The sequence below is a fragment of the Granulicoccus phenolivorans DSM 17626 = NBRC 107789 = JCM 15570 genome, assembly GCF_000423085.1.
In the GTDB taxonomy this organism is placed as follows: domain Bacteria; phylum Actinomycetota; class Actinomycetes; order Propionibacteriales; family Propionibacteriaceae; genus Granulicoccus; species Granulicoccus phenolivorans.
The window spans coordinates 1-57,671 of the sequence record NZ_AUHH01000020.1; the positions used below are offsets into that span (position 1 = coordinate 1).

Annotated in this window: 45 protein-coding genes, 1 other RNA gene and 1 pseudogene (1 of these 47 running past the window's edge); 23 read left to right on the forward strand and 24 right to left on the reverse strand. The window is 68.6% G+C overall.

Translation table 11 applies throughout. The features are described 5' to 3' along the window. The coding region (locus G531_RS0109475; RefSeq protein ID WP_035758456.1) for a DNA methyltransferase at positions 1–3,479 on the reverse strand (3,479 nt) is incomplete at its 3' end. Next, positions 3,479–6,670, reverse strand: a complete 3,192-nt coding sequence (drmD, locus tag G531_RS0109480; RefSeq protein ID WP_026927076.1) for a DISARM system SNF2-like helicase DrmD — start codon at positions 6,668–6,670, stop codon at positions 3,479–3,481. The genes G531_RS0109475 and drmD, both read right to left, overlap by 1 nt. A 339-nt stretch (positions 6,671–7,009) precedes the next feature. Here drmD and G531_RS25165 point away from each other — a divergent pair, with 339 nt between their 5' ends. Then, the gene (locus G531_RS25165; RefSeq protein ID WP_211221813.1) at positions 7,010–7,282 is read left to right on the forward strand and encodes an AbrB/MazE/SpoVT family DNA-binding domain-containing protein; all 273 of its coding nucleotides are present in this window, start codon (positions 7,010–7,012) and stop codon (positions 7,280–7,282) included. Between the two features lie 723 nt (positions 7,283–8,005). Here the strand turns inward: G531_RS25165 and G531_RS0109485 are convergent. Beyond that, entirely contained in the window at positions 8,006–9,334 is a 1,329-nt protein-coding gene (locus G531_RS0109485) for a Fic family protein (RefSeq protein ID WP_211221814.1), read from the reverse strand. Positions 9,335–9,515: 181 nt separating this feature from the next. On the opposite strand from G531_RS0109485, the gene pdxS reads away from it, so the two are divergent. From pdxS to G531_RS0109515, 6 genes are all read left to right on the forward strand, one after another. Then, positions 9,516–10,421, forward strand: coding sequence for a pyridoxal 5'-phosphate synthase lyase subunit PdxS (gene pdxS / locus G531_RS0109490; RefSeq protein WP_026927078.1), 906 nt, complete (start codon positions 9,516–9,518; stop codon positions 10,419–10,421). Further along, the gene (gene pdxT / locus G531_RS0109495; protein WP_035758457.1) at positions 10,418–11,032 is read left to right on the forward strand and encodes a pyridoxal 5'-phosphate synthase glutaminase subunit PdxT; all 615 of its coding nucleotides are present in this window, start codon (positions 10,418–10,420) and stop codon (positions 11,030–11,032) included. Before pdxS ends, pdxT begins: the two co-directional genes overlap by 4 nt. Positions 11,033–11,183: 151 nt before the next feature. Beyond that, positions 11,184–12,272, forward strand: a complete 1,089-nt coding sequence (locus G531_RS0109500) for a metal ABC transporter substrate-binding protein (RefSeq protein WP_026927079.1) — start codon at positions 11,184–11,186, stop codon at positions 12,270–12,272. Positions 12,273–12,315: 43 nt separating this feature from the next. Next, complete coding sequence (locus G531_RS0109505; RefSeq protein ID WP_035758458.1) at positions 12,316–13,170, forward strand: metal ABC transporter permease; 855 nt, start codon at positions 12,316–12,318, stop codon at positions 13,168–13,170. Next, the gene (locus tag G531_RS21615) at positions 13,167–13,955 is read left to right on the forward strand and encodes a metal ABC transporter ATP-binding protein (RefSeq protein WP_035758459.1); all 789 of its coding nucleotides are present in this window, start codon (positions 13,167–13,169) and stop codon (positions 13,953–13,955) included. Before G531_RS0109505 ends, G531_RS21615 begins: the two co-directional genes overlap by 4 nt. A 10-nt stretch (positions 13,956–13,965) precedes the next feature. Then, complete coding sequence (locus G531_RS0109515; RefSeq protein ID WP_026927081.1) at positions 13,966–15,078, forward strand: pyridoxal-phosphate-dependent aminotransferase family protein; 1,113 nt, start codon at positions 13,966–13,968, stop codon at positions 15,076–15,078. A gap of 552 nt (positions 15,079–15,630) precedes the next feature. On the opposite strand, the gene G531_RS26910 is transcribed toward G531_RS0109515, so the two are convergent. Further along, positions 15,631–17,100 carry a hypothetical protein gene (locus G531_RS26910; RefSeq protein WP_035758460.1) on the reverse strand — a complete coding sequence of 490 codons (1,470 nt, stop codon included), beginning with the start codon at positions 17,098–17,100 and terminating at the stop codon, positions 15,631–15,633. After that, on the reverse strand, positions 17,097–20,060 hold the full coding sequence (locus G531_RS0109525) for a bifunctional [glutamine synthetase] adenylyltransferase/[glutamine synthetase]-adenylyl-L-tyrosine phosphorylase (RefSeq protein ID WP_026927083.1): 2,964 nt from the start codon (positions 20,058–20,060) through the stop codon (positions 17,097–17,099). The genes G531_RS26910 and G531_RS0109525 overlap by 4 nt, the downstream gene beginning before the upstream one ends. 127 nt (positions 20,061–20,187) lie before the next feature. Between G531_RS0109525 and G531_RS24530 the strand changes: the two genes are divergently transcribed. Further along, positions 20,188–20,979, forward strand: a complete 792-nt coding sequence (locus G531_RS24530) for a maleylpyruvate isomerase family mycothiol-dependent enzyme (protein ID WP_060930001.1) — start codon at positions 20,188–20,190, stop codon at positions 20,977–20,979. Between the two features lie 25 nt (positions 20,980–21,004). Here the strand turns inward: G531_RS24530 and glnA are convergent, their stop codons facing one another. Continuing rightward, the gene (glnA, locus tag G531_RS0109535; protein WP_026927084.1) at positions 21,005–22,345 is read right to left on the reverse strand and encodes a type I glutamate--ammonia ligase; all 1,341 of its coding nucleotides are present in this window, start codon (positions 22,343–22,345) and stop codon (positions 21,005–21,007) included. Positions 22,346–22,419: 74 nt separating this feature from the next. Beyond that, positions 22,420–22,623, reverse strand: a complete 204-nt coding sequence (locus tag G531_RS0109540) for a hypothetical protein (protein WP_026927085.1) — start codon at positions 22,621–22,623, stop codon at positions 22,420–22,422. A gap of 112 nt (positions 22,624–22,735) precedes the next feature. On the opposite strand from G531_RS0109540, the gene G531_RS0109545 reads away from it, so the two are divergent. Beyond that, on the forward strand, positions 22,736–23,554 hold the full coding sequence (locus tag G531_RS0109545; RefSeq protein ID WP_026927086.1) for a shikimate 5-dehydrogenase: 819 nt from the start codon (positions 22,736–22,738) through the stop codon (positions 23,552–23,554). A gap of 664 nt (positions 23,555–24,218) precedes the next feature. Here G531_RS0109545 and G531_RS0109550 read toward each other — a convergent pair. Then, positions 24,219–24,851 (reverse strand): DUF6461 domain-containing protein, encoded by a 633-nt coding sequence (locus G531_RS0109550; protein WP_026927087.1) that lies wholly within the window; start codon positions 24,849–24,851, stop codon positions 24,219–24,221. Between the two features lie 61 nt (positions 24,852–24,912). On the opposite strand from G531_RS0109550, the gene map reads away from it, so the two are divergent. The 5 genes from map to G531_RS21625 all read left to right on the forward strand — a co-directional run bounded on the left by map (position 24,913) and on the right by G531_RS21625 (position 31,101). Next, positions 24,913–25,761, forward strand: coding sequence for a type I methionyl aminopeptidase (map, locus tag G531_RS0109555; RefSeq protein ID WP_245630471.1), 849 nt, complete (start codon positions 24,913–24,915; stop codon positions 25,759–25,761). Positions 25,762–25,857: 96 nt separating this feature from the next. Continuing rightward, complete coding sequence (locus G531_RS0109560; RefSeq protein WP_026927089.1) at positions 25,858–27,414, forward strand: ABC transporter substrate-binding protein; 1,557 nt, start codon at positions 25,858–25,860, stop codon at positions 27,412–27,414. Next, the gene (locus G531_RS0109565; RefSeq protein ID WP_026927090.1) at positions 27,411–28,451 is read left to right on the forward strand and encodes an ABC transporter permease; all 1,041 of its coding nucleotides are present in this window, start codon (positions 27,411–27,413) and stop codon (positions 28,449–28,451) included. Before G531_RS0109560 ends, G531_RS0109565 begins: the two co-directional genes overlap by 4 nt. Then, complete coding sequence (locus G531_RS0109570; RefSeq protein WP_026927091.1) at positions 28,448–29,257, forward strand: ABC transporter permease; 810 nt, start codon at positions 28,448–28,450, stop codon at positions 29,255–29,257. The genes G531_RS0109565 and G531_RS0109570 overlap by 4 nt, the downstream gene beginning before the upstream one ends. Further along, on the forward strand, positions 29,254–31,101 hold the full coding sequence (locus tag G531_RS21625; RefSeq protein ID WP_051215306.1) for an ABC transporter ATP-binding protein: 1,848 nt from the start codon (positions 29,254–29,256) through the stop codon (positions 31,099–31,101). The genes G531_RS0109570 and G531_RS21625 overlap by 4 nt, the downstream gene beginning before the upstream one ends. On the opposite strand, the gene G531_RS21630 is transcribed toward G531_RS21625, so the two are convergent. Beyond that, positions 31,053–32,822 carry a choline/carnitine O-acyltransferase gene (locus G531_RS21630; RefSeq protein ID WP_162143168.1) on the reverse strand — a complete coding sequence of 590 codons (1,770 nt, stop codon included), beginning with the start codon at positions 32,820–32,822 and terminating at the stop codon, positions 31,053–31,055. The two genes, G531_RS21625 and G531_RS21630, sit on opposite strands and share 49 nt — an antisense overlap. A gap of 112 nt (positions 32,823–32,934) precedes the next feature. Next, on the reverse strand, positions 32,935–36,456 hold the full coding sequence (locus G531_RS0109585) for a proline dehydrogenase family protein (protein WP_035758461.1): 3,522 nt from the start codon (positions 36,454–36,456) through the stop codon (positions 32,935–32,937). A 200-nt stretch (positions 36,457–36,656) separates the two neighbouring features. Between G531_RS0109585 and G531_RS26280 the strand changes: the two genes are divergently transcribed. Continuing rightward, positions 36,657–36,800, forward strand: a complete 144-nt coding sequence (locus tag G531_RS26280; protein WP_169515876.1) for a GPGG-motif small membrane protein — start codon at positions 36,657–36,659, stop codon at positions 36,798–36,800. Positions 36,801–36,839: 39 nt separating this feature from the next. Here the strand turns inward: G531_RS26280 and G531_RS24535 are convergent, their stop codons facing one another. From G531_RS24535 to G531_RS0109610, 5 genes are all read right to left on the reverse strand, one after another. Then, positions 36,840–37,763, reverse strand: a complete 924-nt coding sequence (locus G531_RS24535; protein WP_145978668.1) for a DUF559 domain-containing protein — start codon at positions 37,761–37,763, stop codon at positions 36,840–36,842. Positions 37,764–37,945: 182 nt separating this feature from the next. After that, positions 37,946–38,288, reverse strand: an RNA gene (gene rnpB / locus G531_RS24550) — RNase P RNA component class A. A gap of 90 nt (positions 38,289–38,378) precedes the next feature. Then, positions 38,379–38,780, reverse strand: a complete 402-nt coding sequence (locus tag G531_RS0109600; RefSeq protein ID WP_026927094.1) for a RidA family protein — start codon at positions 38,778–38,780, stop codon at positions 38,379–38,381. Positions 38,781–38,834: 54 nt separating this feature from the next. Then, positions 38,835–40,265, reverse strand: a complete 1,431-nt coding sequence (locus G531_RS0109605; RefSeq protein ID WP_026927095.1) for an RNB domain-containing ribonuclease — start codon at positions 40,263–40,265, stop codon at positions 38,835–38,837. A gap of 71 nt (positions 40,266–40,336) precedes the next feature. Next, on the reverse strand, positions 40,337–41,080 hold the full coding sequence (locus G531_RS0109610) for a zinc ribbon domain-containing protein (RefSeq protein WP_026927096.1): 744 nt from the start codon (positions 41,078–41,080) through the stop codon (positions 40,337–40,339). Positions 41,081–41,213: 133 nt separating this feature from the next. On the opposite strand from G531_RS0109610, the gene G531_RS0109615 reads away from it, so the two are divergent. Genes G531_RS0109615 through G531_RS21645 form a run of 3 tightly spaced genes read left to right on the forward strand, consistent with a single transcriptional unit; the run spans position 41,214 to position 44,713 of the window. Then, positions 41,214–42,698 carry an aminopeptidase P family protein gene (locus tag G531_RS0109615; protein WP_026927097.1) on the forward strand — a complete coding sequence of 495 codons (1,485 nt, stop codon included), beginning with the start codon at positions 41,214–41,216 and terminating at the stop codon, positions 42,696–42,698. Beyond that, positions 42,695–43,789, forward strand: coding sequence for a magnesium and cobalt transport protein CorA (locus tag G531_RS21640; RefSeq protein ID WP_051215308.1), 1,095 nt, complete (start codon positions 42,695–42,697; stop codon positions 43,787–43,789). Before G531_RS0109615 ends, G531_RS21640 begins: the two co-directional genes overlap by 4 nt. Positions 43,790–43,846: 57 nt before the next feature. Next, a complete protein-coding gene (locus G531_RS21645; RefSeq protein WP_081683998.1) occupies positions 43,847–44,713 on the forward strand; it encodes a M15 family metallopeptidase in 867 nt (288 codons plus the stop codon). Between the two features lie 258 nt (positions 44,714–44,971). Here G531_RS21645 and G531_RS0109630 read toward each other — a convergent pair whose 3' ends face one another. Further along, the gene (locus G531_RS0109630) at positions 44,972–45,466 is read right to left on the reverse strand and encodes a YflT domain-containing protein (protein ID WP_035758462.1); all 495 of its coding nucleotides are present in this window, start codon (positions 45,464–45,466) and stop codon (positions 44,972–44,974) included. 1 nt (position 45,467) lies between these two features. After that, positions 45,468–46,460, reverse strand: coding sequence for an HpcH/HpaI aldolase/citrate lyase family protein (locus tag G531_RS0109635; protein WP_245630470.1), 993 nt, complete (start codon positions 46,458–46,460; stop codon positions 45,468–45,470). A gap of 72 nt (positions 46,461–46,532) precedes the next feature. On the opposite strand from G531_RS0109635, the gene G531_RS0109640 reads away from it, so the two are divergent. The 3 genes and pseudogenes from G531_RS0109640 to G531_RS0109650 all read left to right on the forward strand — a co-directional run bounded on the left by G531_RS0109640 (position 46,533) and on the right by G531_RS0109650 (position 49,725). Then, a complete protein-coding gene (locus G531_RS0109640) occupies positions 46,533–47,777 on the forward strand; it encodes a magnesium transporter MgtE N-terminal domain-containing protein (RefSeq protein ID WP_081683999.1) in 1,245 nt (414 codons plus the stop codon). 3 nt (positions 47,778–47,780) lie between these two features. Continuing rightward, positions 47,781–48,281: pseudogene (locus tag G531_RS26985) on the forward strand (DUF1003 domain-containing protein); the annotation flags it as partial. A 247-nt stretch (positions 48,282–48,528) separates the two neighbouring features. After that, positions 48,529–49,725, forward strand: a complete 1,197-nt coding sequence (locus G531_RS0109650; RefSeq protein ID WP_145978667.1) for an Mrp/NBP35 family ATP-binding protein — start codon at positions 48,529–48,531, stop codon at positions 49,723–49,725. A gap of 76 nt (positions 49,726–49,801) precedes the next feature. On the opposite strand, the gene G531_RS0109655 is transcribed toward G531_RS0109650, so the two are convergent. The 6 genes from G531_RS0109655 to G531_RS0109680 form a co-directional block, all read right to left on the reverse strand. Next, complete coding sequence (locus tag G531_RS0109655) at positions 49,802–50,212, reverse strand: sec-independent translocase (RefSeq protein ID WP_026927102.1); 411 nt, start codon at positions 50,210–50,212, stop codon at positions 49,802–49,804. A gap of 48 nt (positions 50,213–50,260) precedes the next feature. After that, positions 50,261–51,784: a trypsin-like peptidase domain-containing protein gene (locus tag G531_RS0109660; RefSeq protein ID WP_145978666.1), complete on the reverse strand. Its 1,524-nt coding sequence runs from the start codon at positions 51,782–51,784 to the stop codon at positions 50,261–50,263. Further along, a complete protein-coding gene (locus tag G531_RS0109665) occupies positions 51,781–53,283 on the reverse strand; it encodes a zf-HC2 domain-containing protein (protein WP_026927104.1) in 1,503 nt (500 codons plus the stop codon). Before G531_RS0109665 ends, G531_RS0109660 begins: the two co-directional genes overlap by 4 nt. Further along, entirely contained in the window at positions 53,280–53,960 is a 681-nt protein-coding gene (gene sigE, locus G531_RS21655; protein ID WP_081684002.1) for an RNA polymerase sigma factor SigE, read from the reverse strand. Before sigE ends, G531_RS0109665 begins: the two co-directional genes overlap by 4 nt. A 239-nt stretch (positions 53,961–54,199) precedes the next feature. After that, a complete protein-coding gene (gene dapA / locus G531_RS0109675; RefSeq protein ID WP_026927105.1) occupies positions 54,200–55,102 on the reverse strand; it encodes a 4-hydroxy-tetrahydrodipicolinate synthase in 903 nt (300 codons plus the stop codon). Between the two features lie 42 nt (positions 55,103–55,144). Next, positions 55,145–55,384 (reverse strand): biotin/lipoyl-binding carrier protein, encoded by a 240-nt coding sequence (locus G531_RS0109680; RefSeq protein WP_026927106.1) that lies wholly within the window; start codon positions 55,382–55,384, stop codon positions 55,145–55,147. 33 nt (positions 55,385–55,417) lie between these two features. On the opposite strand from G531_RS0109680, the gene G531_RS0109685 reads away from it, so the two are divergent. Both G531_RS0109685 and G531_RS21660 read left to right on the forward strand, forming a co-directional pair. Further along, complete coding sequence (locus G531_RS0109685) at positions 55,418–56,071, forward strand: O-methyltransferase (RefSeq protein WP_026927107.1); 654 nt, start codon at positions 55,418–55,420, stop codon at positions 56,069–56,071. Positions 56,072–56,075: 4 nt separating this feature from the next. After that, positions 56,076–56,798 (forward strand): GTP pyrophosphokinase, encoded by a 723-nt coding sequence (locus G531_RS21660; RefSeq protein WP_245630469.1) that lies wholly within the window; start codon positions 56,076–56,078, stop codon positions 56,796–56,798. A 121-nt stretch (positions 56,799–56,919) separates the two neighbouring features. On the opposite strand, the gene G531_RS21665 is transcribed toward G531_RS21660, so the two are convergent. Further along, on the reverse strand, positions 56,920–57,671 hold the 3' end of the coding sequence (locus G531_RS21665; RefSeq protein WP_081684003.1) for an MDR family MFS transporter. It continues 889 nt past the right edge of the window; only the last 752 of its 1,641 coding nucleotides appear in the window; the start codon falls outside the window, past its right edge; it ends in the stop codon at positions 56,920–56,922.

A 57,671-nucleotide genomic window follows, 5' to 3' on the forward strand; every position in this document is an offset into this window, starting at 1 on the left:
GCGATGACCAGCACTTCAGGCAACGGATTGATTGCCCTGCGCATCGCGGGTCGCTTTTCGCCGTACTGCCACCAGCGTTCCGGCAATGGCCTTCTCAATGCATAGGTACCGTCAGGCTTCAATCGCTGTCGCTCAGGCTTCACGGCTTCCTGAACTCTCGCGTACGGCAGCTGGTAAGATTCTGCATCCTGCTGCGGGCGATCGTTGAAGTCGATGACCCAGCGAGACGCAGAACTGTCCGGCCGTGAGTTGAGGTCCTCTCCGTTGAGGTAGGGGAAGAGCACCTCGGCATTGCGTGCATCGGCGGCAATCCACTCTTGTGCCTCGCCTACCTCAAGCACGAAGCCCATCCCGAGCACGTAACAGCCTATGAACCCGACGCCCGAGTTCTCACTCAGCCGAACGGGATTACCCTGTACGCGGCCCGCAGGTTCAAGCAGGGTGCTAATAAGGCGTACGTTGATGTCGTCGGCGACGCGGGGCGCGTCGGTTGCGACAATGTCAAACGTGCCCCACACCGCGGCATACTCAAGGTTTGCACTGGCAGCGGGCCAAGAGCGGGACTGGATGGCTCGGGTGATTGTGAACCCCGCCGCAACCATCGAGTCAAGGCCAACCTGGCGGCTGTCGCCCTGAGCGACCGTATTCGTCGCTATAAGCCCGAGATTGCCCTTCGCTTGCAAGAGCGCAGTGGCGCGTAGGAAGAAGTAGGCGACGAGGTCGGCACTTCCTCGCCTTCCTTGGGCGAGCACATTGACGAACCAGTCGCGAACATTGGTCCCCATCGCTCCAGTCAGTTTCTGCCCGCCGAGGAAGGGCGGGTTGCCAATGATTGCGTCGAAACCTCCGTTGTCGATGATGACGTCCGGGGCCTCGACGACCCAGTGGAGGGGCTGCCACTGCTCGTGGTCAGTCACGACTGTCGGTGTTAGCCCATCGGTGATTAGGGAGGTGAGGAAGGTCGAATCGGCCTCGCCCCTGTCGGGGTAGGCGGACCGCACAGCAAGTCGCAGGTTCTCGTACGCCTCGTTGAGTGCCTTCCCCGGCTTACCGCCCTGAGAAAGGCCGACTGCCACAACACCGTCAGCGATTCGACGAAGGTCGGCGGTCACTCGCCGGAAGTCCGCCAATTGACGTCTCTTGGCAGTGCTGGTTCGGGCCGGGTCGTTCTCATCGATCTCGGCCAGGAGCGTGCGTCGTAGTTCTTTGGCCCGGTCAATGATCGAGTCGATATCGACGTCGTAGGCGGAGTAGCCCGCCATTTCCGTCTTCACGCTTGGGTCAATGTGAAGTCGACGCAGTTGGTTGAGATCAGTAACGCCGAGGAGCGAGTTGCCGAGGAAGACCTTGTCGTCGACGAACGAAAAGGGCAGGTCGCGGTCGAGGGACACCAGCCAGAGGGAGAGCTTGCACATCTCGACCGCCATGTCGTTGATATCAGCCCCGTAGAGGCAGTTGGCGACGACCTGGCGGAGTGCGCGCGTGTAAAGGTCTTTGCGAGTGGCGTTGTGTGGGTCCTCGACCGTCCATGCTTCGACGACACGCTCGGCGAGGTATCTTGCAGCAGCCACTAGGAAGGCGCCCGAACCGCAGGCGATGTCCGCAACTTTCAGGCCCAGCAACTCGTCGGAGGACTTGAGCTTCCAATGCCCCTCATCGGCGGTCTGGTGTGGCCCTGGCGAGTAGCAGAGAGGCTGGAGCGCGTGGAGTACGACCTCCTCGGCCAGGGACTTGGGCGTGTAGTGGGCACCCGCGTTCTTTCGGGAGGGTGTCTCCTTGACGATAAGTCCGCCCTCGAGAACCACAAAGGGCCGTTGACGGAGGTCAACCCGCATCAGTCCAAGCCACGTCTGGACTCTGTCGCGCAGGGCTGGATCATCTCCGACCGCCTGGCTCAAGGCGCTGATGATGCTTGGCTCGACATCCGCGGTGATGGACTTGGCGATGGCAGCTGTCGAGGCCGGCTTGGCGGATGGTTGGTCGCCGGCGACGAACTCTCGAATTGCCGCTGACAGCTTTTTCGGGTCAGGATGCTCGACCGCAAGGGCTTCGAGGGTGCCGAGGGCGATCTCTGGCTCCTCACCCAGTTTGCCCTTGAGACCAACCGTGACGTTGTCCGCGACGACCGCCGTATACCCGAGGAGGCCTTCGTAGATGTAGCCGATCTGCTCAACGTCGATGTCGCGGAAGGAAATGCGCCGCGCCTCGCCTTTGATTTCCGCCACCTGAACCGAACGCAAGACGTGGAGCATGACGCGGTCAGACACCGTTATCGCCAAGGTGCCTTGTTCGTTGACAGCGGTGAGAAATGGAAAGCGACTCGGGTCGAACAAAGAACCGCCGTAGGCCGGCATCCGCAGGTTCTCGAAGCTCGCACCTTGGTAGAGAGCCTGACTGGTGGCGAGCAGCCGGTGCCAAGTCAGCGAGGTCGCGTCCAGCGCCTCCTCGCTCTCGTCGGTCTCACGTGCAAGAAGGCGCTCCAGTTCACGGGCGATCCCGTACCCCTGCTCAAACAGCTCACCTGACGGAAGTAGTCCGCGTTCCTCGGCAAACAGTAGGAAGATCGAGCGCATCATCACCGTCACGGCGGCCTCGTAGCTGTCGTGAGTGCGCTGCGGGAGTGGGTCAGGCATTCCCCTACGGCGGGCATCCGCGACGGACTCCGAGAAGGACTGGATGAGCAACTCGACGGCTCGGCGGACCTGAGCCCCCAGGGCTTCGGTGATCTCCCCGGCTGCTGCGACGGACTCCTCGAACAGGACGGGGAGACGCTCGTTCGGATTACCTCCGATGAGGTGCTGACGTCCGATGAGGGCGAAAAAGGCGTCGCGAGCGCGAGGTTCTTCGATCCAGGTCAGCGCGTCGACGATGCCGGAGGCCGCCATCGCGCCTTCGCGGGCGCAGATCAGGCCCCACCAACGGCCGTCGGTGACGATGCCGATGGGGATCTTGCTTTCCCGGAGCATGGCTTCAACGCGGTCGATAGGGCTGGCAGCCCACAGGTCGCCGGGTGTCTGGCGTAATGAGTCGACCGGATCGATGAGATGGACGAGCGCCCCGATACCGTCGGCGCCGATTAGCGAAGCCTGAGCACGGATCGTCACGACGCGGTTGGGCGACTGGGCTTCGACACCCGGGACCTCACCCCAGGAGAGAGACTCGGCCCATCCCGCAACCTCACGCAGGATCGTCTCCACCCACATGTCGCGCGCAGCGCGGTACAAGTCCCGGGCGCTATCTGATTCAGGAGTGCGGTCGAGGGCCTCCCATGCACCTTCGAAGTTCTTGCGGGCATCCATGAGCACGGTCTTGCGTTCGATCTCGAGGCTGGGCATCCCCTGGGGCCAGACCCGCTTCAGCGGTGGGATGGCGAGGAACGGTCCTTCGGTGTCGACCAGGTCGAGCCAGGCCCGGTGCTGGTCGGTGGCGTTGATCGGCCTGCTACCGCGGGTCGCGGTGCTCTTCTTGGGGCGAACCATCACTCGAACCACCCTTCTGCGTCCGCGCGGGTCAATGCGAACACGACGGCAGCTGCTGTGGTGTGGGGTTTCACGTCGGCATAGCGGTCGGTGATGGTGGCGATCTCTCGGGCTTCTTCGTCGTCCAGTTCGTCTAGGCGGCGGTTCATCGCGCCGATGTCTCGCCTCCACTGGCGTTGTTGGTCAGGGTCGATGAGCAACTGGCCCTCGGCATCGTCCTCTTCGGTTTTCAGCCGTACGAGCGAGTCACGGAGGTTGGTTCGGAAGGCAGCGAAAATTTCCTTGGCGCGTTGGACATCTGCGGCATGGCGCTTGGCCAGCTGACCGGTGATCAGTTCATGCCGACGCCCGGCGCGGGCTTGCATCGACTCTTCGAGGCGCCGGCGCAGCGGGGCGTCGTGGACGTTCCACAGATCGCAGAGTTGGTCGCGAATTCGGTCGTCAGCAAGCGTTAGCCGTTCGCGATCCAGTGCCTTGTCGAGGGCAGCCTCAGCTTTCTCTGCCGCCATTGAACGCCGACCCTTCACGCGCACGCCTGCGAGGAAGATCTCTTCGTGTAGGCGCACTCCACCACGACCGACAAGCACCATGCGTGTGACTGCCGCAACGAACGACTCTTCGAGGTCGTCGACCACGACCGCCGTCACTCGATTGAGCGGCGAGTCGACACTCCACAGAGAGCGCCGCAGGAGACGCTGAGCCTTCTGCACGATGGGGTGCCCAAGGTGGACGTACACGAGGTCGGCGCGTCCTTCGGCCGCGTCGGCGTCGAAGGTGATGGGGCGCAGTTCACCCGGCTTGAGTCGAGTGTCGAGTCCTCGCAGAGCGTCATGCCAACCGGTCGTCAGGGACGGGACGGTGAAGATCTCGGCGTCGGTGTCCTGTGCGAACTCGTGATTCTCGATCAAACGTGACTGGTGGTTGATCCGCAGCGCTGTGTCCACCACGCGGCGCAGGTTGGCCGGGTCAAGGTGCATCTCAGTCCGCGACTCGTCGTAGCCCTGCTCCAACTGGGTCAGGCGAGCATTGAGCTCCATGCCACCGGCGAGCACCGAGTTGATGACTTCGTTGGGGTCGACCCCCTTCGACTTGACCTTGGCCGAAGTGCGGACACCAAAGTGCCCCTGGATCTCCTCTCCTACCACTTGGTTTGCGGAACCGAGGTCGTATTCGACCTGGGCGATCTTGCGAGCGATCCGCTCCATGAATTTCAGGTCGTCGGCATACGTCGAAGAGTCGATCACCGGGACGAAGTGGAAGACCTGTGGCTCCTCGGTCTGGCCGTAGCGGTCGATGCGACCGATGCGCTGCTCGAGTCGCGAGGGGTTGAAGGGAATATCGAAGTTCACAAGCCGATGGCAATAAGTCTGGAGGTCGATACCCTCCCCCGCTGCGTCGGTGGCGAGCAGGACGCGAACTGGTTCCTTGGCGGGGTCGGCCGTAAACTGTGAACGGATGTACTCGCGGTCGTCGGTGGCGGTGGATCCTTGGATGACCGCGAGGCGATCATCGGTGTAACCCTTCTGGTTGAGGACGCGCGTCAGCCAGTCGACGGTGTGGGCATACTCGGTGAAGACGACCACGCGCTCGTTCGACCAAGACTTGCCGTCCGGGCGGCAGACGGCGTCGAGGAAGTTGAGGAGGCGGTCAAGGCGGGAGTCCGCTCGACTCTCATAGCTCAGTCCCCACTCCACGAGGGTTTCGAGTTGGCGGGGCTCAGCTGCCACGAGCGGATCGGACCCCTTGGACTCGCGCAACTTCTCGGCCTCGTTTTGGTCCCACAACCCCTCTTCCTCGTCGGACTGACCCTCTCCGAAGATGTCCTCGTAATCATCCTCCGAGAGCCCTCGGCCGGCCTTCGAAGCAAGGTAGTGGCTCAACGTCATGCCGAAGGCGAATGGGCTGGAGAGGAAGCGCTTCTTCAGCAGCATCGTGACCATGTCGCCACCGGGCTTGGTGCCGTTCTGCTTCGCGCTCTTGGTGACAATATCGTCGAGCATGGCGAACATCTGTTGCTCGGAGTCCATCGGGGTGACATAGAGGGTGTTGACCTTGCGCCTCTTGAAGCCCTTCCCTGGCAGATCGGTCTTCAGACGCCGGACAGTAACGTCCTTCAGAGCGGCCGAGTCCAGGTTCGCGCCTCGGGCGAAACGGCGAGGCTCGATCATCTCCATCAACGCCGTGAATGACTCAGGGTGACCGTTGTGCGGCGTTGCGCTCAAGAACAGACGATGCTCGCACCGTTCCGCGAGCTGGCGAACCGCGACTGTGCGCTGGGTGTCGACCGCATACCCACGGCCCCCTGCAATGGCTGACGGGCTCGAGGGCGCGACGTGGTGAGCCTCGTCAACCACCAGGATGTCGAACGAGTACCGCTTCCCGGTCTTGGGATTGGTCGCCTGGGCATAGACCTCACGGAGCAGTCGCTGGGCACGGACCTGTGGAAGCCATGCCATACTGACGATAACGCGCGGAAAGAGCAGGAATGGATTGGCGTGCAACCCGTGTGTGCGACGAACTTGGGCCATCAGTTCGGAGTTGACGATCGTGAACTCCAGGCCAAACTTCTCCCGCATCTCGTCCTGCCACTTCAACGCAAGGCTGGGCGGACAGACGATGACGGCCGTGCGGGCGCGGTGACGCAGAAACAGCTCCTGAATCACGAGACCCGCCTCAATGGTCTTGCCAAGACCGACGTCGTCGGCGAGAAGAAGGTTCGCACGCGGTGCGCCGAGAGCGCGGCGGAGTGGCTCGAGCTGGTACGCCTCGACGTTCACGCCTGACCAGAACGGCGCCTGGTAACGGTTCGGGTCTGCGCTCGTAACAGCGCCCCAACGCATGGCGTCGATGAAGCCCGCGAGAGTGACCGGTTCGTCAAAGGCATCGGCGTAGATGACGTCCGGGAGACCCTGCGCGGGCGTGACAGTGTGGCCGACTTCAAGCTCCCAGACAACAGAGAGCTGCTCTCCGAGACGATCCTCGTCGAGCGACTGAAGATCGACGACGTGCGAGAGCTGGGCAGTGGTCTCGTCAGCGGGGCTTCGCGGCAGGCCCTGGGCCTGAACATTGGCGACCGCCCATGTCGACCCGCGCACCTCCACGACTTGGCCAGGCTCGGGAAGGGTCGGCAAAACCGCCCTGCTGTTCTCCTGACGCTCGTCAACGAGCGTGGCTGTTTCAACCCCGGTCACATGAGTAAACCTATCTACCGGGGCCGACAAAATCTGGGAAAGGTGTCTGGATTGCCCTTTCAGAGCGTGGACCCGGGATTCGGCAAATTAGGCCCCACGGCAGCCCCAGCTGAACGACAAGCGTGTTGGCACGGGTCAGGCCGCATCCGCACGAGTTCGAGATGTAGTACGACATCTGATCGGTCGGATCTGCGACAGGCCCCTGACCAGCGCGAACGCCGCCGAGCATCTAGTGCTCGGCGGCGTTCCCATTGCCCGGGTTCGGGGAGCTGCTGATCGCCGGTACGGCCCGACACATTCGCCAATTCCTTACTTCGGCATACTTCTGACATGGGTCATATGTACGCAACCATCACCGCGAAGGGACAGATCACCCTGCCTGTTGCGGCGCGGCGTGCCCTTGGTCTTCGGGAGGGTCAGAAGGTGGAAGTACGAGTGGAAGGTAACTCGCTCGTCATCGAAGCCCCACCGGACATCGCAGCACTGCGCCAACGTTTGCGCACCGAGGGCGAAGCGCTCGGAACCTGGGGGACCATTCCCGTTTCTGGTGACGGGTGGGCGGCCCACGTCAGGCAGCAGTACGGCGACGGCGATGCCAGTGCCGACGCTTGACACCAATATCCTGCTGCGCTGGCTACTCGATGACGCACCCGCGCAGACCACGGTGGTCAACTCCTTGCTCGAAACCGGGATCCGGTGCACGATTCCCGACGCGGCGTTGATCGAGACGACTTTCGTCCTGGAGGCCACCTTGCGCTATCCACGCCCAACGGTGGTCACGACGCTGAAGACAATCCTCCCAGGCCCAGTTCCAGATCGATCGTGCAGTCTGGAACCCCACCATCAGCGCGTACGCAGACCACCCCAAATTCTCCATCGTTGACTGCTTTCTGGCCAGTTGGGCAACCGCTCGTGGCGATACCCCGCTCTACACCTTCGATGCGAAACTCCCGCGACAACTACCCGGAGTCGAAATCCCACCTGGGGTCTGATTGCGCGGCCAACCTCGCTGAGAACCTGGCTGGCCCCACTTTCGGGACAGGGAGCGGCGTCCAGAACTGAGACCGCACATGAATCGATGTGGCACGACGAGTTCAACGACCTCCCCCCGGGGTCGACCGGGGCTCTCCCGCACCCTGGTTGGACGGACGCCTCCGGCAACACTCGCGGGCGGGCATCGCCGACCACATGGAGGGGTGATTGCGTCCGCACACCCGCTGGCTCGTTCGCCCTCCCCGACGACGCCGGATCGAAGTCCCGCCGAAGAATGCGAGAAACGGAACGTCACGGCCAGGGACCGCGACATGGCTGAGGTTTGAGTCCGGGACTCGCGAGTCACTCCTGGGGCAGGACCGGCGCACCCGCACGGGGCGGAGAAACACGAGTGTCGAATTGCGTACTCGCGAGCGCACGCTCGGAGACGGTGACCAGGTCGAGAATGTCCCGAGCCAGGTACGCCGTGGCCCCGCGATCGATCCGACGCCGAGTGAGGATCCCGGCATGGTGAAGCTCGTCCAAGGCAGCGAATGCCGCCTGGTGGGATACGCCGAGAATCCGGGCCAGTGTGGCAGCCGTGAGCACGGGCGCTTCGGGCAGGTTCCGGAGCAGCCGAGACACAGCTGAGTCCGCGCGTGGGACCGGCCGAAGACCCGAGTCCCTGCGAAAGGCGGTGAGCCGGTCGCCCCACTCCGCACGCATCGCCTCGATCCGATCCGCCAGGGTTTCGGACTGTTCGACGGCAATCGCGGTCGCCTCGACAAAGGTGTGCAACCACCTGTTGACGGCCGCATTGGCCTCGGCGCTACCCGTGGCCGACGCGTGGCGAAACGAGGTGAGACCTTCGATGTAGCGATCGCGCAGGGTGGCCAGTACAAGACTGACCGGAACGACCGCACGGTCGGTCAGGCCGCGACGGGCCAACACGGTGTGAATGAGCGCACGCCCGACCCGGCCATTCCCGTCGGTGAACGGGTGAATCGTCTCGAACTGGGCATGGACCACCGCCGCCTGGATCAGGGGCGAATGCGCGGCACCGTTCAGATAGGCAATGAGATCGGTGACCAGGCCACCGACCCGCTCCGGGTCAGGAGGGACGAAGGAAGCGCCGATCGGGGACCAGCTCGAGGTGCCGATCCAGTTCTGGACCGTACGCAGACCATGATGCCGAGGCTCGTCGGGCAGAAGCGACCGGTGCAGCTCCACGACATCCGTGACCGACACCTGGTCGGCCAGGACAAGCCTTGTTGTAGCTTCGGAGACGACGGTCATATTGTTGGCCACCAGCCTGGCCTGCTCCGTCACCCCGCGCACCGTCTCGGACTGGCCCAACTCGGCCAGTGCCACTTGCTGAGCCGATGGAGCGATCCCCTCGATCCGGGAACTGGCGATAGCTTCCGATCTCAGGAGAAAACGGGCGATCCCGGCAAGGCCTTCGGCTCCGGGCCCGTTCAGAGCCCGGATGCTCCGCTCAACTCGACCGACCCGACGGGACAGCATGCCGTCGATGGCCAACCCCGCGCCGTCAACGAGGTCAGGGATATATCGGAAGTAGGCGCCTGATCGCCGTGCGGCCGCCGGAACACCGGCGTCCACAGACGACTCCCAGTGGCCCTCCTCCCAGGACGCCATCGGCACTTTCCTTTCACGCAGCAACTCTGTGCTCAAGGGTAGATCTTTATCCTTGAGCAATCGGAAGATCTATCAAAGGATCCGAGGCATCCGACACCGCTGCAAAAAAACTTGGCCGGTCTCGACGCAGCACCGGGGGCAACCTGCCCAGCCGGTCCAGCGTCCAGCGACACCACAGCCCGGCGTACGCCCGGTCAGCCGGACTACGATCGCCCTTATGGACCAAACTCCCGAAGCCACCCCGTCCACCGGCACCTCCCGCGTCAAGCGCGGCCTGGCCGAGATGCTCAAGGGCGGCGTGATCATGGATGTCGTCACCCCCGAGCAGGCGAAGATCGCCGAGGACGCCGGCGCGGTCGCCGTGATGGCCCTCGAACGGGTCCCCGCCGACATTCGCGCCCAGGGCGGCGTCAGCCGGATGAGCGACCCGGACATGATCGACGGGATCATCGAGGCCGTCTCGATCCCGGTGATGGCCAAGGCCCGGATCGGGCACTTCGCCGAGGCCCAGGTCCTGCAGGCGCTCGGGGTGGACTACATCGACGAGTCCGAGGTGCTGACCCCGGCCGACTACGCCAACCACATCGACAAGTGGCAGTTCGCCGTTCCGTTCGTGTGCGGGGCGACCAACCTGGGCGAGGCACTGCGCCGGATCACCGAGGGCGCGGCGATGATCCGCTCCAAGGGCGAGGCCGGCACCGGGGACGTCTCCAATGCCGTCACCCACATGCGTACCATCCGCGCCGAACTGCGCCGCCTGTACTCGATGGAATCCGACGAACTCTACGTCGCCGCCAAGGAACTGCAGGCCCCCTACGAACTGGTCCGCGAGGTCGCCGAGGCCGGCAAACTCCCGGTCGTGCTGTTCACCGCCGGCGGCATCGCCACCCCGGCCGACGCGGCGATGATGATGCAACTGGGCGCCGAAGGGGTCTTCGTCGGTTCCGGCATCTTCAAGTCCGGCAACCCCGCACAGCGGGCCGAGGCGATCGTCAAGGCGACCACCTTCTTCGACGATCCCGACGTGATCGCCAAGGTCAGCCGCGGCCTGGGCGAAGCGATGGTCGGCATCAACGTCGACGAGATCCCCCAGCCCCACCGGCTCGCCGAGCGCGGCTGGTGAACCACCCCCTGCACGTCGGCGTCCTCGCCCTCCAGGGTGACGTCCGCGAACACCTCGAGGCCCTGCTGCGCCTCGGGGTGGACGCGGTCCCGGTACGCCGGCCCGCCGAGATCGCCGCGGCGGACGGGTTGATCATCCCGGGCGGGGAATCCACCACGATGATCAAACTCGCCCGCAACTTCGACCTGCTCGACCCCTTGCGCGACCGCATTGCCGCCGGCCTGCCGACCTTCGGCACCTGCGCGGGGATGATCCTGCTCGCCGACCGGATCATCGACGGCACCGCCGACCAGACCACCCTCGGCGGTCTCGACATCACCGTGCGGCGCAACGCCTTCGGCCGGCAGACCGACAGCTTCGAGACCGATCTGGCGCTCACCGGCCTCGACACCCCGGTCCATGCGGTCTTCATCCGCGCCCCCTGGGTCGAGTCGGTGGGCCCGGCGGTCGAGGTACTGGGCCGGGTGCCCGACCGGGCCGACCTCGGCCCGGCCGCCGGCCGCATCGTCGCCGTACGCCAGGGCGCCCTGATGGCCACCTCCTTCCATCCGGAGGTCGGCGCTGACGGCCGGGTCCACGAACTGTTCCTGGACCTGATCCGGACGCGCTGACCCCAGCCGCTCCCCCGCGTTCGTCGACCCCGATCGGCCCCCACGCGCAGACCCGCACCACTCCCGCTGCTCCGCCGACCCCGGATTTGCGCGATCCGGATCCGCGGTCCACACTTACTGGGAACGGTTCTCACTTTCACGATGGAGTCACATGCGTACCCCAGTTCTGCCCGCCCTGTTCGTGTCCGGCGCCCTCGTTCTCGCCGGCTGCTCCAGCACCGCAGCGTCCTCGGCCTCCGACACCCCGGTGGCGATCGCGACCACCACCGAGCTCGGCAGCGTACTGGGCGACATCACCAAGTGCGCCGGCACCACCTCGGGCACCCTGATGCCCGCCGGTGTCGATCCGCACGACTACACCCCCTCCAACGCCGAGGTGGCCCAGCTGGCCAAGACCAAGCTGGTCGTGGCCTCCGGCCTGGGTCTGGAGGGTGGCATGGCCAAGACCCTGGAGAACGTGAAGTCCGACGGCGCCACCGTCTACGAGGTCGGCCCGGACATCGGCCCGATTCCGTTCGGGGAGGAGGCCCACGCCGACCATGACCACGCCGCCGAGACCCCGGCAGCGACTCCCGACGCCGGCCAGACCCCCGCCGCGACCACGACCCCGGACGCGCACGACGACCACGGCCACAACTTCACCGGCAACACCGAGGAACACGCCGAAGCGACGCCGGCCACCACGGCGACCCCCGACGAGCACGGCCACGGCTCGCAGGATCCGCACTTCTGGATGGATGTCTCCAAGATGGCCACCGCCGCGGAGAACATCGGCGCGCAGTTGACCAAGGTCACCGGCGACGACAAGTACACCCCGTGCGGCAAGCAGGTCGCCGACTCGTTGCGCGGCACCGACAAGGAGGTCCGCGCCACCCTGGACACCGTCCCGGCGGAGAAGCGGATCCTGATCACCGATCACGAGGCCCTGGGCTACTTCGCCCAGGCGTACAAGTTCGAGATCGCCGGTGTGGTGATCCCCGGCGGCTCCACCGACGCCCAGGCCTCCCCCGCCGAACTCGCCGCGCTGGCGCAGACCATCCGGGAGAAGAACGTCCCGACGATCTTCGCCAACTCCGCGGTCAGCCCGCAGACCGTCGAGGCGGTCGCCAAGGAGGCCGGTACGAACGTGAAGGTCGTCTCGCTGTACGTTGACAGTGTCGGCCCGCAGGGCTCCGGGGCGGAGACCTACGCCACGATGATGACCACGAACGCCAAGTTGATCGCCGAGGGCCTGCGTTGATCGCTTCCCCCGGCCGCGCCGCGAGGACAGGACTGCACCTTCGATGACCGTTGATTGGTGGCTGGAACCCTTTCTGCTGGGGTTCCAGCAGCGCGCCCTGATCGGCGGCCTGATCGCCGCGGTGATGACCTCCATGGTGGGCGTCTGGATCGTCCTGCGCGGCATGAGCTTCTTCGGCGATGCCTTCGTCCACGGCGTCACGCCGGGGATCGCGGCCGCGATCCTGCTCAACTTCTCGCCCTATCTGGGCGCGGCGTTGGCCGCGATCGTGATGGTTCTGCTGATGGAGTTCGTCCATCGGCAGACCCAACTCAAGGAGGACACCGCGATCGGGCTGCTGTTCGTCGGGATGATGGCCCTGGGTGTGGTGATCATCTCGCTGTCGCGAAGTTACGCCGGATCGCTGACCGGGATTCTGTTCGGCGACGTGCTCGGCGTCAGTTGGAGCGACATCCAGGCGCAGGCGATCATCGCCGCCCTGGTGATCCTGCTCTCCCTGGTCCTCTACCGACCGCTGCTGGCGCTGGCGATCTCCGCGCCGAAGGCGCAGACCCTCGGGATGGCTCCCAAGCTCACCCATGCCCTGCTGCTGGTGATGATCGCCGGTGCGGTGATCGGTTCCTTCAGGTCGGTCGGCACCATGCTGGTCTTCGCGCTGCTGGTCGGACCGCCGGCCACCGCGGCGATTCTGGTCCGCACGGTCCGACAGATGATGGTCCTGTCCCTGCTGATCTCGGCGTTCACCGTCTGGTTCGGCCTGATTCTCAGCTTCCACCTCGGCACCGCCGGTTCGGCCACCATGGCGCTGCTGGCCATTGTGATCTTCTTCGTGGTCCTGGTCGTCCGGATGCTCGTGCGCCTACTGCGCCATCGGCAGACCCAGGAGGTGACGGTATGAGCACCCCCGAATACTCCATCCGCACCGAGCACCTCACACTCGCCTACGAGGACAAGGTCGCCGTCCGCGATGCCACCTTCCAATTGCCCTGGGGCGGGGTCACCGCGATCATCGGCCCCAACGGCTCGGGCAAATCGACCCTGCTGCATGCGATCGCCGGTACGCTGCCGCCGCGCTCGGGCTCGCTCAGCCTCGGCGGCGGCACCCGGAACCGGGTCAGCTACGTGATGCAGACCGTCAACGTCGCCCCGGGTACGCCGATCACCGTGCGGGAGGTGATCGGGATGGGCCGCTACGCCGAACTCGGCTGGTGGCGCCCCTTCCGGACCACCGACCGCAAGCGGGTCGATGCGGCGATGGAACGTCTGGGAATCACCGACCTGGCCGGTCGCCACCTGTCCGAACTGTCCGGGGGCCAGCGCCAGCGGGTCTACGTGGCCCAGGGCATCGTGCAGGATCACGATCTGCTCCTGCTCGATGAACCCCTGACCGGTCTCGACCTGGTCTCGGCCCGGGTGATCGATGAGATCATCCACACCGAGTCCGCGGAGGGCTGCTCGGTCCTGGTCACCACCCACGACCTGGATGAGGCCCGCGCGGCCGACAATGTTGTGCTGATGGCCGGGCGGATCCTGGCGTACGGACCCCCGGAGCAGGTACTGACCCGAGCCAATCTGGCGGCCGCGTACGGACTGGGCTCGTTGCACGAATCCGGGAAGGACTTCGTGGACGACCCGGCCCACCCCGACGAGGTCTCCGACCCGAATCCGGACCGCAGCCGGTAGTTTGGCGCTCATGATGACTACGTTTACCCGGCCCTTGATCGAACGCCGGCTGTTCGGTCCGGGTCCCTGCAATCCCTACCCCGAAGCCACCGCCGGGCTTGCCCTGCCGCTGCTGGGTCACCTCGACCCCCTGTTCATCACGATGATGGACGAGACCTGTGACGGCCTGCGTGAAGTGTGGGGAACGACGAACCGGCGGACCTTCCCGGTCTCGGCCACCGGCTCGGCAGGGATGGAGGCGGCCTTCGTGAACACCACCGGCCCCGGTGACGTGGTCGTCGTGGCGGTGAACGGACTGTTCGGTCAGCGCATGTGCGATGTCGCTGCCCGCAACGGGGCCGAGGTGATTGCGGTGGAGTTCGAGTGGGGCACCCCGATCGATCCGCAGCGGGTCGCCGAAGCCCACCCGAATCCGAAGATCATTGCCGCGGTGCACGCCGAGACCTCCACCGGGATCCGCAACGACATCGCCGCCCTGGGCGAGCTCAAGGGCGATGCGCTGCTGCTGGCCGACTGCGTCACCTCGATCGCCGGGATCGAACTGCGGACCGACGACTGGGGCATCGACATCGGGTACGCCGGGACGCAGAAGTGTCTCGGCGTCGCGCCGGGTCTGGCACCGTTCACCATCAATGACCGGGCCTTCGAGCTCCGGATCGAGAATCCCCGCTCCTGGTACCTGGACCTGGGCCTGCTCGGCGGCTACCTCGGCTCCAACGGTACCCAGTCGGGCCGAACCTACCATCACACCGCGCCGACCGCAATGGTGGCCAGCCTGCACGCCGCCCTGGGCCGGATCCTCCAGGAGGGCCTGCCGCACGTGTGGGAGCGGCACGAGCGCGCCGGCCGGGTCCTGCAGGAGGGCCTGCAGAAGCGGGGCCTGGAGCTGTTCGCCACCGAGGGGCACCGGCTCCCGGACCTGACCACGGTCAAGGTCCCCGACGGGGTCGACTCCGCGGCGGTCCGCGGCGAACTGCTCGAGCGGTTCAACATCGAGATCGGCGCCGGGGCCGGGGCGTACGCCTCCTCGGTCTGGCGGATCGGCCTGATGGGCCCGAACGCCACCGAGGAGAATGCGCTGCTGGTGCTGGCCGCCCTCGACGAGGTGCTCCCCGGCGCCTGACCCCTCAGCTGCCCGGGCTCGGAACGCCCCGAGCCCGGGCTCATCCCCCGAGCGTACGGCCGTGGTTGATCGTCCTGGGGGTGTACGCGGGTGCTCGTGGCTGCTCGCGGGCCCCGATCCGGCCCGCGGCCCCTGGAGGGCCCGCGCACCCGAGCTCAACCCGCGCGGCCGTCATACCCGCGCCCCCGGGCCTCGGGCTTCCCGCGACGGGAAGTAGCGGCCGGCACCGTTCCGCGACAGGAAAATCTCGTGGGCGCCTTCCTGCGACAGCTCGGCAGACCCAGCGATGACAGACCCGCCACGCGGGTGTTGCAGCAAGTGCGGGAACGGTTTGAGACCGCGGGACCTCCCCTGCCATCGCAGGTGCCACCACCCCCAACGAATCCATCGCAGGTGGCACCACCCCCACCGAACCCATCGCAGGTGCCACCACCCCCACCGAACCCATCGCAGGAAGCACCACCCCCACCGCCGCGGAGGTGGACGAGTTCATGGCCGCGCAGAAGCGGGCCGGCGAGGACGCCCTCGAACCGTGACCGTACGCCGGCGGGCTCAGCGGGCCGCACCCCATCCGAGGACCAGCGCAATGCCCAGCGCGGACCGCGGATCATAGGGACCCCGCCACAGCCCGCCGGCCACGGCCCGCTCCGCCTCCTCCTGCCACGGGGCCACTTCCTCCTGCTTCCGGGCCACGCCCGGATCGGGCGTCGACCGGGGCGCCATCAGCTCGTAGACCAGCAGGGCCGCCATCAGGGTGTTCGCGGTGGCCGGCTCGAAGACCGTGACCCCGAACCGGTGCGCCCCGGCGTACGCGGCGGCCAGGGCCCGATTCCGGGTCACCGACCGGGTCCGGGTCGGCGGCGCGACCAGCAGGGACACCTGCTGTCCGGCGCGGCGGGCCACCGTCGCCCGCCAGCGGTGCAGCCGCTTGGCGAGCAGGTAGTTCGGGCCCTGCTGCGGAATGATCGCGTCGGCGATCCCGGGATCCTCGTCGGGGTGATAGTTGCGCTGCAGCAACCGGCCCGCGCTCACCGTCTTCGCTACCGCCCGCAGCCGTTTCCACGACGTCTGGGCGTACGCCTGCGCGGACGCCCGGACCACCTCGCCCGGGACGGCGAACGCATCGGTCGGGGTCGCCAGCCACGCCCCGGCCAGATCCGGCAACTCGGCGGCGAGTTCGGTGAACAACAGGTCGGTGGCCAGCGCCAGCCGCAGATTCAGCACCCCGTCGGCGTACGCATAGTTGCCCAGCACCAGGCGTTCCCCCGGCGCGACCTGCTGCGGCAGCCACTCCCGCAGTTCGGCGGTCTGGGTGAGCAGGTCGGCTCCCGGCGTCTGATCCGGCTGGAGCGGATACTGCAGCGTGCCGGCACTGCGCCGGGCCACCTCCTCCAGCCGGTCCCACAGCGGCGCCCCCGGCAGATCGACCCCGATCACGGTCGCCCCCCACCGCAACAGGGACCGCACCGGCCCCATCTCCGCAGCCGCCCCGAGCGCCACCATCCGGTACCCGGGCAGCGACAGCCATTCCGGGTGGGCCAGCACCTCGGTCACCGCCGCGACCGCTCCCGGCTCCAGCACCCCGGCGCGCTGCCAGGTCGCCAGTTGCGCCCGCAGTTCCTCCCCGCGCAGCCGGCGCCCGTGCAGCGGCAGACTCAACTCGGTCTCCGGCTCGGCGGTGCCGCGCCACTGCCCCAGCGCGAGCGGGACCAGCGGTTCGGCCGGCTGGGTGAGCGGCCGGTCCAGCCCGTGCCCGACCCGGACCGCGCGCTCCCGGGCGGTCGCCAGCCCTGCCTCGGCGATCCGGACGCCGTCGGCGGCGCTCAGCCCGGCCTCCACCAGCCGCCGCAGATGCAGCGGATACCCGTGGCGCCAGTTCTTCTCCCGACCGACCGCCGCGGCCCCGACCGGATCGACCGGTGCCAGCGCCGCCGCCACCACCGCCCGTCCGTACGCCGAACTGCTCCGCTCCTGCCCGGCGGAGATCGGCAGGTTGACCCCCAGCTGCAGATCGGTGCTCATTCCTCACCCCAGAACAGTCGGTCGACCACACCCCGGGCATGGCGGGCCTTGCGTTGATAGTCGGCATGCAGGTGGGAGGACTCGCCCTTGCCGTACCCCATCAGCAGCGCCACGGCTGACAGCTCGCGCGCATCGGTGGGGAACGAATCGGACACCTTGTTCCGGACCAGGGTGATCCGGTTGCGCAACTCACTGGCCATCGTCCAGACCTCGGCCAGTTGATCGGCGTCCTCGGTGCTGATCAGCCCCAGCCCCTCGGCCGCCCGCAGCGCCGGCAGGGTCTGCGTTGTTCGCAACTCCGGATGCTCGTGGGCATGCTGCATCTGCAGCACCTGGATCGTCCATTCCACGTCGGACAGCCCACCCGGACCGAGCTTCAGATTGTCCTTGCGGGAGCCACCCCGGGGCAGCCGCTCGGCCTCCATCCGCGCCTTCAGCCGGCGGATCTCCTTCAGCTGCTTGGCACTCAACCCGCCCTCGGGCCACCGCAGCGCATCCACACTGGCCAGCAGATCCGCCGCCAGCAGATGATCCCCGACGCCGTAGTCGGCCCGCACCAGGGCCTGCGCCTCCCATGTCGCCGACCACCGCCGGTAATAGGTCCGGTAGGAGGCGAGGGTCCGCACCATCGGCCCGCCCTTGCCCTCCGGCCGCAGATCGGCGTCCAGGTCCAGCCCCGGCTCCGGCCCCGGTCGGGACAGCACCGAACGCAGGGTCTTGATCACCGCCGTCGCGTCGCGAATCTCGGCGTCGCCCCCCTCGGCCAGCACGAACAGCGCGTCGGCGTCGGAGGAATAGGACAGTTCCCGGCCGCCCCAGCGACCCATCGCGATCACCGTCGGCGGGATCAGGTCCCCACGGACCTCCCGCTCGTGCACCGTCACCACCTGCAGCGTCGCATCCAGCGTGGCCTGGGTGACCTGGGTCAACGACTCCCCGACGGTGGCCAGGTCGAGTTCCCCGAGCAGATCGCCCGCCCCGATCCGGAACAGTTCCCGCCGCCGGATCGCCCGGATCGCGAGGACCTGGTCCTCCAGGGTGTTCTTCACCCGGGACGCGGTGCGCATCTCGGCGACCAACTGCACCGACGACTTCGGGTGCAGCGCATCGGTGTCGGTGAGCAGTTGCATGGTCTCCGGGGCCCGCTTCAGCAGGTCGACCAGGTACCGGCTGGAGGACAGGATGGTGGCCAGGCGTTGTGCCATCGCCCCCTCATCGCGCAGGGCCCGCAGGTACCAGTGCGTACTGCCCAGCGACGCCGAGATCTGCCGGAACGACAGCAACCCGAAGTCCGGGTTGGGGCCCTCGGCGAACCAGCCCAGCATCGCCGGGAGCAACTGCCGCTGGATGTCGGCCTGCCGGGTGAGCCCGGTCGACAGCGCCTTGATGTGCTCCAGCGCCGCCTTCGGGTCGGCGTACCCCAACGCGCGCAGCCGGTCCCGGGCTGCGTCCGTGGTGAGCCGGGCCTCGCTCGTGGGGACCCGGGCGACCGCTTCCAGCAGCGGGGAGTAGAACACCCGGTTGTGCAGCTGGTAGACCCGCCGGGAGTGCCGGCGCCAGCCCTGCTGCACCGCCGACGCCGACCCCAGCCCGACCGAACGCGCGATCCGGCGCAGTTCGTCGTCGCGATCGGGCAGCAGATGGGTACGCCGCAGGTGGAACATCTGCACTCGATGCTCCAACACCCGGGTGAACCGGTACGCCGCGTCGAACTCCTTGCCCTCCTCGGGGCCGACATAGCCGTACGCGATCAGATTGCGCAGCCCGGGCAGGGTGGCCCGCTCCCGCAGCCGTTCGTCGACGCGACCGTGCACCAGCTCCAGCAGTTGCACGCTGAACTCGACATCGCGCAGCCCGCCCCGGCTGAGTTTGAGTTCGCGATCGGCCTCCTTGGCCGGGATGTGGTCGATCACCCGCTTGCGCATCGCCTGGACGTCGGAGACGAAGCTCTCCTGATCCCCCACCGTCCACACCATCGGGGCCACCATGTCGACGAAGTCCTGACCCAGGGCAAGGTCGCCGGCCATCGGCCGGGCCTTCAGCATCGCCTGGAACTCCCAGCCCTTGGCCCACTTCTGGTAGTACTTGCGATGACTGGCCAGGGTCCGCACCAGCGGTCCCGCCTTCCCCTCCGGACGCAGCGCCGCATCGACCTGCCAGATCGTCCCGGCCGCGGTGTGCGCCGAACAGATCCGGGTCATCGCCGAGGCCACCTTGGTGGCGATCGCGATCGCCTGATCACTGCTGATCACCGGCTCGCCGTCGGCCCCCAGCACCGGTTCGGCGAGATAGAGCACGTCCACGTCGGAGACATAGTTCAGTTCCTGGGCGCCGCACTTGCCCAGCGCGATCACCGCCAGTCGGGCCTGCGCGGCCGCCGGTCCCACCTGTTCGCGGGCCAGCGCCAGGGACGCCTCGATCGCGGCGTCGGCGAGGTCGGACAGCTCCGCGGCGATGTCCTCCACCACCTCGGTGGGCCGGGCGTGGGTGAGGTCCCGGGCCGCAACCCGGCACAGCTCGGTGCGATAGGCCAGCCGCAGGTCATCGGCCTGCCCGTTCTCGGTGACCGGGTACGCCCGGGCCGGGTCTGCCCCGGCCGCGGTCAACAGCCGGGCGCGCAGCTCGGCCGCACTGCGGCGTACGGCCGGCTCGGCGAGCACGTCGGCCCGGCCGGGATGGCTCACCAGGAATTGCTGCAGCGCGGTGCTGGCCCCCATCACCGCGGTGAGTTGCCGGATCCAGGTGTCCTCCCCCAGCCGATCGAGCAGTTCGGGGCGGGCCTCGATGATCCGGTCCAGACCCTCCATCGCCAGATCGGGGTCGGCCGCCTGCGCGATCACCCGGACCACCTCGGTCAGCTCTTCGGCCGGACCCCACTTCGCCAGGGCCCGGACGGCGGCGTCGGGGCGCTGATAGCCGCGGCGTGCCAGCTCGGCGACCGGAGAACGGGATCGGGGCATGAGGTGATGCTACTGCCCCGCCCCCGCCCCCGCGGGGAGCCTCGGCGCCCCGATTCCGGGCGGTGGATTCAGCAGAGCGTCCCCTGTTGTCAATCCGGACGAAACCCGGGCGAGCTAGGTTTGACTGGTGCCCACCACGCAAGCCCGCCGTACCCGAACCGCCCTCACGTCGGCCATCACCACGCAGGTCGGTCATGTGGTGGCCACGCTGCGCAGCCTCCCGCCGGCCGACTTCGATCGCCCGTCGGTGGTGGCCGATTGGGATGTTCGGATGATCGTGGCGCATCTGGTGATGATCCAGGACCAGTTGTTGGAGGACCTGGATTCCCCCACCTCGCAGCGTCCGGTGAAACTGTCGTCGCTGGGCCCCGGGTGGCGTCGCCAGCAGTCCTGGGAACTGACCGAGGAACTCGGCACCTACCAGAGCGCCGCCCAGCTCACCAACCAACTGCAGACCGGACTGGCCGAGGTCAACGCCCGGTGCCGCAAACCCGCGCCGGAGACCGTGCTGGCCGGTGGCGTCGATCCGCTGCGGTTCTCCGACTATCTCCAGTTGCTGGCGATCGATTGGGCACTGCACACCGATGATCTGAACCGATCGCTGCCGCAACGCCCCTCGATCCAACTCGAGTCGCCGGTGCTGGCGGCCGCGGTGCGTACGCTGGCCGACCTGCTCGCCACCCGGCACCCGGGACGCTCCATCGAGGTCCGGATCCCGCCGTACGCAGCCGTCCAGTGCGGGGATCCGGGCGACCCGACGCACACCCGCGGGACCCCGCCGAACGTGATCGAGTGTCCGCCGCTCATCTTCCTGCGGCTGGCCACCGGCCGGGTCGGGTTCGCCGCCGAACTGCGGGCCAATCACCTGACCGCGTCCGGTACCCGGGCGGACCTGACCGACAAGCTGCCGCTCTACTGACCGCGCGGGGCCCGGCCGGCCCGGATCACAACACCGGCAGGTAGCGGCGCAACTCCATCGGAGTGACCTGGGTGCGGTACTCGTCGAACTCGGCACGCTTGTTGCGCAGCACGAACTCGAACACGTGCTCCCCGAGCGTCTCGGCGGCCAGTTCGGAGTTCTCCATCGCGTGCAGCGCCTCGCCCAGGTTGGCCGGCAACGGGTCGATGCCCAGGGCGCGCCGCTCCCGGTCGGTCAGCGACCAGACGTCGTCCTCGGCCTCCTCGGGCAACTCGTACTCGTGCTTGATCCCCTCCAGCCCGGCATTCAACATCAGCGCGTACGCCAGGTACGGATTGGCCGCGGTGTCGATCGAGCGCAACTCGACCCGGGCCGAGGAACCCTTGTGCGGCTTGTACAACGGGACCCGGACCAGCGCGGAGCGATTGTTGCGGCCCCAGCAGATGTAGTTCGGGGCCTCACCGCCGCCGTTGAGGCGCTTGTAGGAGTTGACGAACTGGTTGGTCACCGCCGTGATCTCGGCCGAATGCTTCAACAGGCCGGCGATGAACTGCCGCCCGATCCGGGACAGGTGGTGTTCGGCCCCGGCGTCATAGAAGGCGTTGGTGTCGCCGGCGAACAGTGACATGTGGGTGTGCATGCCCGACCCGGGCTGCTCACTGAACGGCTTCGGCATGAACGAGGCCCGGATCCCCCGCTGCTCGGCCACCTCCTTGACCACCACCCGGAAGGTCAGGATGTTGTCGGCCATCGACAGGGCGTCGGCGTACCGCAGATCGATCTCCTGCTGCCCGGCGCCGGCCTCGTGGTGGGAGAACTCCACCGAGATGCCCATCTGCTCCAGCGTACTGATCGCCTCGCGCCGGAAATCGGAGCCGGTGTTGGAGATGGTGTGGTCGAAGTAGCCCGAGTGGTCGATCGGGGTGGGCTCCACCCCGGGGCTGATCTGGTGCTGCAGCAGATAGAACTCGATCTCGGGGTGGACGTAGAAGGTGTAGCCCAGGTCCGAGGCGTTCTGCATCGCCCGCTTCAGCACGTACCGGGGGTCGGCGTACGAGGGGGACCCGTCGGGCATCTTCAGGTCGCAGTACATCCGGGCGGTGTTGCCGTGCTCGGCCTCGCGCCAGGGCAGCAGCTGGAACGTCGACGGATCGGGATGGGCGATCATGTCGGACTCGAAGATGCGGGTGAAGCCCTCAACCGCGGACCCGTCGAATCCGATGCCCTCCTCGAAGGCGCCCTCGAGTTCGGCCGGCGCGATCGCCACCGACTTGAGGAACCCGAGCACGTCGGTGAACCAGAGTCGGATGAAGCGTACGTCGCGTTCCTCAACGGCGCGGAGCACGAACTCGGTCTGCTTGTCCATGGGCGAATTCTCCGGTGGTCGTGTTTCAGTCAGATTACGGTCAGGTTACTGGGACGGCAGCCGGGTCGGGCTGCTCACTCGTCCTCGTCGTCGGGGTCGTTGAAGCGGGGGTCGTTGTCCCAGTCCTCGTTGCGTTCGGCCACGTGTTCGAGGGCGCCGGCGGCCTGTTCGCGGGTGTCGTAGGGACCCAATCGGACGTCGTTCGAGCAGCCCTGGTAGGGCTCGACGCGGTGGTGCTTCATGCACCAGTAGAACTTGTTCTCATTCTCCGAGGCCATGATCGAGTCCCTCCGTGCGCTGGTCCCCCGAGCCTACGCGGGGGGTCCGGGCGGGTCGGGGCAGGGTCGGCCGGGTGGCCCGGACGCGTGCCGGCGGCCGAAGATGGTGGGTATGCCGATTCTGAACAAGGACATGACGCTGTGCATCTCGCTGTCGGGGCGCCCATCGAACATCGGGACCAGGTTTCACAACTACCTCTATGACGAGTTGGGTCTGAACTTCATCTACAAGGCGTTCGGCACCGACGATCTCGAAGGCGCCGTCCGCGGCGTACGGGCGCTGGGGATTCGGGGGCTGTCGGTGTCGATGCCGTTCAAGGAGGCGATCATTCCGCTGGTGGACGAGCTGGCCGATTCCGCCGCCGCGATCGAGTCGGTGAACACCGTGGTCAATGATGCGGGTCGGCTGACCGCGAGCAACACCGATTTCGAGGCGGTGCGTACTCTCCTCGGCGAAGCTGACCTGTCCCCCAACCTGCCGGTGGTGGTCCGGGGCTCCGGCGGGATGGCCAAGGCCGTGGTCGCCGCGTTCCGGTACGCCGGGTTCGACGATCTCACTGTGGTGGCTCGTAACCCGATCACCGGGCGGGCCCTGGCGGCGAAGTACGGGTACGCCTGGACGGCGGAGGATCTCGCGCCGGCGGCGAACGTGCTGGTCAATGTGACACCGCTGGGCATGGCCGGGCCGCAGGCGACCGAGTTGGCGTTCGCCGAGGCCGCCGTGGCGGCGGCGCACACGGTGTTCGATGTGGTCGCGTTCCCGGCCGAGACGCCGCTGATCCGGGCCGCGCGCGCCGCGGGGACGCCGGTGATCACCGGGGCGCAGGTGATCGCACTGCAGGCCGCGGCCCAGTTCGAGAAGTACACCGGCCGTACGCTCACCGCAGATCAGGTACGCCGGGCCTCGGAGTTCTCCCGCCGGGACGAGTGAGCAACCCGACAGTGGCGGCGGCAAGCAGCGTTCCGGAGGTCATCCAGCGTCACCGTTGGGCGCCCAGCGTCCGGGCGCACAGACGTTGGATGCCCCAACCTGACGCTGCTTCACCGGCCTGACGCTGCACGGTGCTCCATCGGCGCTCCTCGACCACGACCGTCCGCCCGGCCGCGCCCCCTCTCCACAGGTCAGGCCCGGCGCACTCGACGCGCACGAGCCGGTTCGACCTCGGGGCTCTTGGCGCATCGGCACGAGAGAGGCGGCGATGGATACCGTCTCCTGCACCTGGTGCAACACCTGCGGGTACGCCCGTTCCGTCGCTGGTCGATGCTTGCCATCGCGGGAAACGGGGGTCGGGATTTAGCCATCGCGGGAAGCCCGGGCCGGGGATTCAGCTGTCGCGCGAAGCCCGGGCCGGGATCTGGCTGTCGCGGGAAGCGCCCGACTCGGGGTTGGTGGGTGACCGCGCGTCCTTCTGGTCAACCAGCGTCCGGGAGGTCACCCAACGTCACCGTTGGGCGCCCAGCGTCCGGGCGCACAGACGTTGGATGCCCCAACCTGACGCTGCTTCACCGCCCCGACGCTGCCCGTCACCCCACCGGCGCCCCACCGACCTCACCCCGAACGCGTCGCGACTCGCGGCAACCGGCGTCGCGGAGGGTCAGCGACCCTGGAGCGACGGAGCCACGTCCGCCAAGCGGTACGTCGGTCGCGGTTCCCCCGGGAAGGAGAACCAGTCGCGCTCGATGGCGACTCCGGTCTGCTGCTCCAGCAGCGCCAGGCAACAGCTCTGCCAGGCCTGCTCCGGTTCGGGACCGATCGCCCAGCTCGGTCGGACCTCGTGCGGATTCGTGGTCGGCGTGATCGGATGGAGCGCCTCGAACTTTGCGGTCAGCTGTCCGTCGATCCCTTCGACGACATAGCCCAACCCTTCGACATTCCAGAAGACGCTGAGGAAGTGGCCCCCGCCGGCCGAACACTCCCGGGCGATCTCCGCCGAACTGGCACGGAAGCCGTTGTCCTCGACGGTGACCACCTGGTCGCCGGCATCGATCACCTGAACGAGCAGGCCGTCCTCGAACGTGGTGGTCGTGCGAGGCTCCGCCGAAAGGTAGGCGGGGGCGGCCTCTTGGTACTCGAGGATGCCCGACTTGTCCCAGGTCCCGAGCGGGGTCGGGTCACCGCCGTAGTTGCGGACGATGTCCGCCACCGAGCGGCCGCGCACCACCGCAATGGTCCAGGCCGGGACTTGCTCCGCCCAGGCGTACTTGTCGATCAGGGGGGCCAGCGCCATCGTTGCTCCTCGATTCGTACCTCGCCCGACCGGGTCGGTGCCGCGTCGTATCATCGCACGGGTGAGTGAGATCAGGCCCTACCCCGTTTCCCCGATCCGTGACGTCCCGCGCAGCATCCCGCGCCCGGAGTACGTCGGGAAGAGGGCACCTCAGCGCTACACCGGCTCGCACGTGCAGACCCCGGAGACGATCGAGCGGATGCGGGAGTCGGGCCGAATCGCCGCCCAGGCGCTGGCCCTGGTCGGCGCGGCGGTCGAGCCCGGGATCACCACCGATGAGTTGGACCGGATCGGGCACGAGTTCATGGTGTCCGAGGGCGCGTACCCCTCGACCCTCGGCTACCGCGACTACCCGAAGTCGATCTGCACCTCGGTCAACGAGGTGATCTGTCACGGCATCCCCGACGCCCGCCCACTGGAGGACGGGGACCTGGTCAAGATCGACATCACCGCGTTCAAGAACGGCGTGCACGGCGACAACTGCGGCACCTTCTTCTGCGGCAACGTCTCCGAGGAGGCCCGGCTGCTGGCCGAGCGTACGCAGGAGGCGATGAACCGCGGCATCCGGATGGCCAAGGCCGGCCGCCGGGTGAACGTGATCGGCAAGGTGATCGAGTCCTACGGCAAGCGGTTCCACTACGGCGTGGTCCGCGACTACACCGGCCACGGCGTGCACAGCACCTTCCACTCCGGGCTGGTCATCCCGCACTACGACGCCCCGCACATCAACGATGAGATCCAGGTCGGGATGACCTTCACCGTCGAACCGATGATCACCCTCGGCGGGATCGAGTGGGAGCAGTGGGACGACGGCTGGACCGTGGTCACCAAGGACCGTTCCTGGGTCGCCCAGTTCGAGAACACCCTCGTGGTCACCAACGACGGCCCGGAGGTCTTGACCCGGGTCTGAGCGCCAAAGTCGACACGATCCGGCCGGTTCGGCCAATCCCCGCCCCCGGGTGGGTTACCTTCACCCCAGACCGCTGGAGCGAGGAGGAGGTACCCGATGGCCGGCACCGGCTTCCCGAGCACACCTCTCACCCGTCGCCGCCTGCTGCAGGCCGGGGCGACCGGTGCGGCCCTGGCCGCGGCCGGGGTGCTGAGCGGCTGCGCCGCCGATACCGGGGCCGACGGGACCCGGCTGGTCCACGGTGCGACCGGCGGCTCCCTGAAGGACAGTCTGGATCCGCACCATCCGGTGACCGTGCCCGACATCGCCCGGGTGCGCAGCCTGTACGAGACGCTGATCCGCTACTCCGCCGACTTCCGACTCGAGCCCGGGCTGGCCGAGTCCTGGGAACCGAACGCCGAGGGCACCGTGTGGACCTTCCGGCTGCGCGAGGGGGTCACCTTCCACCACGGCAAGCCGGTCACCGCCGAGGACGTCGCCTTCTCCCTGGAACGGATGACCGATCCCAGCGACCCGGCCGCGTACGCCGTCCCGATCATGAATCTGATCGACCGGGCGGCCAGTGGCGCGGTCGATCCGCGTACCTATCAACTGCACCTGAGCGAGCCGTTCGCGATCGTCCCGCAGGTTCTGGCCAACTACTCCCTCGGGATCGTGCCGACCGACTTCGACCTCGCCGCCCCGGTCGGCACCGGCCCGTTCGCGTACCAGAGCTTCGTACCCGGACAGCGCAGCACCTTCACCCGCTTCGCCGACTACTGGGACATCGTCGCCGCCTACGACGAACTGGTCATCCTGAACTTCACCGACGATGCGGCCAAGGTGAACGCGCTGCTGGCCGGCCAGGTGCAGACCATCGACAACCTCCCGCGCTACCTGGCCGGGGCGGTCGAGAAGCAGGGCGCCCGGACCCTGATCGCGCAGACCGGCGGCTGGATTCCGTTCACCATGCGGGTCGATCTGGAACCCTTCAGCGATCAGCGGGTACGCGAGGCACTGCGACTGACGGTGAACCGGCAGGAAACGATCGATCAGGCCTGGAACGGGTACGGCCGGGTCGCCAACGACGTGTACTGCCCCTTCGATCCCGCGTACGCCGGCGACCAGTTCCCGCAACGCGAGCAGGATGTCGAGCGAGCGAAATTCCTGCTGAAACAGGCCGGTCGGGAGGGTCTGCAGGTCGAGTTGGTCACCTCCACCGGGGTAGGCGCCGGGGCGGTGGAGTCGGCGAACATGTTCGCCCAGCAGGCCCGGCAGGTCGGCATCGATGTCCGGGTCAACAAGGTCGATTCCTCCATCTTCTACGGCGAGCAGTACCTGTCCTGGCCGTTCGCCCAGGACTTCTGGAACACCCGCCCCTACCTGCCGCAGGCCGGTGCCTGCGCGCTGCCGGACGCGGCGTACAACGAGACCCACTTCAACCACCCCCAGTTCAACGACCTCATCCACGCCGCCCAGCGGGAACTGGACGAGACCCGCCGCACCCGGCTGATCCAGGACGCCCAACGCATCGAGTACGACGAAGGGGGCCTCATCATCTGGGGGTTCAACGACCAGATCGACGCCTACTCGCAGTTCGTCACCGGCCTGGTGCCCGCGGTCGAGCAGCCGATGTCGGCCTACCGGTTCAACCTGGCCCGGCCGGTGGCATGAGTACCGCCTACGCCCCCGCCGGTACGCCGACCGCCGGTCGGCCGACCGCCCGACGCCGTCCCTCGGCGACCCGGGCCTGGCTGCAGTGGCTGCTGCGCCGGCTGGGGCTGGCGGTGCTCACGCTGCTCGCGGTCTCCCTGCTGGTCTTCCTGGCCACCTCCGCGCTCGGCGACCCGGTCCGGGCGATCCTCGGCCGCGACTACGCGGTCTCCCCCGAGCGGGTCGAGCAGCTCCGGCAGACGCTGCATCTGGATCAGCATCCGGTGCAGCGCTACCTCACCTGGCTGGTCGATCTGCTCACCGGCCACCTGGGCGTCTCGGCGGTCAACGGGTTGCCGGTCGCCGAACTGATCGGAGGGCCGGTGCTGAACAGCGCCTTCCTGGTGCTGATCGTTGCGGTGCTGATGATCCCGCTGGCCCTGGGGCTCGCCCTGATCCAGGCCCGGACCCGGGGCAGCTGGCTGGACAACACCATCTCCGGCATCAACCTCGCGCTGGCCGGCGTACCGGAGTTCGTCACCGGCATCCTGCTGGTCGCGCTGTTCTCCACCAGCGTGTTCCGGCTGCTGCCGGCGGTGACGGTGATCCCGCCGGGCCAGATGGCCTGGAACCGGCCCTCGTCGATGATCCTGCCGGTGGCGACGCTGGTGCTGGCGATCGTGCCCTACCTGGCCCGGATCCTGCGGGCGAACCTGGGTGAGGCGATGGATTCCGACTATGCCGAGCTGGCCCGGTTGAAGGGCATCCCGGAGAACCGGGTGGTGCTGCGGCACGTGCTGCCGAACACCCTGGTCCCGACCATCCAGGTCACCGCGCTGCAGTTGGCGTGGCTGCTCGGCGGGGTCGTGCTGGTGGAATACCTGTTCAACTATCCCGGGATCGGCGCGCTGCTGGTCGACTCGGTCCGCAACTCCGACTTCCCGGTGGTGCAGGCGCTGACGATGCTCATCGCCGCGGCGTACGTCGTGGTGAACCTGATCGCCGACGCGCTGTCGATCCTGTTCACCCCGCGGGCCCGGACGGGGATGGTCGCATGAGGACGCTGGCCAGGGATCCCAAGATCGTCATCGGCGGCATCCTGACCCTGCTGATCGTGTTGCTGGCCGTCCTGGGCCCCCTGTTCGCTCCGCACGGGGAGTACGAGGTGGTCGGGCGGCCGTTCACCGGTGAGGGGTCGTTCCTGGGCACCGATTACCTCGGCCAGGACGTCTGGTCCCGGGTGCTGTACGGCGGCCAGTCGGTGCTGATCACCGCCGTGCTCGCCACCGCCCTGGGCGTGGTCATCGGCGGCCTGCTGGGGGTGACCGCGGCGTACGCGGGCGGCTGGCTGGAAGAGATCCTGATGCGGACCAACGATGTCTTCCTGGCACTGCCGCAGATCCTGGTCACCCTGCTGGTGCTCAGCGCGGTCCACGAACCGGCCGCCTGGATCATCGTGCTGCTGGTCGGCCTCACCCATGTCCCGCGCGTGGCCCGGGTCGCCCGGGGCGTCGCCCTGCCGTACGTGACCCAGGATTTCGTGCTGTCCGCCGAGGCCCTCGGCGAATCCCGGGCCCGGATCGTGATCGCCGAACTCGGTCCGAACCTGGTGGTGCCGATGCTGGCCGAGACCGGCCTGCGGCTGACCTACTCGATCGGGATGGTGGCCGCGATCGGCTTTCTCGGCTTCTCCTCCGATGTCGGCGCGGCCGATTGGGGGCAGATGACCAACGAGAACCGGTTGGCGCTGCTGGTCCAGCCCTGGGCGGTGCTGGCCCCGGTGCTGATCATCGCCCTGTTCACCATCGGGACCAACCTGATCGCCGACGGACTCGGCAGCCGGGCCGCGAAGGGAGCCGAATGAGTACCGTGGACGCCGCTGCTGCCGCCGCGGACGAGGCAGCCGTCGCGCAGACCGTCGGGCTCCGGGTCGAGCTGACCCGGTCCGGGATCGATGTCGTCGACGATCTCAACCTCGACCTGTATCCGGGGCACATCCTGGGGCTGGTCGGTGAATCCGGGTCCGGCAAAACCACCGCCGGCACCGCACTGCTCGGTTATGCCCGCACCGGCGCCACCATCGCCGGCGGCCGGATCACCGTCGCCGGGCACGACATCCGGTCGCTGTCCCCCGCCCGGGTGCGCAGCATCCGCGGGGTCACCATCGGCTACGTCCCGCAGGATCCCAACTCCGCGCTGAACCCGGCGATCCGGATCGGCGACCAACTCCGGGAACTGCTCGACCAGCACCGGATCGGGACCCCGGCCGAGCGCACCGCGCGGATCGCGGAGATCATGCCGGCGGTCGGGCTGCCCGGCGACCCGGCCTTCCTGCGCCGCTACCCCCACCAGCTGTCCGGCGGTCAGGTGCAGCGGGTCGCGCTGGCCATGGTCTTCCTGCCCCGGCCCCAGGTGCTGGTCCTGGACGAACCCACCACCGGGCTGGATGTCACCACCCAGGCGATGGTGCTCAGCAGCCTGAAGGAGTTGTGCGCGGACTTCTCGGTGGCCGCGCTCTATGTCACCCACGATCTGGCGGTGGTCGCGACGATCGCCGACCGGGTCGCAGTGATGTACGCCGGGCGGCTGGTCGAGATGGGCCCGACCCAGGAATTGTTCCGCGCCCCGGCGCACCCGTACACCCGGGCGCTGCTGCAGTCGATCCCGCATCTGCATCGCCCGTATCGGCTGACCGGCATCCCGGGGCGTACGCCCTCGCCCGGCAACCGGCCCAGCGGGTGCCGGTTCAACGACCGCTGTGAGTTGGCCGAGGACGCCTGTCGGGCCGAGGAACCACAACCGGTCGCAGTGAAGACCGACCACTGGTCACGCTGCCGGCGTACCGATGCCCTCGGCCCCTGGGACCCGGATTCCCGCGCCGGGCAGGACACCGACCCGGATCGCGAGCGTTCCGTGGTGCTGACCGTCACCGACCTGAACATCTTTCACGGCCGCAACCAGGTGGTCCATGACGTGTCGTTCGACCTGGCGGCCCCGGAGGTGGTGGCCCTGGTCGGTGAGTCCGGCTCGGGCAAGACGACGATCTCCCGGGCGGTGGCGGGGCTGCACACGCAGCGCACCGGTTCGCTGCACCTGCAGACCGATCCCACCGGCGAGCCGGCCGAACTCGCCCGCAGCGCCCGCAACCGCACCGCCGCGCAGCGGCAGGCGGTGCAGTACATCTTCCAGAATCCGTACCAGTCGCTGAATCCGCGGCGGACCGTCGAGCAGATCCTCGTCCGGCCGCTGGAGATCTTCGGGATCGCGTCCGGGCGGGCCGCGCGGGAGCGGGCGGCCGAACTGCTCGATTCGGTGCAACTCGGCGAGGGCCTGCTGCGGCTACGGACCAACCGGCTCTCCGGCGGGGAGCGTCAGCGGGTGGCGATCGCCCGCGCGCTGGCCTGCCGGCCGCGGGTCCTGGTCTGCGACGAGGTGACCTCGGCGCTGGATGTCTCGATCCAGGGGTCGATCACCGAATTGCTGACCCGGATCAAGAACAAGCACGGCATCGGCATGTTGTTCGTGACCCACGACCTGGCCCTGGTGCGCACCATCGCCGATCGGGTGCTGGTGCTGAACCGGGGCCGGGTCGTCGAGTCAGGGCTGGTCGCGCAGGTGTTGGATCACCCGCGCGACCCCTACACGCAGAGCCTGATCGCTCACACCCCGACCTTGACCGGCGCGTTCGACGCCTCCGGCTCGGCCTGAGCGATCAGTTCCCACAGCTTGGCGGTCCCCTCCTCCAGCGCCGCGGCGAACTCCTCGGCCTGTTCGGCCTCGTCGTCGCGCCACATCAGCAGGAAAACGAACCGGCCGTTGCCCTCGGCATCGCGCGGTGCGACGTAGTAGACGCCGAAGCCGCCGGGGCTGGTCGGGGGGAAGCTGACCACACCGACGTCCGGCTGATCGCCGAGCGAGGTGGTCGACAGGAAGTCGGTGGTCAGCAGTTCGTAGCCGGGGTCGCTGAAGATTGCCGGGGTGAGCCCGGCGCGGGTCGCCAGCTTCTTCAGCATGAACAGGTGCCGGGAGAAGCCCTGTCCGGCATGGGCCTGCTTCACCAGCTCGCGGTGCTTGGCGAGGGCCGTATGCAGCTGGTCCTGGGTCGCGGTGCCGGCGAGCATCCCCTCCACCAGGGTCCGCAGCTCCATGGTCACCGGGCGCAGGCACTCGGTCCGGCCGGCCTGGTAGGCCCGCATGTCGACGGCCTCGTAGTGGCTGCGCAGCCGCCCGTAGGTCCGCTGCTGGGCGTACGCGAGGACGATCTGCTGGGCCGCATCGTTGCTCAGCCGGTACGCCGGGGCGGCCGGCACCGGGATCGAGAGCTCACGGACCTGGTAGTGATTGGCGTCCTGCTGGTACTCCGACAACCGGACCGCCAGCTCATGGGCGAAGTCGGTGTCGGTGACGTTCCACACGCACTCCTCCACCGCCGGCACGGCCACGGTCTCGTCGTCATAGGGCACCATCTTCTTGGCCTCGTGCCAGACGTGGCGCAGCGTACCGCCGTCGATCATGCTGTGCTCCTGGTGCACGGCGGTGAAGCCGTCGGCCAGGTTGAAGTGGTAGGTCAGCGGCTTGTAGATCCAGGCCTGATCCAGGTTGAAGTTGAGTCGGCGCAGTTCCTCGGCCGAGTCCAGTCCCTCACGGTCGATCAGGTTCACCAGGAACAGGGCCTCGGTCGCGCGGTCGTGGGTCTCCTTGTTCTCCGGGTCGTCGAGGAAGAAGGTGAGTTCCTCGGCCAGGTAGGTGCTGTCCAGGTAGGACAGCGCCAGCGGAGACATGCCGGTCTGCACGGGCTTGGCGTGAATCTCGTCCAGCAGCGCGTGGATCACGTTGCGGGGCAGGGCCCGGCCCTGGTCGTCGCTGATCCGGACGTAGAACAGGCGGCCGTTCCAGAGCACGCCGATCTCCCGGTTCGCGGGTTCGGGCGAGCCGCCCACGAACTTGTCCTTGAACCGGCGGGGCAGCCGGGCGCCGCCCTCGAGCACAATCAACTGGCTGGGGTCGATGGGTTCCCCGTGGTCCCCCACCTCGGCCGGCAGTTCGCGGTGCAGGTACGCCAGATGCGTCTGGGCCAGGCGGTGGACCAGGTCGGCGGCCCGGGCGGTGCCGGTGGCGGGCAGGTCGGGCAGGTCATCGGTGAGCAAGGTCTTCGCCACGCTCGAGGCCAGCGTCAGCGGGCGACGCTCGGTGTTGTAGGCCTCGAACCAGGCGTCGGACAACCACGACTTGCCGGCGGCGTTCTGGATGTCGGCGAAGTCGAGGAGGGCTTGCTGGAGGTCCGGTCCGTCGGTTTCGGCGAACTCGGCAACGGCACGCTGAGTGGCCTCGTGGGCCACATCAGACTGCAGTGGACGCACTGCAGAGAGATAGCCGTCGAGGGTCTGGCTCAGCTTGGGTACGGGAAGTACGGGCAACTGTTTAGACACGTCAAACAGTTTGCAGGGTCGACGGGGGTGACCGGAATACCCGTTTCGTTCTACGGGAGAAATTGGTCTACGCGGCGTGATCGTACGCCATGGAGGAACGAAAAGCTAGACCCTAGTCTGAATTTTCCCCCAAACTTGGTGGGGTGAGGTCGTCGGGGGTGCCGAACCGGTGTGCCGTGGCCGAGATCGACTGCTCCCGCAGGAAGGGCAACAGCTCGACCTCGCCGGCGGAGACGACGGCGCCCGCGTACCGGGCCAGGGAGGGGTGGCTCACCTCCACCGGCTGATCGGGGCGTCCGACCAGCCGGACCCGGGTGTCCCCGCGCCGGGTCACCCCGGCCCGGAAGGCGGCCTCGTCCTCGACGGTGAGGGTGATCGCCGTGTCGAGCCGCAACAGCGTATCCAGGGCGGGCGGCAGTTCTCGGGGGACGCTGACCCGCAGCGGGGCTCCGGCGCGGCGTCCGGCACCGATCACCCGGAGCAGGTGGACCAGCGGACCGGAGCACCAGCGGATCGTCACCGGGACCGGCAGGTGTCGCAGGATGTTGCGCTCGATGCCGAGGCCGGCCAGGTCGGTCGCGGCGTACACCTCGCGCAGGGCCAGCGCATCCAGCGCCCAGGCCCGGGCCAGCCAGTCGGTCTCGGCCCGGGTCAGCCCTGCGGCCTCGGCCAGGCGCCGCGGCCGCCCCGTGAGTCGGGTGCGATGCCCGTCGGGCCCGGGAGCATCGCTCCACTCCCCCAGGGCGAACAGATAGTGCGGGCCGCCGGCCTTGGTTCCCGGCCCGACCGCCGACGACTTCCAGCCGCCGAAGGGTTGTCGGCCGACGATGGCACCGGTGATGCCGCGGTTCAGATAGAGGTTGCCCGCTTCGACGGTGTCGATCCACCGGGCGACCTCGGCGGGATCCAGGGACTGCAGTCCGCTGGTCAGCCCGTAGTCGACCGCGTTGACCAGGCCGATCGCCTCCTCGAGGGTGTCGGCGGTCAGCACACCGAGGACCGGCCCGAAGTACTCGGTGCGGTGGGCATCGGAGCCGGGACGGACCCCGAGACGGATCCCCGGGCTCCACAGCCGGCCGGCGGAATCCAGTTGCCGGGGTCGCAGGGCCCAGCGCTCCCCCGGCCCGAGCTCGGTCAGGCCGCGCCGCAGCTTCTCCCCCGGCGGCTCGATCACCGGGCCGACCTGGGTCCGCGGGTCGTCGGGGTAGCCGACCACCAGGGAGGAGGCGGCGTCGATCAGTTGCCGGTGGAAGCGCCGGGAATCGGCGACCGAGCCGACCAGCACGGCCAGCGAGGCGGCCGAGCATTTCTGGCCGGCATGGCCGAAGGCGGAGGCGACCAGGTCGGCGACGGCCAGATCCCGGTCGGCGCTCGGGGTGACGATGATCGCGTTCTTGCCGGAGGTTTCGGCGAGCAGCGGCAGGCCGGGGCGCAGGCGGGCGAAGAGTTCGGCGGTCTGATAGCTGCCGGTCAGGATGACCCGCTCGACGGCGGGATGGGTGATCAGGGCCGGACCCAGCGTCGCTTCCTCCGCGTCGGGCCCCAGCGTCACCGGGGTCACCAGATCGTCGACCGGGAGATCGTCGAGGCCGGCTTCCCGTAGCCCGGTACGCAGCCCCTCGGTGATGATGCGAGCGAGCACCGTGCCGGTGCGGACCGCCTGCGGGGCGGGTTTCACCACGACGGGCGCGCCGGCGGCGAGTGCGGCCAGGACTCCCCCGGCCGGGATCGCGATCGGGAAATTCCACGGCGGCACGACCAGGATCAGCCCGACCGGGTGGAAGGTGGCGCCGGGAACCTCATCGAGCCGGCGCGCCAGCCGGGCGTAGTAGCGGGCGAAGTCGACGGCCTCGGACACCTCCGGGTCCCCCTGGTCCAGGGTCTTTCCGGTCTCGGCGGCGGCGACCTCGAGCAGTTCGGCGCGATGGGCCGCCAGGGCGCGGGCGACCGCGAGCAGGACCCGGCCGCGGGCGGCGCCGGGGAGCGTACGCCACTGCCGCCCGGCCGCGACCGCTGCCGCGAGTGCCCGCTCGATGTCGGCGGGGCTCCGGACGCGGGCGGCGGCCGCCTCGGCGACCCCGAGTCGGCTGTCGGGGATCGCGGCGGTGATCGCGCGGGCCCAGGTCTGGTTCTCGGCCAGCGCCGGGTCGGTGTCGCAGGTGTGCCGAAATCGGCCGGTGTCGCGCGGCAGTCGCTCGTTCTCGGCCGCACGCGGCAGGGGTTCGTTCCCGGCCGTGCGCGGTGAGCGGTTCGGGCGCGGAACCGCCGAGTCCAGGTCGCGTACGCCGGCGCGGAAGCGGTCAGCCTCGCGGGCGAACATGGCGGGGTCATCCAGGGTGTAGGCCGCGGAGAGGAAGTTGTCGGCAGCGGCTCCCTCGTCGAGGCGGCGCACCAGGTACGCGATCGCGGAATCGAACTCGTCGGGGTGCACCACCGGGGTGTAGAGCCGCACCGTACCGACGTCGCGGCGGACCGCGGCGGTCTGGCCGCCGGCCATTCCGAGCAGCATCTCGAACTCCGCGGCGGGGCTCGGCCCGGCGGTGCTCACCCCGCGTTCGGTGATCAGCAGCCGGGCCAGGGCGATGTGGAACAGGTTGTGCCCGGCAATCCCGATCCGGACCCCGGCGGTGCGCTCGGGGGTGAGCGCGTAGTCGAGCAGGCGCAGATAGTTCGTGTCGGTGGCCCGCTTGGTGGGCCAGGTGACCAGCGGCCAGCCGGTGCGCCGGGATTCCACCCGCTCCATCGGCAGGTTCGCCCCCTTGACCACCCGGACCTTGATCGGTGCCCCGCCGGCGGCGATCCGGGTCGCGGCGTACGCCTGGAGGTCGATCAGGACCGCCAGGGCATCGGGCAGGTACGCCTGCAGCGCGATCCCGGCCTCGGCGTGGCGCAGCGCGGGGTTGTCCAGGATGCGCCGGAACACCGCCACGGTCAGGCGCAGATCCCGGTATTCCTCCATGTCGAGGTTGAGGAAGGTCGGCGGGGTCTGCGCGGCGGCCAGCTCGTAGAACGGGGTCAGTTCGGCGGCGATGGCGGTCACGGCCTCCTCGAAGGCCCAGGGGTTGTGCGGGGCGGTGGCGGCGGAGACCTTGACCGAAACGTAGTCGACGTCCGGACGCTCGATCAGCCGGCGAATCCCGGCCAGCCGGCGCGCCGCCTCCTCCCGGCCCAGGATGGCCTCCCCCAGCAGGTTGAGGTTGAGCCGGTATCCGTCGGCGCGCAGCCGGGCGATCGCCGGGCCGAGCTGGGCCTCGGTGGCGTCGATGATGAGGTGGCGGACCAGCCGGCGCAGGGCCGCACGCACGGCCGGAACCGCCACCACCGGAGCCAGCGGGGCCAGTCGCCCGCCGGTCCGCAGGCCCACCCGCAGCGGTGCGGGCAGGAAGGCAGGGGCGTGCGGGGCCAGCTCGGCCAGGGCCCGGGCCGCAACCCGCGGGTCCTCGGGGCGGATCACCCGGTCGACGAACCCGACGGTGAAATCCAGCCCGGCCGGATCCTGCAGCACCCCGGCCAGTTGCCGTTCGGCGAAGGTGGTCCGGTGCTGCGCCGCCGCGGCCAGCCACGTGCGGACCTGATCGACGGCGGCCGGGGCCAACGCGCGTACCTGCTCCGGATCGGGGTAGCGGGCGGTCATGCTCCATTGTGCGCTCAGGCCGGCAGGGTCGCCAGTGGCGGGGCAAACAGGGGCAAGTGCGCGCGTCAAGCCCTGATAAGTGGTCGCGGCGTCATTCGGGCGGTCGCTCCCGGGAGCCGATACTGCGGAGTAATTTTGTCTTGGGACCCTGGGGAGGGCCTTCGGCACGAGGGGTGCCGGAACACAACGAAGGAGTTGCCATGGGCATCATCTTGTGGATCATCGCCGCCGTTCTGGTGATCTCGGGAATCCTCGCGATCGTGCGCAAGCAGTTGTTGTGGGGAATCGTGCTGATCGTCGTCGGACTGCTGGTCGGCCCCGGCGGGGTCAGCCTGTTCACCTGAGACACACGTCAGATTCGGTGCAGCAGATTTTCCCACCGGTCAGTCAGACCACATTTCGACCGGCCCCCGGGGAATCTGCTGCACCGTTTTTGCTGAATCACGAAGTAGCTCCCGCACCCGCTCGGGATTTTCGGTGATCATCCGCCAAGTAAAGTGCAGTATCTGCCACCCGTCGACGCTCAGATCGTTCCGGCGATCTCGATCTGCCTCGAAAGCCGGGCGGGAGCTGTGGAACTCGTAGCCATCGACTTCATAGGCAACCTTCAGCTCTGGCAGGGCGACGTCGAGCAGGTAGCTGCGCCCGCGGCACCGCACGTGGTAGTTCGCGCGCCAGCCAACAATCCCTTCCTCCCACAACAGGACGTGGAGTCGGCGTTCGGCCTCCGACCAGGGTTTGGCCCGTGACTCGTGCAGGATCCGGGATCGCAACGTGTTCCCGGGCCGGGACGGATGGGCGGCATGCGCCCACCGGGCCGCTGCCAGAAACTCGTCTTGCCGCTGTGGCCCCAGTGTGCGCAGCGCGCTGTCCAGAAAGCTGCCGCCTGCCTCAGGAATCAGGTCGACCGCGGTCAGTTCGGGTACGGTGCAGCGCAAGCCACCGCCATCGCGGATCCACTCCGGATCGATCCGGCGCCGGGTCCAGCGGAACAGGTCGCCGCCGGGACGCCAGTGGGTGGGCGAGGCGACTTCCAGCGGAAACAGTCGGGACGGATCCTGGGGCCACAACGTCAGATGCGCCGCGGCCCGGCCGGTCAATACCGCAGCCGGCGAATAGCTCTGCACAGCCCGCATCGCGATGACGGGGTCGGCGCGGTGATCCGGTGCCGCATAGATCCCGGGGAACAAGCGCACCAGCCGTTTACCGACTACTTCCCGGCGTGCGACCGCGGCCAGCCGGGGGTTGCCTGTAGTAGTGATCCAGCCCTGCCGCCGAATCCAATATTCGATCTCCTGCTTCGTCACGCCGGAAGGATGGTCGTGCCGGCTGCCGAACTGCCGGGGCCCGGCGAAGTTGTGGACAACTTCTTCCCCCGGAACCGTCGTTCCGGGTGCGGCAAATCTTGGCCAGGCTCAGTCAGACCGCATTTCGGTGGGTCTGTGGGGGATTTGGTGCACCCGAAACGACGGTTCCGGCGGGAGAGGGAGTGACGAGGCGACCGATAAGCCGGGTTCTGTCGTTGGACGATCATCCATCTAGGACCGCCGTTGCCGGTGGCCTCCAGCAACCTACCCGGGAACTCGGGCGAGCAGCCCTCGATCGTTCCCTGTCTGGTCTTGCTCCGAGTGGGGTTTACCTGGCCACCCCAGTCACCTGGGGTGCCGGTGGTCTCTTACACCGCCTTTTCACCCTTACCCCCGAAGGGGCGGTCTGTTTTCTGTGGCACTGGCCCGCGGGTCACCCCGGGTGGGCGTTACCCACCACCCTGCTCTGTGGAGCCCGGACTTTCCTCGACGTTCCAATCACGCCGCGATCGCCTGGTCGCCTCGTCAGCGCATCATGGTACCGCGTTCACCTCCGACCTGACACCACGACGGCCCCGCCGACCGAAGTCGACGGGGCCGTTGGCCGGTGAGCGATCACTCGGGCAGGTGCGCCACCATCTTGACCTCGAGGTAGTAGCCGGCCTGGCCGCCGAGCATTGCGGCACCGATCGCGGTCCAGGTCGGGTAGTTGTCGGCGTTGGTGATGTACTGATCGCGGATCTCGGAGTACAGCGGCAGGTCACGCATGTCGGTGTGGAAGCTGAGCACATCGACCACGTCGTCGAAGCTCGCGCCGGCGGCCTCGAGCACCAGCTTCAGGTTCTCGAAGACCTGGACGAATTGGGCCCGCTTGTCCTCGACCAGCTTCATCTCCGCGTCCCGGCCGATCTGACCGGACACGTAGATCACATTGCCGACCTTGACGCCGGGGGCGTAGTGGATGTTGTCGTAGACGGCCTGCATGCCATCGGGAATGATCGGGGTGCGTTCGGTCATGGTTGCTCCTTCGGGTGCGTGCTGGGTGCTGGTAGGTGTCCGCGGTGCGTCGGCTCAGCCGACGATCTCGAACGTACTCTCGCCGGTGAGCAGGTCGACCCCGGTCAGCCGGACCCGGATCATCTCGCCCAGCGGCAGCCGGTCGCCGCGGACCATCGCCTCGACCGCCAGGTCGGCGATCATGATCCGGCCGCGCTTGCGCTCGGTGTCGGCCTCCACGACCGTGGCGGTGAACGTCTCCCCGAGCCGCGGCGAGAGCACCAACGTTTCACACAGGTCGACGATCATCCGCTCGTACTTGCTGGCCCGCCGGGTCGATTCGGCCATCTCCTCGGGGAGTTGTTCCAGGGCCTGCTCCACCCACTGCGGGATCGGCTGATCGGCGCAGATCGCCGCGCAGATCTCGAGCACGTACCGGTCGACCAGTCGGCGCAGCGGCGCGGTGGTGTGGGCGTACTCGGTCGCCAGCGCGGCATGCTCGACCTGCTCGGGGATCGATCCGGTGAAGGCCACATACCCCGCGCCGCGGAACAGCGTGGTGCAGGCGAACTGCATCGCGGCATGCTTGGGATCGGTCGGGTCCAGGCTGCGGACGAACTCCGGGTACTCCATCTCGGCCGGCCACGGAATCTCCAGGGCCCGGGCGATGGTGTGCAGCCGGCGCAGCGAGGAGCCGTCGGCCGGGGGCAGCGTACGCAGCACGCCGGTCTGGGCGTACAGCATCAGTTCCGCGGCGGCGATCCCAGTCATCAGGGAGATCTGGGCGTTCCAGCCCTCGACCGGCAGCGCGGAGCGATAGGTCAGCTGCCAGGTGCCGTCGACCGCCTCGACCTCCTGTTCGGGGATGTTCAGCGAGACCCCGCCGCGCATCTGCTCCAGCTTCTCCCGGAGCAGTCCGACCGTACGCAGCAGCATCAGCGACTCCGGCGCCGAGGCGTCGTCGATCATGTCCTGGACCTGCTGATAGGTCAGTTGCTCCCGGCTGCGCACCAGCGCTCGGGACACCTTGGGTTCCTCGCAGACCCCGTCGGCATCCAGCACCAGGTGCCACAACAGGGCCGGGCGCACCTGCCCCGGCAGCAGCGAGGCGTGGTTCTCGCTGATCAGCGGCGGATGCAGCGGGGTACGCCGGCCCGGCGCATAGAACGTCTGGCCCCGCCGATGCGCTTCCAGGTCGATGGGATCTCCGGGGGTCACGAACGCCGCGACGTCGGCGATGGCGTAGAAGACCTCGAACCCGGAGTCCAGCCGACGGATGAACACCGCCTGATCCAGATCCTTCGCCCCGGGCGGATCGATCGTGACCAGCTCCAGATCGGTCCGGTCGGTCTCGGGCAGCCGGGGCGCAGCCACCGCCTGCTCGGCGGCGGCCAGCACGTCGGCGGGGAAGTCGTCGGGCACCTGGGCCTCGCGCTGGGCGCGGGCGAACCCTTCGGCCAGGGGCGCAGGTACGCCCTCGGGCAGCACGACATGACGACTGGGCACGTGACCTCCTCGAACCGGTGGGTGTCAGCCTATCCAGACCCCGGGCTCTGTCGCAGGTGTTGTTGCCGGGCTCACAGCCCCGATTCCGCGGAGCGGATCAGCACCCGGCCGCACTCCTCACAACGGACCACCTCATCGGGGCTGGCGACCGCGATCGCCCGCAGATCCCCGGGGTCCAGCTCCAGCCGGCACCCCATGCACCGACGCTGGGTCAGCGCGGCCGCGCCCCCGGCCCCGGTGTGCTGGTGCGCCTTCTCATACACCTTCACCAACGGTTCGGGCAGCTTGCCGAGAATGGTCGCGCGATGCTCCGCGGCCCGGGCGATCTCCTGGTCCAGACCGCCGAGCTTCTCGTCACGGGCGGCCATCAGCGCCCGGATCCGATCCTCCAGTTCCCGGCGCCGCTGCTGATGCCCGGCAAAGTCGGTGGTGGCCTCCTCCAGCAGACCCATCACCTCGAGTTCGGCGTCCTCCAGGTCGGAGATCCGCCGATGCAGGTGTTCGACCTCCGACTGCAGGCCGGTCAGCGCCTTGCGATCGGTGATCGCCCCGGAATCCAGCTTCTGCTGGTCCCGGGCCAGGCGCGCCCGGACCGGTTCGAGGTCGGCCTCGGCCCGCTCCTGGTCCCGGGTCAGGTCCGCGACCCGGGTCTCGGCCTCGACATACTGCTCCAGCAGAATCTTGCGCTCCCCCATCAGCGCCGCGATCTGGGCATGTTCGGGCAGGGTGGAACGCTGGTGCTGCAACTGATTGGTCCGCACGTCGAGCTCGCTCACATCGAGCAGCCGCCGCTGGGCGACCGGGTCGGCCTTCATTCGAACCTCCTGTGGAGTTGTGACGCAGATGCTCTGAGGACCAATCCTGCCGCACATCGCCATCCCCGACAGCGCGCACCCGACGATTCGAGCGGCGGCCTATGATTCCCGCGACGGATCAGGAGGAAAATCCATGAGCGAAGAACAGCCTGCCCAGCCCAAACGGCTCAGCCCGTTCTCGGAGGCCTTCGTCGAGTTCATCCCGACCGGCTGGGCCCCGCACGACACCAGCCTGCCCGACCAGTTGCCGGCCGCGGCGTACGCCCGGGCCCGACGGGCGGCGATCAGCGACCGCTTCCCCGGGGAACGGCTGGTCATCCCGGCCGGCGGGTTGAAGGTGCGCAACAACGACTGCGACTACCTGTTCCGCCCGCACAGCGCCTTTGCCCACCTGACCGGGCTGGGCACCGACCGCGAACCCGACGCCGTGCTGGTCCTGGAGCCGACCGAGACCGACGGCACTCCGGGCCACGACGCCATCCTGTTCTTCCGGTCCCGGGCCCCGCGTACCTCCGAGGAGTTCTACGCCGATGCCCGCTACGGCGAGATGTGGGTCGGCAAGCGGGAATCGGCCGCCGAGATGCAGGCGCTGACCGGGCTGGAGATCGCCGAGGCGGGCGAACTCGAGCAGGCCCTGGGCAAGAACATCGAGACCGTCGCGACCCGGATCGTCCGCGATGCCGACCCCGCCCTTACCGACTGGCTCGACCGGCAACGCAGTGAGCAGGCCGGCTCGACCGCCGAGCAGCTCACCGAGGCCGACACCGCCCTGGGCCGGGAGCTCAGCGAGCTCCGGCTGGTCAAGGACGACTTCGAGATCGACCAGATGCGCCAGGCGTGCGCCCGCTCGGCCGAGGCCTTCGACGCGGTCGCCGCCGAACTGCCCGAGGCGGTCCGCCGGGGCCGCGGGGAACGGTGGGTGGAGGGCATCTTCGGGCTGCACGCCCGGCACGCGGGCAACGCGGTCGGGTACAGCACCATCGCCGCGGCCGGGGACCATGCAACCACGCTGCACTGGGTCCGCAACGACGGCGAGCTCGGCGCCGACCAACTGCTCCTGGTCGATGCCGGGGTCGAGCTCGACACGCTCTACACCGCCGACATCACCCGGACGGTACCGGTGTCCGGCCGGTTCTCCGCGGCCCAGCGTACGGTCTACAACGCGGTGCTGGCCGCCCAGCAGGCCGGGATCGACGCCGCCCGGCCGGGCGCGAGCTTCGACGACATCCACCGCGCCGCGGTCCGGGTGATCGTCGAACACCTGGCCGAGTGGGGCATCCTGCCGGTCGGGGTCGAGGAAGCGCTGTCCCCCGACGGTGGCCAGTGGCGCCGCTGGATGGTCCACGGCACCTCCCATCATCTCGGCATGGACGTCCATGACTGCGCCCAGGCGTTGCGGGAGAACTACCGCGGCACCCTGCGCGCGGGGATGATCGTCACCGTCGAGCCGGGCCTGTACTTCAAGGAGGCCGACCTGCTGGTGCCCGAGGAGTTCCGTGGGATCGGCGTCCGGATCGAGGACGACATTCTGATCACCGCCGACGGCTGCGAGATCCTGTCCCACCAACTGCCCCGGACCGCCGAGGACGTGGAGGCCTGGCTGGAGCGCAGCCAATGAACCAGCGCTGGGGCCTGCCACCCCACTCACTGACCCGAGCGGGCCACGGAACCGGCGAGCCCGCTGCCCCGGCCGCCTCGACCGGCACCACCCCGCCGGACTCGGTGGTCGCCTGGGGGCTGTACGTCGACGGGGTCCGCGACGAGTGCACCGACCTGGCGGTGGCGACCGAGCGGGCCACCTCCGGGGAGGGCTTCGTCTGGCTCGGCCTGAAGGACCCCTCCGATGAGGACATGGCCCAGTTCGCCACCCGCTTCAACCTGCACCCGCTGGCCATCGAGGATGCCGTCGAGGGCCACACCCGGTCCAAGCTGGAGCAGTTCGGCGACACCCTGTTCGCGGTCATCTCGACGGTTGCCTACATCGACCACGACGAGTTGACCGAGACCTCCGAGATCGTGTCCACCGGCCAGATCATGCTGTTCTGCGGGCCGCACTTCGTGATGACCGTACGCCGGGGCGAGCAGGCCCCGCTGAAGGAACTGCGGACCAAGATGGAGGCCCGCCCGCAGCGGCTGTCCCACGGCACCTGGGAGATCCTGTACGCCGTGCTGGACAAGGTGATCGACGACTACAACGCCGTCGTGCACGAGTTCGAGAAGGACATCGAGGAGGTCGAGACGGCGGTGTTCTCCCCGCGCGGCGGGATCGTGCACATCGACCGGGTCTACAACCTGAAGCGTGAACTGATCGAATTCCGCCGTGCGGTGGCCCCGCTGGCCGGTCCCCTGCAGACGCTGGCCACCCGCGACCTGATCGGCATCCCGGCGCTGGCGCGCGACTATTTCCGCGAGGTCGCCGACCATCACACCGAGACCCGGGAAACCATCCAGTCCTTCGACGACGTGCTCGACACCATTCTGTCGGCCGGGTTGGCCCGCGCCTCGCTGACCGACAACCGCGACATGCGCAAGATCTCCGCCTTCGTCGCGATTGCGGCGATCCCGACCCTGATGGCCGGGATCTACGGGATGAACTTCGACAACATGCCCGAACTGCACACCCGGTACGGCTATTTCGTCCTGATGGGGGTGATGCTGATCCTGATGTCGGCCACCTTCTTCGGCTTTCGACGCAACAAGTGGCTGTGACCGTCCGGGTGGGCGCGTCCGGGAGCCCGCGCGCACAGCCCCCTCTAAGGTGAAACCATGCCGCAAGGACCTCTCGATCGCCGCGTCATTGCCGTGGTCCTGGCCAGCGTACTGCTCGTGGTCGGGCTCGGCAGCTTTTTCATCCTGCAGTCCTACCAACGCAATACGCCCCAGGCCGCGGGCCCGGTGGGCGGGCCGGCGGCCACCGGGACCAACCCCGGAACGGCGACGCCACAGTCGCAGACAGCGGAGCCGACGCCGCAGCCGCCGACCACCGAGTCCCAGGCGCCGGCCGGCGACTCGGGGAAGCAGGCCGCCGATCCGGCCGCCGAGGCCCGGATCGATGATCCGGCCAGCCTGGCGGTGGTGGTCAACAAGCAGCGTCCGTTGCCCCGGGATTACGCTCCCAAGGGCTTGGTCGTCGCCCGGGGGCTGCCGAACGGCAGTTCGGAGCGGGTGCGTCCGGAGGCTGCCGAGGCGCTCGAGCGGATGGCCGCCGAGGCCCAGGCCCAGGGCGTACGCCTGAGCCTGACCAGTGGATATCGCTCCTACGCCGACCAGCAGTCGATCTACGGCAACAACGTAACCTCGAAGGGACGCGACCAGGCCGACCGGATCAGCGCCCGCCCGGGGCACAGCGAACACCAGACAGGACTGGCGATCGACCTGACCGGCGCCGATGGCAACTGCACGCTGCTGCCGTGCTTCGGCACCACGACCGAGGGTCGCTGGCTGGCGGAGAATGCGTGGCGGTACGGCTTCCTGCTGCGTTACCCCCAGGATCTGACGCCGGTGGTCGGCTATGCGTACGAGCCGTGGCATTTCCGCTACGTCGGCCCCGAACTGACCGAGAAGATGCGGGCGATTCAGGTGCGTTCGCTCGAGGAGTACTTCCACCTGCCCGCGGCCCCCGGTTATGCCTGAGCCGCGGCGGACCGAGCAGCGACCGGACTGAGCAGCGGCTCCACCAAGCCGTCCCGCGACAGGAAACTCACCCGAACCCCGTCCCGCGATAGATCCGTCAGCGAACACCCCTCCCGCGACAGGAAACTCAGCCGCCGCTACTCCCGCGATGGGTACGCCGATTCAGCGACGCAGCAGTTTTCCCGCGGGCGGTGGAGCAAATGCGGGAAACGGTTCAGCCTGCGGGAACGCAGACTCCATCGCGGGAAGCACCCCGACTCACTCGAACAGCTTGGCCCGCCCACCCGGCATCTCGGCCAGCTTCTGCTTCGCCTCGGCGGCCACCTTGTGCTCGCACAGCACCTCGAACTTGGTCGGCACCGTCACCGTGGTCGAGGTGAAATCCCGCCGTCCGCCGGAGACCGAGTACGCCAGCCCGCCGAAGATCACGTTGAACACCACCGCGGCCGCCAGCGCGGCCAGCCCCCAGTACCACGGCAGGCCCAGCAGCAGCACCAGCATCCCGAACAGCAGCCCGGTGGTCAGCCCGCCGAGCGCGGACCGACCGATCACCCGGGGCCAGGTCTTGCGTCCGGTCACCCGCTCGATCAGCTTCAGCTCGGTGCCGCAGATCAGCAGATTCTGCACCGGGAACTCGTTGTCGGCCAGGTAGTCGACCGCCTTCTGGGCTTCCTCGTAATGCTCATAGACCCCGATCGACTGGGGGAAGTCGAGTTCCAGGTTGGCGGAATTGAACGCCGAGGACATGGACATTTCAGTTCTCCGTTCCGGTGGGCTTCGCGTCGGGATTCGGGGTATCGAGCCCGGCCGCGCGCCCCTTGGCCACGATCCGCGCCGATACCTTGATCGAGGCCTCATCGACCATCTCGTCGTCGACGGTGATCGCGCCGACCGCTCCCCCGGCCGCCGAGGTGGCCCGGGCGTACGCGTCGATGATCCGCTGCGCCTTCTCGAAGTCGGCTCGGGCCGGGGTGAAGATCTCGTTGCCCGCCTCGATCTGGCCGGGGTGCAGCACCCACTTGCCGTCATAGCCCAGGGCCGCGCTGCGCCGGGCCACGGTGCGGAATCCGTCGAGATCGCGGATCGCGGCGTACGGTCCGTCGATCGCCAGGATCCCGGCCGCCCGCGCCGCGACGATGATCGACATATGCACGTGGTGGAACGCGTCGCCGATCTCGTAGCCGGCGGGCTGGCCACCGATCGACAGCGAGCTCATCCCGAGCGAGGCCATGAAATCCCCGGGGCCGAAGACCAGCGACCGCATCCGGGGCGACGCGGTCGCGATCGCTGGCGCGTGCAGCAGCCCCTGGGCATCCTCGATCTGGGCCTCGATGCCGATCCGGCCGACCGCGAGCCCGTGGGTGCGCTCCACCTGGGTCAGCAGCAGGTCCAGCGCGCGGACGTGGTCGGGGGTGCTCACCTTGGGCAGCACCAGCGCATCGATCCGGGCTCCGGCACCACCGACCACCTCGATCACGTCGGCGTAGGTCCACTCGGTGGTCCAGTCATTCACGCGTACGGTCAACACGCGGGCGGTCCACTCGGCCTGCAGCGCCTCGACGATCCGGGCGCGGGACTCGGCCTTGACCGCGGGCGCGACCGCATCCTCCAGGTCCAGGAAGACCGCATCGGCGGGCAGACCGCGGGCCTTGGCCAGGAAGCGATCGCTGGAACCGGGGACGGCCAGCACCGTCCGGCGGACCCCAGCCGGACCCGACCCGGCGCGCGGCAGTTCTGATGTGCTCACATTCCCACCCTACTGGGCGTTTCGGCGGTTCCTGCGCGGTGCCGACCGTACCGTGCGCGGTACTGTTCCACGGTGGCATCGAACTCTGTTTTCGTCTCTCGGCTGCGCGGCCTGCGCGTGGTCGACACCGGTGGTGACACCATCGGCAAGGTCCGCGACGTGGTCATCCAGATCCCGCCGCGGGGCCGCGCGCCGCGGATCAAAGGTCTGGTGGTGGAGTTGTTCGCCCGCAAGCGGATCTTCGTCAACATGGGCCGGGTGCTGTCGATCGACGGGGTCCAGGTGGCGATCAACGGGGTGATCAACACCCACAGTTTCAAGCGCTTCGAGACCGAGACGCTGGTCATCGACGACCTGTTCGACGCCCAGGTGACCTGGCGGCACAAGGACCCGATGGTTATCTACGACGTCGGGATGCAGGAGGTCCGCAACAAGGACTGGGAGGTCTCCGAGATCGCCCTGGTCGACCCGGCCTCGCGCCGCCGGTTCGGCCGCAAGCCCGACATCAAGATCGTCGACTGGGACGAGGTCGACGTCCTGCAGCTGCTGCCCGGTACGCAGGGCACCGACCAGCTGCTGGCCGAGTTGGAGGACATGAAGCCCGCCGACGTGGCCCAGGAACTGCACGACCTGGAACCCGACCGACGGCTGGCCGTGGCCGGGGCACTGGGTGACCAGAAGCTCGCCGACGCGCTGGAGGAGATGCCCGAGGACGAGCAGATCGAACTCATCTCCGCACTGGAGACCGAGCGGGCCGCCGACATCCTCGAGGAGATGGACCCCGACGACGCCGCCGACCTGATCGCCGAACTCGACCCCGCCAAGGCCGAGGAACTGCTGGGCCGGATGGAACCCGACGAAGCCTCCGACGTGCGCCGGCTGATGGTCTACGAGGAGTTCACCGCCGGCGGCATGATGACCTCCGAACCGGTCGTCCTGGCTCCCGACCAGACGATCGCCGACGCGCTGGCGATGGTCCGCAACGAGGATCTCAGCCCGGCGATGGCGGGCATGGTGTTCGTCTGCCGCCCGCCGCTGGACACCCCGACCGGCCGCTTCCTGGGCGGCGTACACCTGCAGCGGCTGTTGCGCGAACCTCCCTCGACACTGGTCTCCGCGCTGGTCGACTCCGAACTCGAGCCACTGCCGGTGGATGCCGACCTACCCACCATCAGTCGCTACTTCGCGTCCTATGATCTGGTGGTGGCGCCGGTGGTCGACCCGGAAAAGCGCCTGGTGGGGGCGGTCACCGTGGACGACGTATTGGACCATATGCTGCCCGATGACTGGCGCGGTGAACAGATGGACGGGCGGTGAGCGATGGCAGCTGAGAAGAAGACCAAGGAGACTGCCTCCACCGGCAGCCTGAACACTCCCGGCCGCACAGCCACGTTCCTGCCCCGGATGACGATGGACCAGGACGCCTTCGGCCGATTCGCCGAGGCCTTCGCCCGGTTCATGGGCACTCCCGGGTTCATCCTGTGGATGACCGTGGTGATCGTGGCCTGGTTGCTGTGGAACACCGTCGCCCCCGAAGGGCTCCGGGTCGACCCGTTCCCCTTCATCTTCCTGACCCTGATCCTGTCGCTGCAGGCCTCCTACGCCTCACCCCTGATCCTGTTGGCGACCAACCGGCAGGAGGCGCGGGACCGGATCAGTTCCGATCAGGATCGCCGGACCGCGGCGCAGAGCCGCGCCGACATGGACTATCTGGCCCGCGAGATCGCCGCGCTGCGGATGACCGTCGGCGAGATGGCCACCCGTGAGTTCATCCGGGCCGAGTTGCGCAACGAGTTGCGCGAGGTGCTGCAGGAGTTGGACGACGAGCGGTCCGCCGACGATGGCGACGACGCCGGCTCGGGAAAGAAGGGCAAGTCCAAGAAGTCGAAGAAGGACAAGGCCCGCTCCGAGCCCACCGCCTCGGCCAGCGAACCGACTGAACCCGCTGAACCCACCGACGCCGCGCCACCACCGGGCCCGGACGGCCCGGATCCGGCCGCGGAGGCCCCACCCGCCGCAGAGTGATCGTCGACCGGGGAGTTGGGGGCGCTCACGTAGGGTTGCCCTCATGTCCGAGGTGCAGACGAACAATCCCGACCATCCCCTGCTGGCGCCGATCCAGGCCGCGCTGGCGAAGGTCAACGATCCCGAGATCAAGCGACCGATCACCGAGTTGGGGATGCTCAAACGCGTCGACATCGACGACACTGCGCGCGTCACCGTCGAGGTGCTGCTGACCATCGCCGGGTGCCCGATGAAGGCGCCGCTGACCTCGGCGACCGAGGAGGCCGTATCGGCGGTGCCCGGCGTACGCGAGGTGCGCGTGGAACTCGGCGTGATGAGCGAGGAGCAGCGCACCGAACTGCGCAAGCAGCTCAACGGCGGACATGCCGACCGGGCCATTCCGTTCGCCCGCCCCGACAACACCACCCGGGTGATCTGCATCGCCTCCGGCAAGGGCGGGGTCGGCAAGTCCTCGGTGACGGTCAATCTGGCGCTGGCCCTGGCCGCGCAGGGCCGCAGCGTCGGCATCCTGGATGCCGACATCTACGGCCACTCGGTGCCGGCCATGCTGGGCGTGGCCGATGCCCGGCCGACCTCGCTGGGCGATGACGAGGGCTCGGCGATGATCCTGCCGGTGCCCACCCACGACATGAAGGTGATGAGCATCGGGATGCTCAAGCAGTCCCGCGACCAGGTCGTCGCCTGGCGTGGCCCGATCCTGGACCGGGCGCTGCAGCAGATGCTTGCCGACGTGTACTGGGGCGACCTGGACTACCTGATCCTGGATCTGCCGCCCGGCACCGGCGACGTGCAGATCTCGATCGGCCAGAAGCTGCCGAATGCCGAGGTGCTGGTGGTGACCACCCCGCAGGCCGCGGCCGCCGAGGTCGCCGAACGGGCCGGCACGATGGCCTCGATGATGAAGCAGCGGGTCATCGGCGTGGTCGAGAACATGTCCTACCTGGAGACCGAGTGCCCGCACTGTGGGCAGGCGCACCGGGTCGAGCTGTTCGGGACCGGTGGCGGCCCCGACGTGGCGAAGGTGCTCACCGAACGGTTGGGCTACGACGTGCCGCTGCTCGGCCAGATCCCGCTGGATCCGTCCCTGCGGGCCGGCGGCGACACGGGCGACCCGGTCGTGGTCTCCGCACCGGAACACACCTCGGCCCGGACGCTGACCGAGATCGCCGGCAAACTGGGCGCCAAGGGCCGCAGCCTGGCCGGGCTGCAACTGGGCCTGAGCCCGGTCGGTCGCCGCTGATCCATGCTTTCCGTACGCCGGGGCCGCCACGGTCCCGGCGTACGTCATTTCCGGGCGGGAGAAAAGTCCGTGTAGCTCAGGTCGCTTCGGAGTCGAACGGGGCCGAGGTGGGGGTCGCCGCCGGTTGGTTCGCCGTACTTGCCGGGGCCTGCTTGGCCTCCACCAATTCGCGCACGTCGGCGACCTCGGCCCGCATCTGCTGGTCGATCATTTCCACGTCATGCTTGACGTCGTCGAGGACAGGCTGGATCTCCTTCATCAGGTACTTCTGCGCGAACTGCCGCGGATTCAGGTCGCTCATCTGCAGGTCGGCGAACTCGGGGCCCAGCTCGTTGCGCAGGGTCCCGGTCGCATTGTTCGCCACGCCCCGCAGGTAGTGGTACACCCGGGCGGCCTTCCGGGCCATGTCCGGGATCCGCTCCGGCCCGAAGAGCACGATCCCCAGAATGACCAGGAAAACGATCTCCCCGACACCGACATCAAACATGGGCCACAGCCTAGCGCCGCGTCCGCAGGGAACCGATTTGCATGAGTTTCAGCCTTCCTTGCTGCCGAGGGTTACCGGAACATCGCCCCGGTCCCGAATTTTCAGGGTCACCGTCTGACCCGGCTGGAAGGTGCGTACCCGCACGATCAGGTCACTGTGCCGGCTCACCGGCCGCCCCTCGATCGCCTCGATGATGTCCCCGTTACGGATCCCGGCCGCCGCCGCAGGGCCGCCGGCCTCGACCGTGCCCACCCGGACCCCGTCGGCACTGGTGGACACGGTCGCCCCGATCACCGGATAGACCGCCCGGCCGTTGTTGATCAGCTGGTCCGCGGTGGCCTTGGCCTGGTTGATCGGGATCGCGAAGCCGAGGCCGATACTGCCGCCCTTGGATTCCGAGGAGCCGGTGGTGGTGAGGATCGCGGAGTTGATCCCGATCACGTTGCCGCCGGCATCGGCCAGCGGCCCGCCGGAGTTGCCCGGGTTGATCGCCGCATCGGTCTGCAGCCCGTTGATGTACGCCGTCCCGTCCTCGGTGGCGTCCCCGACCACGACCGGTCGGTCCGTGGCGGAGATGATCCCCTCGGTGACCGTGCTGCCCAGCCCCAGCGGCGCTCCGAGGGCGATCGCGGCCTGTCCGGTGACCACCTGGCCGGAGTCGCCGAGGGTGGCCGGCACGAGTTCGGCGAAGGGCGCCACCCGGATCACCGCCAGGTCGTAGCCGGGCGAGCGACCGACGATCTCGGCCGGTTCCCGGCGCCCATCGGTGAACTCCACCTGCAGGGTCACCCGCTGCTCGGCCGCCTGCTGGATGACATGGTTGTTGGTCAGGATCCGGCCCTCGCGATCGAAGACGATGCCCGATCCGGTGCCGACCTGCCGGTCGCCGTTCAACAGCGCGATGGTGACGGTGGAGGGCAGCACCTTCTTGGCCACCTCGGTCACATTGGCCGCCGGTGGCGCCGGCGGGAGCTCACTCTGCGGCTGCTGCGAGGCGGCCGCGGTGGGGGTGGCCTGGTTGCGCAGCGCCAGTTGGGCTCCGCCGTACCCGGCCGCGCCCCCGACCAGGAGGGCGGTCAGGACGCTGGTGGCCAGCACCGCCCCGAATCCCGGGCGCCGCTGTTGCTTCGGTGGTGGGGGTGGCGCACTCCCCTGGGCCGGCGCCGGCTGTGGGGCTCCCCAGGCCTGCGGCGCGGTCCCCCAAGCCTGCGGCGCGGTTCCCCAGCCCTGCGGCGCGGACGGGTTCGACCCGTACGCGGGTGCCTGCTGGACCGGTGCCTGCTGGACAATGTCCTGCTGGACGATGGTCGGCTGCTCGGACCACCCGGCGGCACCGGGCTGCAGATGGGTCTGCTGCCCGCCGGCGCCCGGGCTCCCGTCCGGGGCCGGACCCACCGGCACCGGATCGGTGGATTCGAGGTCCTCGGCACCGAACGACATGCGCGGCGGCTCCGTGGCGGACCCGCCCGAACCGGGCTGCGGGGCCGAACCGGGCTGCGGGGCCGAACCGGGAGCGCCGGTGACCCACTGGGACATCCCGCCGGACCCCACCGCGAACGGATTCTGACTCATCCGACCACAGCCTTCCGGATCCGGTCCCAGCCGTCGAGCACCCGGTCCACCCGGGTGCGCAGCACCGGTGCCTCGTGCGGCAGTTCCCGGACCATCTGGGTCGCCAGGTCCTCCGCCCCGTCGGTCACCACGGTGTACACCCGGTCACCGGACTGCCAGGTCAGCACCGTCGGTACGCCGGACTGGCGATAGGCGCCCAGATGCGGATCCCAGGTGGATCCCGCCGGAGCCCCGGCCAGGGCACCCTGCTGCTGGTGCACCAGCACGGTTCGCACCCCGTCGCCGTACACACTGCTGACGATCGCGGGATCGCCCTGGGCCTCCTGCCCCCGCAATCGGATCAGCTCCAGGCCGCCCAAGGACGTCTCGCAGACCCAGCCCTTCGCCTGCAGCTCGGGGGCCTTGGCCAGCGCCATCGAGTGCGTGTCCACCTGCGCCAGCGTCTGCGCCGGCTCGGCCACCGACACCGTCGAGGTCGCGGGTTCCGATCCGGCGATCAGCAGCCGGCTCCACCCGGCGCTCTCCTGGACCTGGCCGCCGGGGCCATAGGTCACCTGCCACAGCAGTACCCCGGTCTGGTTGTCCACCCACCACCGGCCGGCGATTCCCGAACCGTCCCGGGCCTCCACCAGCGTCGAGGCGCGCCCGGCGATCTTCGGTCCGGCGAAGGCCTGGAGTTCGAAGTTCCGCGCGATCAGATCGACCCCGGACGGGGTGCCATGACCGGGCACCAGCATCCGGGTCGAGCCACCGTGCAACTGATGCACCTGCACCACCTGCCCGTCGCTCTGGCGCGCCCGCACGGTGACCTGCGAGGTGCGATACCCCGCGCCGTAGCGGACCTGGATCTTCTGTACGCCGGTGACCCGGACCGTACCGCGGGCCCGGTCGGCCCGGCTGAGTTCGGCGTACGCCCGCTCCGAGCCCAGCGCCTCGTCACCGGCGGGGCCGGGGGTGACGGCGTCCTCGTCATAGGTGTCGCCCTCATCGATGGTCAGCGCCGCGTTCAGGGCGGGGTTGGCCAGCGGATTCCCGGTCAGCGCCGCAGAGAAGTCCCCGCGCGCCTGATCGATCGGATCCACGGCCGGGGTCGCGGCGGGGGGCGCGGCGAACCAGCCGGCAGCCACCACCGCGACGGTCAGCGTCACCAGGACCAGGGCGCCACGCTGCAGTCGGCTGCGCAGGCGCTGACGCGGCAAGCGCCGGCCGGTGCCGTCCTCGGCGGGCGAGCGGGGATGATCGAAGGGCCGCGACCACAGCGGCTGCTCCGCGTCGTCGCCGGCGATCCCGACCAGGCGACCGGCCAGGGAGTCGGAGGGTCGCACCGGGGAGGTCCGGGCGCGGGACCGCAACCGATGCCGGACGGTGCGCAGTTCGGCCACCTCGGCCCGACAATCGGCGCAGCGCACCAGATGCCGCATCATCCACTCGCGCTCGGTGTGGTTCATCGCCCCGTCCACGAATGCGGACAGGTGCGGGTTCTGCCGACACGCGGTCATCGGGCCATGCCCTCCTCCGCGGCCACGCCGAAGTAGTGCTCCCGTTCCCCGGACGGGCGCCGATGCGCCAGGGCGGTCCGCAATTGGGCCCGCCCCCGGCTGATCCGGCTGCGTACGGTGCCGATCTTCACATCCAGAACGTCGGAGATCTCCTCGTAGGACAGTCCCTCGATGTCGCACAGCACCACACAGGCGCGGAACTCCGGGGACAGCGCATTCAGTGCCGCCGCGACGTCATGGTCGAGGTCGGCATCGGCGAGTTGATCGCCCGGCGAGGGTTCCCGCGACGGCAGCGTCGCCTCCGCGCTCTCGGACAGCCCGTCGAAGCGGATCCGCTGGCGGCGTCGCGCCTGGTCGAGGAAGAGATTGGTGGTGATCCGATGCAGCCAGCCCTCGAGGGTGCCGGGCTGGAACTTGTGCAGGGACCGGAAGACCCGCACGAAGACGTCCTGGGTCAGGTCCTCCGCGTCATCGGGGTTACCGGTCAGCCGGTAGGCGAGGCGATACACCCGGGCGGAGTGCTCCTCGACCAGTTGCTCCCAGGTCGGCGGGACCCACTCGCTCGGGGCCGGTGCCTCCGCGGCCGGAGCCTCCTCCCGCGCGCGCCGGACTCCGCGGTTCTCCGCCGCGGTCGCCGTCACCCGCTTCAGGCTGCGCCAGGGCTTCGCGATGGGCATCGGGCCTCCTCCGCCATTGTTGGACTTACCTGCGTGGTCGAACTGGTCTGCGTGCCGACCTCGCTGCGGAGAACCACGGTCCACCGCACGGGGCCTGCTGTAACCATTGTCCCAGACACCCCCGACTCCGCCCGCGTCCGATCAACCGACTCAGGGCAGAGCAAGACCATGGTCTGACCGTGCCAACGACTCGCTGCGCAGATTCGTTCCCCGGGCCGATGCGCGTATCCCCGCGGGCCTCAGTGCAGACCGGCCGCACTCAGGCAGGCGGCGAAGGCGTCGCGCTGTTCGGCGGTGGCCTCCGGCATCGGGCTGCGCAGTCCGCCGACCGGCCGGCCGATCAACTCCAGCCCCGCCTTGACCAGGATGCAGCCCTGGGTGGCGAAGACCCCGACGAAGGCCGGATAGAGCCGGCGGTGCAGCTCCAGCGCCCGGGCGGTGTCGCCGGCGGCGTACGCCTGGATCATCTGCTTGGCCTGCGCCCCGGTGAAGTGGGTGGACGTCCCGACCAGCCCGACGCCGCCGACCGCCAGCAGCGGCAGGGTCATCGCGTCGTCGCCGGAGTAGTACGCCAGGTCGGTGCGCGCCATCACCAGCGAGGAGGACGGCAGGTTCCCCTTGGCGTCCTTGACCGCCACGATCCGCGGATGTTCGGCCAGCTCGATCAAGGTGGCCTCCTCAATCGCGGCGCCCGAGCGGTGCGGGATGTCGTACATGATGATCGGCAGCTCCGTGGCATCACCGACCGCCCGGAAGTGCGCCAGCAGCCCGCTCTGCGGCGGCTTGGAGTAGTAGGGGGTGACCACGAGCAGACCGTCGGCACCTACCTCGGCGGCGTCGGTGGCCAGCGCGATCGTGCTGCGGGTGTCGTTGGTGCCGACTCCGGCCACCACCTGGGCCCGGTCGCCGATCTCATCGATCACCTGGACAAGCAGTTCGCGCTTCTCCGCGCGGGTGGTGGTCGGCGACTCGCCGGTGGTACCGCTGATCACCAACGCGTCATTGTGCATCTCGTCGACCAGGTACGCCGCCAGCTCGCGGGCCTTGACGAAATCGACCTCTCCCTCGGCATCGAAAGGCGTGACCATGGCGGTCAGCAGTTGTCCGAAGGGCGCCGAGTGGGGCGCGGTGGCGTTGGTCATGGCCGAATCGTACGCAATCGGGTCGCTCATCGGGGGGTCGGTTCAGCTCTGCGGGGCGATGACCACCAGCGGATCGCCCTCGTGGACCACGTCACCGGGATGGACCACGATCTCGCTCACCACGCCGGCGCACTCGGCCAGGACCGGGATCTCCATCTTCATCGATTCCAGCAGCACGACCATGGTGTCGGCCTCGATCGTGTCCCCGACGGCCACGTCGACGGTCAGGACATTGGCCACAATCTCGGCGGCAACGGTGTGGACACGGGGCTGTTTGCTCATGCGCCACATGGTAAGGCCGGTAGAGTGCCGAAGGTGAACTCAGCAGCTAACGGTGCGCCGGCGCCCAACCGCGGCTCGTGGACGTACGCGGAGGATTTCCACCACGAGAACGAGGCCGCCGCCGCCGCGCGGACGGCCGCGACCGAACTCGGGGTGGTCCCGGTCTCCAAGGGTGTGGCCGGCGTACTGACCCTGCTGGCCCGCCTGATCGGGGCCCGCGCCGTCGTCGAGATCGGATCGGGCACCGGGGTCTCCGGGCTGGCCCTGTTCGAGGGGATGGATCCGGCGGGCGTACTCACCAGCGTCGACTCCGAGCACGACCATCAGGCGGTCGCCCGGCAGATCTTCACCTCCCTCAAGATCCCGAACCGCCGCTTCCGGCTGATCAGTGGCACGGCGCTGGAGGTGCTGCCGAAGCTGAGCAGCGGGGCGTACGACCTGGTGCTGGCCGACGGCGACCCGCTGGAAGCCGTCGAGTACGTCGACCAGGCCCTGCGGCTGCTGCGCCCCGGCGGGGTGCTGGTGCTGCACGATGCGCTGTGGCACAACAAGATCGCCGACTCCGACAACCAGGAGGACGAGACGATCGTGCTGCGCGAGGCGATCGACGCGGTCCGCACCAGTACCGAACTGTGGAGCACCCTGTTGCCGGTCGGGGACGGGATGCTGGTCGCGGTGCGCGCCTGACGCCGTGCCCGACCCGACTCCGCCGCTGGAACAACTCATCCGGGACCGGCTGCACGGCCCCACCGATGACCCGCTGACCCCCGGCCAGGAGGCCGACCTCGTCGCCGAGGTGCGCCAACTGGGCCAGGACTTCAACCGGCTGTTTCTCTACTACGAGTTCGGGATCGCCGAGGTCGCGACGAAGGTCGACATCCTCCGCAAAGAGTTCGAGCGCGCCCATGACTACAGCCCGATCGAGCATGTCCGGACCCGGTTGAAGTCACCGCGCAGTCTGCTGGACAAGGCCCGCCGCCGCGGGGTGGAACTGACCGTGCCGGCGATCCGGGCCGGCATCTGGGACATCGCCGGGATCCGGATCAGTTGCAGCTTCGTCTCCGATGTCTACTGGATCGCCGAGATGCTCTCCCACCAGCCCGATCTCACCGTGCTGGCCACCAAGGACTACATCGCCGAGCCCAAGCCCAACGGCTACCGCTCGCTGCACCTGATCGTGGAGGTCCCGGTCTTCCTGTCCACCCGCACCGAACACATCCCGGTGGAACTGCAGATCCGCAGCATCGCGATGGACTTCTGGGCCAGCATGGAGCACAAGCTGTCCTACAAGTACCGCACCGACATTCCACCGGAGCTGGCCCGGGAGATCGAGGACGCCGCCCGAGTGGCCGCCGAACTGGACGAGCGGATCGGGCGGCTGCGCGATCAGCTCCGGCCGCCACCGGCGGGCTGAGCGCGCCACCGGCCGGCCCGGTTACCGACGGCCGATGACAGGCAGGCGACATCAGTTGCGTCTGCACCCGGCGACACGCCGGGCGGCAGAGAACTGGCGCTGCCTGCCTGTCACTTTCCGGTCATACCGAGGAGACCGCCGACTCGACCAGGTCACTGCGGGGGGCAGCCGCCCGGTGCTCCGTGGCGTCCGGGCTTTCGCCGGCCGGCGCCGCGGAGCTGTTGTCGACCGTGGTCGCCAGGGGCTTCTCGGTCACGAACAGCAGCACGACCACCGCCAGCAGGGCGAACGGGATCAGCCACAGCACGATCGGCAGCAGGGCGTCGTGGTAGGACTCCACGATCGTCAGCCGGATCGCGTCCGGCAGTTGGGCGACCGCGCTCGGGGTCAGGGAATGGATGTTCGGCCCCCCGGAGCCGGCGCCGAGGCCGCTCAGCCGGGTGGTGAGGAACTCGGTCAGCCGGGACGCGAAGATCGCCCCCACGACGGCCGAGCCGATGGTGGCCCCGACCTGCTTGAAGTAGTTGAACGCCGCCGTCGCGGTCCCGACGTAGGCCCCCGGGAACGAGTTCTGCACGATCAGCGTGAGGATCTGCTGGCCGAGGCCGAGGCCGATCCCGAAGATCGTCAGGTAGCCGGCCAGCACCCACAGATTGGTCCCCAGCGGCATCGTCCCGATCAGGAAGAGCGCACCGGCCATGATCAGCGATCCGACCAGCGGGAAGATCCGGTATCGGCCGGTGCGTGCCACGAGTTGGCCGGACACGATCGAGGCCACCAGCAGACCCGCCATCATCGGGATCATCATCAGCCCGGCGCGGGTGGCATCCAGGCCGCCGACCATCTGCAGGTAGGTGGGCATGTAGCCGATCA

Coding starts and splice junctions, on each gene's coding strand:
- G531_RS25165 (WP_211221813.1), top strand. CDS start 7,010: ATGTACGCAACCATCACCGCGAAGGGACAGATCACCCTGCCTGTTGCG.
- pdxS (WP_026927078.1), top strand. CDS start 9,516: ATGGACCAAACTCCCGAAGCCACCCCGTCCACCGGCACCTCCCGCGTC.
- G531_RS0109500 (WP_026927079.1), top strand. CDS start 11,184: ATGCGTACCCCAGTTCTGCCCGCCCTGTTCGTGTCCGGCGCCCTCGTT.
- G531_RS0109505 (WP_035758458.1), top strand. CDS start 12,316: ATGACCGTTGATTGGTGGCTGGAACCCTTTCTGCTGGGGTTCCAGCAG.
- G531_RS21615 (WP_035758459.1), top strand. CDS start 13,167: ATGAGCACCCCCGAATACTCCATCCGCACCGAGCACCTCACACTCGCC.
- G531_RS0109515 (WP_026927081.1), top strand. CDS start 13,966: ATGATGACTACGTTTACCCGGCCCTTGATCGAACGCCGGCTGTTCGGT.
- G531_RS26910 (WP_035758460.1), bottom strand. CDS start 17,100: ATGAGCACCGATCTGCAGCTGGGGGTCAACCTGCCGATCTCCGCCGGG.
- G531_RS0109525 (WP_026927083.1), bottom strand. CDS start 20,060: ATGCCCCGATCCCGTTCTCCGGTCGCCGAGCTGGCACGCCGCGGCTAT.
- glnA (WP_026927084.1), bottom strand. CDS start 22,345: ATGGACAAGCAGACCGAGTTCGTGCTCCGCGCCGTTGAGGAACGCGAC.
- G531_RS0109540 (WP_026927085.1), bottom strand. CDS start 22,623: ATGGCCTCGGAGAATGAGAACAAGTTCTACTGGTGCATGAAGCACCAC.
- G531_RS0109545 (WP_026927086.1), top strand. CDS start 22,736: ATGCCGATTCTGAACAAGGACATGACGCTGTGCATCTCGCTGTCGGGG.
- G531_RS0109550 (WP_026927087.1), bottom strand. CDS start 24,851: ATGGCGCTGGCCCCCCTGATCGACAAGTACGCCTGGGCGGAGCAAGTC.
- G531_RS0109560 (WP_026927089.1), top strand. CDS start 25,858: ATGGCCGGCACCGGCTTCCCGAGCACACCTCTCACCCGTCGCCGCCTG.
- G531_RS0109565 (WP_026927090.1), top strand. CDS start 27,411: ATGAGTACCGCCTACGCCCCCGCCGGTACGCCGACCGCCGGTCGGCCG.
- G531_RS0109570 (WP_026927091.1), top strand. CDS start 28,448: ATGAGGACGCTGGCCAGGGATCCCAAGATCGTCATCGGCGGCATCCTG.
- G531_RS21625 (WP_051215306.1), top strand. CDS start 29,254: ATGAGTACCGTGGACGCCGCTGCTGCCGCCGCGGACGAGGCAGCCGTC.
- G531_RS0109585 (WP_035758461.1), bottom strand. CDS start 36,456: ATGACCGCCCGCTACCCCGATCCGGAGCAGGTACGCGCGTTGGCCCCG.
- G531_RS26280 (WP_169515876.1), top strand. CDS start 36,657: ATGGGCATCATCTTGTGGATCATCGCCGCCGTTCTGGTGATCTCGGGA.
- G531_RS0109600 (WP_026927094.1), bottom strand. CDS start 38,780: ATGACCGAACGCACCCCGATCATTCCCGATGGCATGCAGGCCGTCTAC.
- G531_RS0109610 (WP_026927096.1), bottom strand. CDS start 41,080: ATGAAGGCCGACCCGGTCGCCCAGCGGCGGCTGCTCGATGTGAGCGAG.
- G531_RS0109615 (WP_026927097.1), top strand. CDS start 41,214: ATGAGCGAAGAACAGCCTGCCCAGCCCAAACGGCTCAGCCCGTTCTCG.
- G531_RS21640 (WP_051215308.1), top strand. CDS start 42,695: ATGAACCAGCGCTGGGGCCTGCCACCCCACTCACTGACCCGAGCGGGC.
- G531_RS21645 (WP_081683998.1), top strand. CDS start 43,847: ATGCCGCAAGGACCTCTCGATCGCCGCGTCATTGCCGTGGTCCTGGCC.
- G531_RS0109630 (WP_035758462.1), bottom strand. CDS start 45,466: ATGTCCATGTCCTCGGCGTTCAATTCCGCCAACCTGGAACTCGACTTC.
- G531_RS0109650 (WP_145978667.1), top strand. CDS start 48,529: ATGTCCGAGGTGCAGACGAACAATCCCGACCATCCCCTGCTGGCGCCG.
- G531_RS0109655 (WP_026927102.1), bottom strand. CDS start 50,212: ATGTTTGATGTCGGTGTCGGGGAGATCGTTTTCCTGGTCATTCTGGGG.
- G531_RS0109660 (WP_145978666.1), bottom strand. CDS start 51,784: ATGAGTCAGAATCCGTTCGCGGTGGGGTCCGGCGGGATGTCCCAGTGG.
- G531_RS0109665 (WP_026927104.1), bottom strand. CDS start 53,283: ATGACCGCGTGTCGGCAGAACCCGCACCTGTCCGCATTCGTGGACGGG.
- sigE (WP_081684002.1), bottom strand. CDS start 53,960: ATGCCCATCGCGAAGCCCTGGCGCAGCCTGAAGCGGGTGACGGCGACC.
- dapA (WP_026927105.1), bottom strand. CDS start 55,102: ATGACCAACGCCACCGCGCCCCACTCGGCGCCCTTCGGACAACTGCTG.
- G531_RS0109680 (WP_026927106.1), bottom strand. CDS start 55,384: ATGAGCAAACAGCCCCGTGTCCACACCGTTGCCGCCGAGATTGTGGCC.